At 43.0% G+C, this 57,671-nt stretch carries 38 protein-coding genes, 1 tRNA gene and 3 pseudogenes; 5 read left to right on the top strand and 37 right to left on the bottom strand.

From position 1 onward, the window contains the following. Nucleotides 1-163: 163 nt before the first annotated feature. The 10 genes from HMPREF9421_RS02680 to HMPREF9421_RS02635 form a co-directional block, all read right to left on the bottom strand. Nucleotides 164-961 carry an NUDIX domain-containing protein gene (locus tag HMPREF9421_RS02680; RefSeq protein WP_006595450.1) on the bottom strand — a complete coding sequence of 266 codons (798 nt, stop codon included), beginning with the start codon at nt 959-961 and terminating at the stop codon, nt 164-166. Further along, complete coding sequence (gene pnuC / locus HMPREF9421_RS02675; RefSeq protein WP_006595449.1) at nt 962-1,744, bottom strand: nicotinamide riboside transporter PnuC; 783 nt, start codon at nt 1,742-1,744, stop codon at nt 962-964. Nucleotides 1,745-1,756: 12 nt separating this feature from the next. After that, nucleotides 1,757-2,815, bottom strand: a complete 1,059-nt coding sequence (locus HMPREF9421_RS02670; RefSeq protein ID WP_006595448.1) for an AAA family ATPase — start codon at nt 2,813-2,815, stop codon at nt 1,757-1,759. A 201-nt stretch (nt 2,816-3,016) separates the two neighbouring features. Beyond that, nucleotides 3,017-3,760: a hypothetical protein gene (locus tag HMPREF9421_RS02665; RefSeq protein WP_006597008.1), complete on the bottom strand. Its 744-nt coding sequence runs from the start codon at nt 3,758-3,760 to the stop codon at nt 3,017-3,019. A 162-nt stretch (nt 3,761-3,922) separates the two neighbouring features. Further along, nucleotides 3,923-4,327 carry a DUF4430 domain-containing protein gene (locus tag HMPREF9421_RS02660; protein ID WP_006595446.1) on the bottom strand — a complete coding sequence of 135 codons (405 nt, stop codon included), beginning with the start codon at nt 4,325-4,327 and terminating at the stop codon, nt 3,923-3,925. Next, a complete protein-coding gene (locus HMPREF9421_RS02655) occupies nt 4,308-4,796 on the bottom strand; it encodes an ECF transporter S component (RefSeq protein WP_006595445.1) in 489 nt (162 codons plus the stop codon). The genes HMPREF9421_RS02660 and HMPREF9421_RS02655 overlap by 20 nt, the downstream gene beginning before the upstream one ends. A gap of 11 nt (nt 4,797-4,807) precedes the next feature. Beyond that, a complete protein-coding gene (locus HMPREF9421_RS02650) occupies nt 4,808-7,237 on the bottom strand; it encodes an ATP-dependent Clp protease ATP-binding subunit (protein ID WP_006595444.1) in 2,430 nt (809 codons plus the stop codon). A 7-nt stretch (nt 7,238-7,244) separates the two neighbouring features. Beyond that, nucleotides 7,245-7,703, bottom strand: coding sequence for a CtsR family transcriptional regulator (locus HMPREF9421_RS02645; protein ID WP_006597009.1), 459 nt, complete (start codon nt 7,701-7,703; stop codon nt 7,245-7,247). Between the two features lie 228 nt (nt 7,704-7,931). Then, on the bottom strand, nt 7,932-11,627 hold the full coding sequence (locus tag HMPREF9421_RS02640; RefSeq protein ID WP_040802884.1) for an alpha-L-fucosidase: 3,696 nt from the start codon (nt 11,625-11,627) through the stop codon (nt 7,932-7,934). Nucleotides 11,628-11,733: 106 nt separating this feature from the next. Further along, nucleotides 11,734-18,558: an Ig-like domain-containing protein gene (locus tag HMPREF9421_RS02635; protein ID WP_006595441.1), complete on the bottom strand. Its 6,825-nt coding sequence runs from the start codon at nt 18,556-18,558 to the stop codon at nt 11,734-11,736. 386 nt (nt 18,559-18,944) lie between these two features. On the opposite strand from HMPREF9421_RS02635, the gene HMPREF9421_RS02630 reads away from it, so the two are divergent. After that, on the top strand, nt 18,945-19,415 hold the full coding sequence (locus tag HMPREF9421_RS02630; RefSeq protein WP_006595439.1) for a COG2426 family protein: 471 nt from the start codon (nt 18,945-18,947) through the stop codon (nt 19,413-19,415). 323 nt (nt 19,416-19,738) lie between these two features. On the opposite strand, the gene tsf is transcribed toward HMPREF9421_RS02630, so the two are convergent. After that, nucleotides 19,739-20,779 carry a translation elongation factor Ts gene (gene tsf, locus HMPREF9421_RS02625; protein ID WP_006595438.1) on the bottom strand — a complete coding sequence of 347 codons (1,041 nt, stop codon included), beginning with the start codon at nt 20,777-20,779 and terminating at the stop codon, nt 19,739-19,741. 78 nt (nt 20,780-20,857) lie between these two features. Further along, nucleotides 20,858-21,640, bottom strand: coding sequence for a 30S ribosomal protein S2 (gene rpsB / locus HMPREF9421_RS02620; protein WP_006597010.1), 783 nt, complete (start codon nt 21,638-21,640; stop codon nt 20,858-20,860). A 314-nt stretch (nt 21,641-21,954) separates the two neighbouring features. Between rpsB and HMPREF9421_RS02615 the strand changes: the two genes are divergently transcribed. Next, nucleotides 21,955-22,025 (top strand) — tRNA-Cys (locus tag HMPREF9421_RS02615). 121 nt (nt 22,026-22,146) lie between these two features. Further along, nucleotides 22,147-22,857, top strand: a complete 711-nt coding sequence (locus tag HMPREF9421_RS02610) for a hypothetical protein (RefSeq protein ID WP_006597012.1) — start codon at nt 22,147-22,149, stop codon at nt 22,855-22,857. A gap of 158 nt (nt 22,858-23,015) precedes the next feature. On the opposite strand, the gene nusG is transcribed toward HMPREF9421_RS02610, so the two are convergent. The 3 genes from nusG to rpmG all read right to left on the bottom strand — a co-directional run bounded on the left by nusG (nt 23,016) and on the right by rpmG (nt 24,076). Beyond that, the gene (gene nusG / locus HMPREF9421_RS02605) at nt 23,016-23,552 is read right to left on the bottom strand and encodes a transcription termination/antitermination protein NusG (RefSeq protein ID WP_006595435.1); all 537 of its coding nucleotides are present in this window, start codon (nt 23,550-23,552) and stop codon (nt 23,016-23,018) included. Nucleotides 23,553-23,737: 185 nt separating this feature from the next. Beyond that, complete coding sequence (gene secE, locus HMPREF9421_RS02600; protein WP_006595434.1) at nt 23,738-23,914, bottom strand: preprotein translocase subunit SecE; 177 nt, start codon at nt 23,912-23,914, stop codon at nt 23,738-23,740. A 9-nt stretch (nt 23,915-23,923) separates the two neighbouring features. Beyond that, the gene (gene rpmG, locus HMPREF9421_RS10230) at nt 23,924-24,076 is read right to left on the bottom strand and encodes a 50S ribosomal protein L33 (protein WP_006595433.1); all 153 of its coding nucleotides are present in this window, start codon (nt 24,074-24,076) and stop codon (nt 23,924-23,926) included. Between the two features lie 126 nt (nt 24,077-24,202). Between rpmG and ypfJ the strand changes: the two genes are divergently transcribed. Next, on the top strand, nt 24,203-25,123 hold the full coding sequence (ypfJ, locus tag HMPREF9421_RS02595; RefSeq protein WP_006595432.1) for a KPN_02809 family neutral zinc metallopeptidase: 921 nt from the start codon (nt 24,203-24,205) through the stop codon (nt 25,121-25,123). 658 nt (nt 25,124-25,781) lie between these two features. On the opposite strand, the gene pbp2a is transcribed toward ypfJ, so the two are convergent. After that, nucleotides 25,782-28,013, bottom strand: a complete 2,232-nt coding sequence (gene pbp2a / locus HMPREF9421_RS02590; protein ID WP_006595431.1) for a penicillin-binding protein PBP2A — start codon at nt 28,011-28,013, stop codon at nt 25,782-25,784. 184 nt (nt 28,014-28,197) lie between these two features. Between pbp2a and HMPREF9421_RS02585 the strand changes: the two genes are divergently transcribed. Then, the gene (locus tag HMPREF9421_RS02585) at nt 28,198-29,073 is read left to right on the top strand and encodes an RluA family pseudouridine synthase (protein WP_040802880.1); all 876 of its coding nucleotides are present in this window, start codon (nt 28,198-28,200) and stop codon (nt 29,071-29,073) included. Nucleotides 29,074-29,372: 299 nt separating this feature from the next. Here the strand turns inward: HMPREF9421_RS02585 and HMPREF9421_RS02580 are convergent. The 21 genes and pseudogenes from HMPREF9421_RS02580 to HMPREF9421_RS02485 all read right to left on the bottom strand — a co-directional run. Continuing rightward, nucleotides 29,373-31,509, bottom strand: a pseudogene (locus HMPREF9421_RS02580) (pneumococcal-type histidine triad protein); the annotation flags it as partial. Nucleotides 31,510-31,653: 144 nt separating this feature from the next. Further along, nucleotides 31,654-32,430: pseudogene (locus HMPREF9421_RS11150) on the bottom strand (pneumococcal-type histidine triad protein); the annotation flags it as partial. 14 nt (nt 32,431-32,444) lie between these two features. Beyond that, nucleotides 32,445-33,374 (bottom strand): metal ABC transporter solute-binding protein, Zn/Mn family, encoded by a 930-nt coding sequence (locus HMPREF9421_RS02575; RefSeq protein WP_006595428.1) that lies wholly within the window; start codon nt 33,372-33,374, stop codon nt 32,445-32,447. Nucleotides 33,375-34,208: 834 nt separating this feature from the next. Next, on the bottom strand, nt 34,209-37,628 hold the full coding sequence (locus HMPREF9421_RS02570; RefSeq protein WP_006595427.1) for a Cna B-type domain-containing protein: 3,420 nt from the start codon (nt 37,626-37,628) through the stop codon (nt 34,209-34,211). Between the two features lie 390 nt (nt 37,629-38,018). Beyond that, nucleotides 38,019-40,796, bottom strand: a complete 2,778-nt coding sequence (locus tag HMPREF9421_RS02565; protein WP_006597016.1) for a GBS Bsp-like repeat-containing protein — start codon at nt 40,794-40,796, stop codon at nt 38,019-38,021. Nucleotides 40,797-41,025: 229 nt separating this feature from the next. Next, on the bottom strand, nt 41,026-42,123 hold the full coding sequence (glf, locus tag HMPREF9421_RS02560; protein ID WP_006595425.1) for a UDP-galactopyranose mutase: 1,098 nt from the start codon (nt 42,121-42,123) through the stop codon (nt 41,026-41,028). A 13-nt stretch (nt 42,124-42,136) separates the two neighbouring features. Continuing rightward, a pseudogene (locus tag HMPREF9421_RS02555) lies at nt 42,137-43,136 on the bottom strand (acyltransferase). Further along, complete coding sequence (locus HMPREF9421_RS02550; protein ID WP_006595422.1) at nt 43,133-44,554, bottom strand: flippase; 1,422 nt, start codon at nt 44,552-44,554, stop codon at nt 43,133-43,135. The pseudogene HMPREF9421_RS02555 and the gene HMPREF9421_RS02550 overlap by 4 nt, the downstream one beginning before the upstream one ends. Nucleotides 44,555-44,603: 49 nt before the next feature. Further along, on the bottom strand, nt 44,604-45,770 hold the full coding sequence (locus tag HMPREF9421_RS02545; protein ID WP_006595421.1) for a hypothetical protein: 1,167 nt from the start codon (nt 45,768-45,770) through the stop codon (nt 44,604-44,606). A gap of 123 nt (nt 45,771-45,893) precedes the next feature. Further along, entirely contained in the window at nt 45,894-46,922 is a 1,029-nt protein-coding gene (locus HMPREF9421_RS02540; RefSeq protein ID WP_006595420.1) for a glycosyltransferase family 2 protein, read from the bottom strand. Between the two features lie 13 nt (nt 46,923-46,935). Further along, nucleotides 46,936-47,913, bottom strand: coding sequence for a glycosyltransferase family 2 protein (locus HMPREF9421_RS02535; protein ID WP_006595419.1), 978 nt, complete (start codon nt 47,911-47,913; stop codon nt 46,936-46,938). Between the two features lie 15 nt (nt 47,914-47,928). Then, nucleotides 47,929-48,933 (bottom strand): Stealth CR1 domain-containing protein, encoded by a 1,005-nt coding sequence (locus tag HMPREF9421_RS02530; RefSeq protein WP_006595418.1) that lies wholly within the window; start codon nt 48,931-48,933, stop codon nt 47,929-47,931. 19 nt (nt 48,934-48,952) lie between these two features. After that, nucleotides 48,953-50,104, bottom strand: a complete 1,152-nt coding sequence (locus HMPREF9421_RS02525) for a glycosyltransferase family 4 protein (protein ID WP_006595417.1) — start codon at nt 50,102-50,104, stop codon at nt 48,953-48,955. A 2-nt stretch (nt 50,105-50,106) separates the two neighbouring features. Beyond that, on the bottom strand, nt 50,107-51,279 hold the full coding sequence (gene cps2T, locus HMPREF9421_RS02520; protein ID WP_006597005.1) for a beta 1-4 rhamnosyltransferase Cps2T: 1,173 nt from the start codon (nt 51,277-51,279) through the stop codon (nt 50,107-50,109). Between the two features lie 37 nt (nt 51,280-51,316). Next, entirely contained in the window at nt 51,317-52,690 is a 1,374-nt protein-coding gene (locus HMPREF9421_RS02515) for a sugar transferase (RefSeq protein WP_006595415.1), read from the bottom strand. Nucleotides 52,691-52,704: 14 nt separating this feature from the next. Beyond that, a complete protein-coding gene (locus tag HMPREF9421_RS02510) occupies nt 52,705-53,400 on the bottom strand; it encodes a tyrosine-protein kinase (RefSeq protein ID WP_006595414.1) in 696 nt (231 codons plus the stop codon). Nucleotides 53,401-53,412: 12 nt separating this feature from the next. Further along, the gene (locus tag HMPREF9421_RS02505; RefSeq protein ID WP_006595413.1) at nt 53,413-54,108 is read right to left on the bottom strand and encodes a Wzz/FepE/Etk N-terminal domain-containing protein; all 696 of its coding nucleotides are present in this window, start codon (nt 54,106-54,108) and stop codon (nt 53,413-53,415) included. 42 nt (nt 54,109-54,150) lie between these two features. Then, entirely contained in the window at nt 54,151-54,882 is a 732-nt protein-coding gene (gene cps4B, locus HMPREF9421_RS02500) for a capsular polysaccharide biosynthesis protein Cps4B (RefSeq protein WP_006595412.1), read from the bottom strand. Then, nucleotides 54,875-56,353: an LCP family glycopolymer transferase CpsA gene (gene cpsA, locus HMPREF9421_RS02495; RefSeq protein WP_050786740.1), complete on the bottom strand. Its 1,479-nt coding sequence runs from the start codon at nt 56,351-56,353 to the stop codon at nt 54,875-54,877. The genes cps4B and cpsA overlap by 8 nt, the downstream gene beginning before the upstream one ends. 331 nt (nt 56,354-56,684) lie before the next feature. Then, on the bottom strand, nt 56,685-57,332 hold the full coding sequence (locus HMPREF9421_RS02490) for a hypothetical protein (protein ID WP_006595410.1): 648 nt from the start codon (nt 57,330-57,332) through the stop codon (nt 56,685-56,687). Continuing rightward, the gene (locus tag HMPREF9421_RS02485) at nt 57,332-57,550 is read right to left on the bottom strand and encodes a hypothetical protein (RefSeq protein WP_006595409.1); all 219 of its coding nucleotides are present in this window, start codon (nt 57,548-57,550) and stop codon (nt 57,332-57,334) included. Before HMPREF9421_RS02485 ends, HMPREF9421_RS02490 begins: the two co-directional genes overlap by 1 nt. Nucleotides 57,551-57,671: the final 121 nt, after the last annotated feature.

The following is a 57,671-nucleotide window of genomic DNA, read 5'->3' as shown; positions in this document are numbered from 1 at the left end:
AACACAAATGTTTCAGGCACTCGGAATTATTGAGACCTTAGGCTCAATAATTAGTCATGGAACTTCGAAGAAGTTCGCTGACGTCCGTACTCACTTAAGGAAAGTTTTTAGAAGAACTTATCTTCATTTGACAGCATCAACTTTTTGATGCTGTTTTTGTATCTTATTGATCCGCTTGAGATTCGCTTTCTTTCCAGCGATAGGTCTTGCGTGGTTTTTTCTTAGGTACCCGCTTAACCCCCACTTCTTCAACGTAAGAGCCATAGGTCACAAGGAAATTATTGGTCAAAATTTCTTTATCTGGATGGATAAGATTCACCAACTCGGTTGCTTCGTATACGGTGAAAGGCTCTTCTAGGAGATGGAGGAAGGTTGGATTCCAGGCCAAGCGCCCTTGGATCCGCTTGATGGATTCTTGCACAATCTCATAGTGGTCAAAGGCAAAATCTTCAGCTGCCAAGACACGACCATCTAGGGAACATTCCCCTTGTTTGAAGTCCACATCGAGGAAGAGAACTTCTTTGGCATCATCTCCAGCTCGGACCATATCTACCGCTTCAGCTGGCAAATAAACCAAGTGAGCAATGGTAATGACCCAACCCCGAGGGTCCCGACCAGGAGTAGAAACTGTCATTAACTGCTCGACCTTTTGAGACGTTAATTCTAGTCCAACTTCTTCTTGAACCTCTCGGATACAAGCTTGAATAGCGTCTTCATGCTTTTGCAAGAACCCCCCCACCAAGGCTACACGATGCTGACAAGGATGCGTTTTCCGGCGAATCACCAAGAGCTTCAAGCGCCCCTCCACAAAGCAGTAGGCCACCATATCCGCTGTCACACTTGGATTTTCATAGGTAGGGTAATCCTGCTCCTTGTACCAGCGGAGAAATTCTTCCTCACTGACGACCCTTTCGTAGTATTCCTTTTCGTTCATTCCTTCCGGAATGCTTGTTGCTGTCATTTAAGCAACCTCCTTTTTCACTGCTTTACTCCACTGATACCAACCGACAAGACTGTTAAGGGTATAGACCCAGTACATGCCTTGAATATGGATGCTCTTTCCCCACCAGAGGTAGATACTGAAGAGGTTGGTTGCAATCCAGAAAATCCATTGTTCGCGATAGAGACCAGTCATCAGAAGCTGTCCGACACCATTGGTCGCATCTGTTATACTATCACGGAAAGGCCGAGCACTGTGGATGCTTTTATAGGCGTAGCCCATCCCGATCCAAATCAGAGCTGTTAGAACCAAATACTTGATCCATTCCATTAGCGTTAATTTCTTGGCCTCAAAGTGAGATTCTTCTGCATCCCCCTGGTCATTGATCCGATTCGACAACCAAACATAGAGACCAATTGGTTGCATCACGAAGAAGTACAGGGTCGTCAAAACTTCTCCATAGAAGTTTTTGTTCAAGGCTAGGACGAGGTAAATCGCTGAGTTTACTGCTCCAAAGAGATAGTTACTAGCCCGACCTTCTGCTACTAGTATAACACAAACGATTCCTGTCCAGGAGGCAAAGAGCCCTAACCAATCGTGACTTGCTTCCTGATTGGTAAACTCTAGGACAAAGGGCACGCTAGATAAAGCAAGCAAATAGAGCCATTGTGTCAAAGTGCGATCAGCGAATAGGTCTTTCCAAAGGAGTTTCATAATCCCTACGAAGCCAAGTTTGCCAGCTTCTCGATGGACATTTTTTAAATGCTCCCCAAAAGTTTGAATTTTTTCTTGTAGTCGTTTCATGCTGTTTCTCCTTTAATCAGCTTGATAAATCGTATCGATGACACGCTTCGCTTCTTCATAATTCCCCAAGTAATCTTGCCCGAGATAAGCTGTAGGGATATCCGAGAGGTATTGGTTGCGGAGGTGATCCAGGTGATTTGAAAAACTGTTGCGAATTTCATCATCTGCCATGGTCATATCACGGAAGCCATCATTGACATAGGATCCAATGGGTTGAACAAATAAAATTAGATCCCATTTTTCCTTAGCTAGGATACTGACGAAGAGGTTGTCAAAAGTATCCGTCATACTGGTCTCTGGGCCTTCTACTTCCATATAGTAGTCGTAATAGCCCTTCGTCACCAGAGAATTCGTATCCGCAATGACCAGGCCTCGATTGGCGCTACTATCAATCAATTTAGAAGTCTGATCGTATTGCCCCAACAAGAGGTAATAGTAATCTTTTGGTGTCAGCTCATCATCCCGTACATTGTTTCTAATCTGGTACTCGCGAGCATATTCTAAGCTCACTGGTGCATCATAGAAGCGGGCCAAATCTTTTGCCAAGGTTGTCTTCCCGTTGCTAGCACTCCCCATAATGAGGACTTTCTTCGTGAACTGACGGCGGAAGGGTTGGGCAATGTATTTCCAATACTTGCTCGGGTTCTCTCTGATGAGGGTCCCTGAAATGCCAAATTGACGTTCCTGTAGGCGAGCTTCAAAACCTCGCGCTTCAAGTTCTTCTTGGTAAGTCTTCTCTCCAACAAAGAAGACTAAATCTTCTCTCTTAGAATCATATTGAATCGTTTCTAAGGCGGTTTTCAACCAAGGTTCCCATCCCAAGGGATAGCGAGGAAGTTCTGTCTCATCGAGTTTATAAATCTGAGTGAGTTCATCATTTGAAAAACCTTCTCGAATATAGCGAAAACGTTTTTGCAAAGGAAGGCCAACTTCTTCTCCTCGGTCACCTTTGTAACCAGAGACAATCACACAAACGCGGTCACATTGGCGTTTTGCCCGTTGAATTAAATCAATATGCCCTTGATGAAGGGGGGCAAACGTTCCAAATACCACTGCCACTCTTTCTTTCATCTAACTGGCTCCTTTATCATAATGTCAAAACATGTTTTGCTTATGATTTTATTATAAACTATAATTTCAATCTGTCAATACCTTTTTATAAAAAAATATAATTTTGTAAAACAAAATTAAAAAGATTCAATTCTGTATGTTATTATACAGAATTGAATCTCTGATTTCAATCATTTTTTTAATTTTCTCAGTGGCGAGCCATTATTCCCGAACCAAGGCATGCGTATGGCCTTTTTCTGTCACTTGAACACTTGCCAGTTGGCCATCTTGACCAACGACTATATCCAAGCTAGTTGCAGATCCATCTTGGGCGGAAATCAAGCCAGCATGATAATGACCTTGATCCAAGTTGTATTCATAGCTTCCAATCGTATAGCCCACTGCATCGCCACCTGGAGTTTGTATGGTCACTTGGCCTCCTTGCCCGATCGTTACAGCTGTATCGCGACCGTCGGTCCAACTACCTATTGCTCTAGAATAATCCCCTGAGGCATAAGCTAATACACCTTTATAGCGTGGGTTCTCTGTCTTAGAGGCTTGCGCTTTTGCAGTCGTGCGACCTTCTTCCAAGCTAGGTAGTTTTGGTTTTTCAGGTGCTGGAGTCACTGCTGGATGTGTTTCTTTGGAAGGAGTTGGGGCCAGGCCTTGACTGACTTCTGGAACTCTTGGTGTCACCGGAGTTGACGGAGTCTCTTGGCTCGCTTGTGTTTCACTCGAAACGATGGCAGGAGTTTTTTCCACTTCTGCGCTTTGTTGGCTTTGTGTGGTTTTGACTGTAGCCTTTTTCTCTTCTTTTTTACTTGTAGAGCTTTGTTTCACTTGCTCAATTTTACTAGTTGAAGATGGACTGGTTTCCTTTTTCTTTTCTGATCCACAGCCGCTTAATAAAAGAGCAGCTGTTAAAGCAAGGGTTGACAGACTAAATAAGGTTCCTTTCATTTTCATGGCAATACCTCTCCTTTGTAACATTTGTTACATTTTGTAATACAATTGTAACATTTATCTATAGGGAAGTCAAGAGGATTTACGATACTTATAAAAAATAGAAACTAGTTTCAAAAAAAGAGTGAATGATTGGAGCTCTACTCCAATCATTCACTCTTTTTCTTATTGATAAACTTCTTGATAAAATTCGATGGTATCTCCATCTTGGACAGTCGTTTCTGCTGCCCCTTTTGGTGCCATCTCTCCATTGATCTTGTACATCCAATAGAGCCCCTTGCTTTCATCCTGGGCTACGCCATCAATTGAGGTGATGAGGCCACTCTTCTCCTCGATCTTGTAGTTAGCCTTCAGGACTTCCATCAGGTTGGCTTTTTCAGCAACCTTCAAGGTCTTGCTTTGAGCTTCTTGCCCTTCAGGGGCGATACTGACCGTAATGGTAATTTGTTTTTCTTTAGCTACTTGTGAGCTAGAAGCTGAGTTTTTCGTGGTCGATGGTGTGCTTTGTCCACAGCTGACCAAGACAAGAGCCGCTAGGACAGCAAAGAAGCTATAAAGTGTTTTTTTCATGATAGAATCTCCTAAATATTGTATAAAGTAGAGGGTAAAAACAGACGGTGGAAAAGGCGTGGGCCAGGTTAAAGCTAAAGCCATTCACCAGGGCATAGGTCCACCAGGGCATGTGATAGAGGACAGCATAAAGACTGTCAATCAGCACCCCGTAGAGAAAGGATAAGATACCGACCACTAGGATTTGGACTTCCAAAGACAAGTGGCGGTAAAGCCCCCGCCAGAGAGTCAAGAGGAGACCAAAGGCCAGTATCTGAGCGAGCACCACTGGGCTCATCCCCAAGAGAAAAGCCGAGGTAAACATGGTGACCGCCATCACCAAACAGGCAAATTGCCAGTCTTCAAATAGCACCAGTAAAAAGAAAATGGCACTAATGGGTTGGACATTGGGCAAGAAGGCAAAGGCTTGTCTCAGCACCACACAGAGGGCTGCTAAGAGGGTGATTCGGGTCAAGCGTTTGAGAGGCACTGCATATCCTCCTAGTCAATCGTGAAGTTAAGCTGAGCAGACTTGACACCTACCTTGAGAGTTTGCCCTTCAGCCACTTCTCCTCTCAAGAGGATCTCTGCCAAGTAGTCTTCCACTTGGGTCTGAATGGTCCGACGCAAAGGACGCGCTCCCATCTCTGGATCATATCCATGAGTTGCCAGCCATTTAAGGGCAGATGCTTGGAATTTCAGAGTAATGCCCTTCTCTGCTAGAGATTGAACCAAGGGTTTCACCATAATCTTGACAATCTCGTGCATTTGGTCACTGGTTAAGCTATGGAAGACAACCTTTTCATCAATCCGGTTGATAAACTCTGGGCGATAGGTCTTCTTCAACTCTTCGAAGATGCGTTTTTCCATATTGGCTTGGTCAAAGCGAATATCCTTGGCTCCAAAACCAACTGTCTTATCATCTCGTAAAGCGGTAGCTCCCAAGTTTGACGTCATGATAATAATCGTATTGGAGAAATCTACCTTGCGTCCCTTGCTATCAGTTAAGACCCCGTCATCCAGAACTTGCAAAAGAACGTTAAAGATATCCGGATGAGCTTTTTCTACCTCATCAAACAAGAGGACAGAATAAGGTTTGTTGCGAACTTTTTCCGTCAACTCGCCCCCTTCTTCGTAGCCCACATAGCCTGGAGGAGCTCCGTTGAGACGACTGGCCGCGAATTTTTCCATGTACTCACTCATGTCAAAACGGATCAAGGCTGACTCGTCATCAAAGAGAACTTCTGCAAGGGCCTTGGCTAGCTCGGTTTTCCCGACTCCTGTAGGACCGAGGAAGAGGAAGGAACCGATTGGTCGCTTGTGGGACCGGATTCCAGACTGATTGCGGCGTATTGCTCGGCTGATGCTTGAGACGGCCTGATCCTGACCGATCACGCGCTTATGAAGTTCCGCTTCTAATTCCAGGTATTTCTTAGCCGCTGTTTGCGTTAGTTTCTCCACAGGAATGCCAGAAAGCTGACTGAGCGTCTTCAGGATATCCTCTTCCTTGACTTCTAGCTGGTAGCCTTTTGGACTGGCGTCTTCTTTTAGTAACTGAGCAACTTTTTTCCACTGTCCCTTGAGCAAGGCCTGGTCGGCAGGTGTCAAATCAGACTGAAGACCCGCTTGAGGTCCCTTGTTTTGCACGGTCGCTGCCGCCTCATCCAAAAGATCAATGGCTGAGTCTGGCAAGAGGCGACTGGTCAAATACCGATTAGCATAGACAACAGCTGTCTCAATGGCTGCATCCGTAATATGGACGCGGTGGTGACGTTCATAGTTGCTCTTGAGCCCTTGTAAAATCGCGATGCTATCTGCAACAGAGGGTTGCTCAATCAAGACCTTAGCAAAGCGGCGTGACAAAGCGGCATCTTTTTCAATGTGTTTCTGGTATTCTTCTTGCGTAGTAGCCCCTACGGTCCGTAGTGTTCCACGAGCCAAGGCAGGCTTCAAGATATTGGCCGCATCCAAGGTGGAGTCAATCCCAGAACCAGAGCCCATAATGGTATGGAGCTCATCAATGAAGAGGATGACATGGCCATCTTCTTCAATGTCATTGATGATGTTGTTCATCCGCTCTTCAAAATCACCACGGAACCGCGTTCCTGCGACAACATTCATCAAGTCCAACTCTAAGACACGCATCTTAGCAAGCTCCGTTGGAACATCGCCGCTGGCAATCCGTTGGGCCAAGCCCAAAGCCAGAGCAGTCTTTCCGACACCCGCATCTCCAACGAGGACCGGATTGTTTTTTGTTTTGCGGCTCAAAATCTGAATCATCCGCGAGATTTCTTGCCCCCGGCCAATCACCGGTTCCAAACTGCCATTGCGAGCCATTTCTGTCAGATCTCGGGTGTAGTCTTCCAAACCACCGCTAGTAGAGGCCGGCATGCCCATCATATTTCCCATGGTTTGACGATTTGGTTGCTGGGCCCGATAGAGAGAACGGATAGCCTTGACAGCCTCCTTGTCCCAACCTGCTCGCTGTTCCAAACTCTTACGAAGTTCGACGATTTTTATGCCATCTTCCTGATCATCATAGCGGAAGCCGACATACTCCAATACTTGCGAAGCTAGGGTTCCCCGCTCTAGTAGGAGCGCCAAGAGGACATGCTCTGTTCCCAGACTTTTGGCATGGACTGCTTGGGCAATCTCTTGGGAACGGTTCATGATTTCTTCTACACGGAAAGAAAAAGGAAATACCTCATAGCGGCCATCCCGTTGGTAGACTTGACCCGTAATGTGCTCTGCTGCATCTTGAAAATCATCAATCTGCATGGGATAGTCACTTAAGACGGAACCAGCTACACTATAGGGGTTATTTGCTAGGGCCACTAGGATATGCCAGGTATCTAGTGTTTGGGAATCAAAATGACCCGCCAAGATTTGAGCGGCTTCAATCGTTTCTAATAGGGCTTTTGAATAGTTCATAAGGAGATTACATTCCCTTTCTATCGACTTGTTGGATAATTTTTCGTAGGATATTGGCTCGTAAGCGATGGGCTTCACTTCCCAGAACCTCGTCTGTTGTCGTCACTGACAAGAGCTCTGCTTCTCTATTTGTAAGGAGTTTTTCTTCAAATAGCATCTGGAGGATATCGCAAAAGACAGTCTGACTGATTTGTTCTCCGATACTTGCGCCTAGCTCTTTTAGCATCTGGTGTTGGTCTGAAAATTGAATCTTGCCAATCCGGATATACCCCCCACCTCCACGCTTGCTCTCTACGATGTAGCCTCGACTTTCGGTGAAGCGGGTCTTGATCACATAATTGATTTGACTAGGAACAACTTGGAAAACATCCGCTAATTCGCTTCTCTTGAGCTCTGCGATTCCTGCTTGGGCCAGTAGCGACTTGATATAGGCCTCAATGCTATCTGATGTATTTTTACTTGCCATGATGCTCCTTTCTGACGTCTTCATTCTAGATGAGCTCTCTGCTCTTCAGAGGGTAAAAATGGTCTCACCATCCACGATGTCATTATTGACCTTATCTGACTATTATACAATTTTTACGCCTGTAAATAAAGCAAAGACTACGTCGAGATAGAATCTGAAGCCCCCTTACTGGTAGCTAGAAGGAACAAAAAAGAGGCTAGCGATTGCTAACCTCTTATAGAAGGGGCATTAGGATTTCCGACGAGCGAATTTCACTCTTCCGCCTAAGAAACCTAAGCCGAGAAGTCCGATCCAAGCTAAGAAACTTGCCTTCTCTGATCCTGTCTGTGGCAGTTTTTCTTTCGACTGCACAGTGTCTGGATTTACGGCTTCTGATGTAGACACAGGAGAAAGAGGAGTCGCATTTAGCGCCGTCGGTGTCAATATCCGAGAAATTCCACTTTCTTTTTTGTCTTCTAGCGGAAGCAACGGTTTCGTTTCTTGTGAGTCTTCACTTGGACTTGTTGGTAGCGGCACATCCGGAATAATTGGATTTTCTTCTACCACTCCTGTTCCGACTTCTGTTATCTGGTCCTGGGCTTCTACTTCGACAAAGGCATCGACTTCTGTCCGAATTTCTTTGCCTTCTTCTTGTCGAACCTCGATCAACTTCAACCGGCGTCCAACCTTCCCTGCTTGAAGGATCCGGCTTTCCCCCTTGGCCAAATCCTTGTTTTCACGCGTTTGACTCTCAAATGGAATCTCCTCCGCTTCGATGAGCAGTTCTGGCTTTTCAAGAATCAAATCCCGAACACCTTCGTCTGGGCGTGTCTGCGTCAGCGGTTCATAATTGCGATCATCTTCTAGGATGGTTTCAAGGGCTTCCACTTGATTCGCTGCAGCAACCAAATCTGGCCGCTCTTGATTCAACAACTGAGTCAATTCAGCCAATTGATGTTGAATAGTCGGTTTGAGGTCTGCTTTCAAGCGATCGAGAGAAGTAGCCTTGATCTTTTCTACTCCTTCTTTGATAATCTGTTGTAGCTCTTCTTGACTGAACAACTGACTATCTTTTCCTGATAGGACAAACCGGTCTACCTGGATGGCTCTAGATGACTGAGGATCATTGAGGGCTGGATCTAGGTGCAAGCGTAGCTGGTGGTATCCTTTTGCTAGGCCTTGCAAATTGACCAAACTCTGGTCGAGTTTGCGTTGATCTCCGTAGCCACTGAAGTAATGATCGCCTTCGATCTCATAATCATGACCACGCCCTTCTTCAAAGGCGATTTCTTTTCCGTCTAGGGTGACGCTGTAGAGACCATGGCTTGGATCAACCACTCCTCGAACCTCCACACCGGTTCCCTTAAAGGTGATGGTCACATCAATGTGTTTCTTGCCTTCTTCATCGGTCACTTGGTTAAAACTCGACCAGGATTCTGTTCCATTTGAGAAGTTTTGATTGTCTGTCTCATGATGCCAGCCTTGGCTGTAGTGCAGTTTTGGATCTTGGTCATCCACTTCTTTACGATTTTCTGGAAGCAGGTCCTCGTTCATCACTTGGACTGTCAGCTCTGGAATAAAGCCGACCAGACTTCCTTGATCTGGATGCAACAATTTGACCTTAAAGTCATAGACATCGGTCGCCTTGCCTGCAAAATCAAGGGTTGGGACTTGGACTGTTTTTTCTGTCTCTCCATCTGCAAACTCGAGAGTGACATTGGTATCTTTATAAACCTTGCCATGAACCCCTGTTCCTGGTTCTGTGATTAATTTAAGACTGGCACTTCCTTTAGAGCCACCCTTTCTCTTGACGACGACTTGCGCTGGGTCGCCTTTCTTAACGGCTAGGGTTGGCTGAGCAAACTCAAAGAGACCCTTTTCTTGGTTATTGAGGGCATAAATCCCTTCCGTTGCGATCGCATCTCCCTTGCTATTGACCAAGGTCAAAGTATGGGCCCCTGCTTTCAAATCCGGTGTTTCATAGACCTTTTGGCTGCGTTTGCGGGTTGGACTTTGGGTATTAACCGTCGCTAGTTTTTGGCCATCGACATAGACATCCATTTCCCCATGACCAGGGTCTACGGTTGCGACGACATAGGCCTTGGTGCCTTCGAACTGATAGGCCACCGAAGCTCCCTTTTCCTTGGTCCACATAGAGGTGCCTCGAACGCCTTCTCCCTCTTCATTCCATTGGCTATTGGCACGGTCAGCAGTCCGGTCAGAATGATAGGCCAAACCAAGCGGATAGCCATCCGTTTCTTCAATGCTAGCTGGCGTCTTATAGACAGAGACGCCGTTCAAGATTGGAGTGGCTTGGGCATCGGTGATGGACACCCGGAGGTAGCGACTATCAACTGGTTGCCCTTTGATCAAACGGCGATATCCAACGGTTGACCCAGCCCCAAAAGGAACCCATTGCCCATTCACCGCTACATCGATGGTGAAACCGGAAATCCGTTGGCCTTTCTCGATGGTTTCTTTGAGCTCTACCACATCAAAATGTTGCTCTTTTCCAAGATCGAGGACAAAAGATCCGGTCTTGGCATCATCGGCAGGTGCCCAACTGGTCTTCTCATCTCCATCCGTCAAATGGCTGGCTGAGTAATGAGAATTGCGCCGTGTCGAGTCAGCTTCTACCAAAGCGCCCGCCGCATAGTCCACGCTGTAGAGTTGATCCAAGGTCTGGCGGAATTCTTTCAAACGGGCCACATCCGCATCCGCAAATTTTCCGTCTTGGTTAGGTGGGATATTGAGCAAAAGCGGGGTTCCACGACCAACCGATTTGAAGTAAATATCCATCAATTCGCGCAAGGACTTAGGCTCTTGATTGTCATGGTAGAACCAGCCGGAGCGAATAGAAACATCAGCTTCTCCCACTGAGTATTGCTTCCCTTCCGGATCCCCGTGATTGAGGTAACTGTTGGATGGATTGTTGCGAATCTTATCCGGATTGACCTTATGCCAAACTGGATCTCCGGCAATCCCCTTTTCATTTCCGATCCAACGAACATTGGTTGGCTCAGCTGAGAAGATGGCAATATCTCCTTGGGCCTTACGAATGGCATCAAACCACTTGTCAAAGGTATAGGTGACTTTTTGAGCTCCATCGCCACGCGCTCCATCCATCCAGACTTCCACGAACTTGCCCTTGTTTCCATATTTTGGATCTTCAAGGATTTCTTTGAGCTGGTTGAGATAGTATTCGTTGTATTGGTCCTCTGTATCCACATGGTAGAGCGGGCTGTGAGCATCCCAAGGGGAGAGGTAGACCCCCATATCCATGTCATACTTGCTGGCAGAAGCAGAAACTTCGGCTAGGACATCGCCTTTTCCTTCCTTCCAACCACTTTTGGCAATGGTATGGTCGGTGTATTTAGAAGGGTACAAGAGGAAGCCATCGTGGTGCTTGACGACCATGATGGTCCGTTTGAAGCCAGCATCTTTCAGGGTTTTGATCCACTGATCGGTATCCAGATGCTCTGGATAGAAATAATAAGGGTCTTCTTGCCCATCTCCCCACTCACGATCGTAGTAAGTATTCATCCCAAAGTGGATGAAAGCTGCTAGTTCTTCGCGGTGGTATTGCATCTGAGCCTTGCTTGGAAGTGGTCCATAATCCGCAATCTCAGGCTCCTCATCTAGAGAAGTGGCTGGTTGGCTTGCTTCTGTCCCTTGGCTAACTGCGCGATTTTCTTTCTCACTATTAGCTGATGAGGGCTGTTCTGATTCTTCTTGGTGCTCGTTCACAGTTTTCTCCTCCTCCCCTTGATGCTCGACATCACTTGTGTCGACTCGTTCTTCACGAGTCTCACTCCTCTCAGCTTGTTCCTCTGCGTAACTGGTAGTGACTCCTAAAAAACAAGTCGCTACGACTACCGAGCAGACGCCTACTGAGAGTTTACGAATACCAAATCGATTTCTCTTATCAAATAATCTTTTTCCCATATTCCATTCCTTTTTGTCATCAGGTAAAGAGGGTGGAGACTCCCCCCATCCTCTTTCTGTTACCTGTGAACTTTTCACCGTATGTTTACTGGTTTATCCAGTTTTTTTACTTGGCCTTATCGGCTCTTTTTTTCTTATCATCCAGCACAGCACCAGCAAGTCCTGCTGCTAGGAGACCTGCAACAAGGCTTGCGACGCTTTCTTCTGATCCTGTATTTGGTAATGTACCTTCGGAAACTGGAGCAGACGAAACTGCTGGCGCCTGAGCTATTTTCTCAACTGCCTTCCCTTCTGAAACGATTCCTTTCTGACTGACAGGTTCCACTCCAACAGATGACTTAGAAGTTTCTGCTGGCTCTGGTCTTTCTGAGACATGAGGACGTTCTGGGCTCGGAAGCGGTTGTGGCTCTGGTTGTGGCTCTGGTTGTGGTTGTGGTTCTGGCTGTGGCGTTGGCTTGTCACTTGGATTTTCCGTTGGAACTTCCTTGGTGCCCACCTCTGTGATTTCTGCTACTGGATCTTGCTCTACAAAGGCATCCAGTTCCTTCCGGCTTTCCACACCATTTTCTTGAGAGACTTCCACTAAGCGCAATTTGCGGCCTTTTTGACCTACTTGAACCACACGTTTCTCACCTTTTGGAAGATCCGCATTTGGACGTTCTAGGCGTTCAAAGTCCATCTCTTCTGGCTCAATCACCAACTCTGGCTTGGTATGGACCAGATTCTTAACTCCTTCTTCAGGAATAGCTGTTCCTGTTGGTGCTTTTGCGGAGAGAGAAAGTTGATATACTTTTTCTAGCTTGCCATCTTCTGATACAACCTTGACAAGAGCAGGTGTATCAGAACCTTTAGCATCAACAACTGTAACAGTTGCCCCATTCTTACCTTGTGCTGAAACTATTGGACGTTCTCCCTCATACTCTAGATGATAATCCGTCACATCTGGGTTAAATCCTTCTAGGTCTTTGCCATTCACTTGAATGGTGACGTCTGTTGTCGCCTGAGCCTCTTCCGTTGGTGCATAAGCACTCAATTCAACGATTCCAATTCCTTTTAGATTTTCATCACGGACCATTCTTAAACGGATGGCTTTGGTTCTGGTTTCATTGAAGCTGAGGTTAGAGATATAACCAGGCTCAAAGGCATAATCCAAGCTGTAAGGAATTTCTTCCCAGTTAGAGGCTTGGTTAAATGGATGATCTGGAAGTTTTTTTAGATTGCCATAATCATCCGGAACATCAAAGTCTGGTCCAATGTAGCGTTCAAGAACCGTCTTGGTTGGCAGACCTGTTTCCTGATCTGCAAAGAAGTCGACTGCTACTTTATTGACTAAACGCTCTGTTACTTGACCATTTTTCTTGAAGATGAGACCGGCAAACACTTCTGTTTGATCTGGTTCTCTCTTCCAGTTGGTCCAACGATAGTACTCGTTGTAGCCACCATCATTGATGTAATCGATATAGTCAATTTGATTTGGATCGAGATCGTTGGTTTCACTGGCAAATGCTCTGGTATCCTCTGCATTGTAGTCAGGGTTCACAGAGAGGATTTCTCCGGTTTTTTCTGACACCCGGACGGTCAGCTGAGCCGTCAGATCATAGCCAATGACTTTTCCTTCTAGCGTGAAGCTACCTTCATGAGAAAGCGCATCAGCTGGTACAGCTTGCCAGTTCACCGTCAGTTCCTTGCGTTCATAGCCTGTAGCCCCTTTGAAGTAGACGCCTACGGTAGATGGTAAAACTAGATTTTGACCAATCTTCACAAAACGGCTACCTGCTTCGACTGCTACTGGAGCAGATTGTTTCAGTTTTTCTGCATCGCTTGTGAGATGGAGGCGGTATTCTTGTAAGATGGTGCCATCTTCTGCTTTGTGGATGACGCGGATTGGCTCACCTTCATGGACGCTTGGCACAACTGTTGCAAGACCGTGATGGCTAGCTGTTGCTTCCACTTGTGGATAAGCCCGATCACGCGCATCGATGTAGTAATCTATCACACTTGGGTTGACACCTGGCAATACCTCACCATTGACACGAATGGTCACCTGGCTCTTTTCTTCTGCCGCAACCTTATTTGCAAATACCTGAATCTCTGAAATAGAGCTTCCACGTTTACCTTCTGGTGTCTTCATTCGGATCCGAACGGCATAGGTGTCGACTTTATCAAAACTAAAATGATTCATCTTGCCAGCTGTCACTGCTTCGTCAACGCTTAGGTTGCTGACTTCTTTCCAGTTAGCTGGGTTGTTAAATGGATGGTCTGTTTCGTCTTTGACGCGATTTGGATTGCTTGGTACTGCTGGGATTTGCTCACCCACATAGTATTCAATCACATATTCACTTGGAGCCCCAACACCGTGGTCTTCGTGGAAACCAACATGGAGGTTATCCACTGCACGCTTGGTCAAGATACCAGAGTCCCCAAACAAGATACCGACAGAATCTTCCGCATTGTCACGGCCCCAGTTGGTCCAACGGTTAGCTGGAGCATCGGTAAAGGAGACGACCTTATCATTGACCTTAGCAACTGGATCTGCATCGTTAGAGTCACTTGCAAAGGCAAGTGGCAAGACTGAGCCTGTCCATTGTTCTGCTACGTTGGCTCCCTTGACTGTGTTTGCGGAAACACGGATATGGAGACGGGTTGGAAGGTTGGTTCCTTCTACACGACCGGAGATAACAACTTCTCCTTCTTGGGCCAAGAGTTGCGGATCGACCGCGTCCCAGGCTACCTTAGCAGCATAGGTCTTACCATTAGAGTGATAGGTCCGCACGCTTTCTGGAAGAGCTGGTTTTTCTCCGACTGGCGTTGTCGTGCTAACTTCTTCTACAGCGATAATGCCTTCAACTGTGACTTGGGCCTGGGCTTCTTTCTCCACACCCTCTACATGACCTGTGACTGTAAAGCTATGGTAATCCTTGACTTGATCTGCTGTTACGGCATCCCAGGTCACACGTTTTTCTTTCGGGAATCCCTTATCATACTCGACCAAGACTGTCTCTGGAAGAACTGGCAACACGTTTCGATCGGTGCTGATCCGTACAGGACGCACCTTAACAACTGTCTTTTCTTCAGGATTTGGCGTGATGGTAAAGCTGATTTCTCCTGTCTGTCCCTGGAAGCTAGCTTGTAAATGAACCAAGCCTGCTTCTCGCAGTTCCAAACCTTTCTTGCTTACGACTGCTTTTCCTTGACTTCCCGCTGCTGTTGCCACATCGATTTGATCTGCTTGGAGACTAGCCACACTGCCATCTTGGTAATGAGCAATGACATCAAGCGTTACTGTTTGGTCTTCCTTGAGTTCTTGCCCTTCTGGCAGACGCAATTCTAGGCGCTGGATCTGTGGACTTTCTTCTTGGAATTGCACCACATAGGTCTGAACAGCTCCCGTATCCTGAGCAGTCACAAAGATTTGAGCTTTCAAACCATTTTCACGACTAGCTTGTAGGACCGTCACTTGGGCATTTTCTGCACTTGCTGTGACTTGACCAGGCTCTTGCCCATAAGCCAATGGGCGGAAAATAGTATGGTTGCCACTGCCAAATTTTGGAAGGGCTACCCCATCTAGCTGTACTGTTGGTTTCTTAGCCTTGCTGACTGTTCCACCAGCAACCACCAGAGTCGCTTGGACTGCTTCCCCATTGCCTAGGAGTCCTGTAGCTTTCAAGCGAGCACCTGGTGTAGACAATTGCTCCTCTTGACCAGCTTCCAAGGTCCATTGATCAACTTCATAGCTAACTGTTCGGCCATCTGTGAAGACCAATTGCACAGTCTTATCCACTGTCGCTAGGTCTGCTCCCTGCGGGATTTGTTTGATAACTGGAAGGACTTGCTCCACGCCGATCACATCAACCAGAGCTTCGACCGTGCGTCCTTGAACATGACCTGTCACACGAACTTGGCCAGCCCGACTATAGTCTGCTCTTTCCCATTCAACGGCTTCTTCTTGGGCCTTGCCATCGCTATAGACCACATTGACCTTACTTGGTAAAGCTGGCTCTTCTCCCAGATAAGCACTTTGTCGAACGGGTTCCACACCCAATACGGTGCGTTCCGCCTGGTCCTTCTTGCCGGTAAAGAGGCTGACTTGGTCTGACTGCAAGCGGTCTGAGTCTGCATAAAGGGTAAAGGCACCCGCCTGTTCCGTTGATTTGACAATGACCACCCCTTTGCCGTTAAAGGCCCGACGTTGCCATGAGCCATCTTCCTGTGCTTTGTAGCGTTCCCGGCTAGCTTGTTCCCCGTTGTCGACACCGACAATTTGGCCTTGGCCATGCAAATGGAAATGCACCAAGTTATTGGCAGTTGGGACGACACGACCTGCTTCATCGACGATTTCATAGGTAATATAGGTCAAATCCTTGCCGTCTGCCGCAATAGCATGTTCTTCTTTCAGCAGACGAACACCGGCTGGCTTCCCAGCTGTTTCAATCTGATCGCGGGCAATCACTTCTCCTGCTTCGTTGCGGGCAATAGCTTCCACCTTACCTGGCACATAAGGAACCAACCACTCTAGATAGAGTTCATCCGGATTTGCCCCTTCTTGGTAAGTCCGGCCATCTGCTGTGGTCTTCTTGGTAAAGGTCTTCACTCCTTGTGATTCCCCATTGACAATCAATTCCACACTGTGGGCATTGGAGAAGGCACGAACAGGAATCCGACCTTCTTCATCCATGACACGATTGGCCAATTCTGGATTGTCCCAGTTCCAATGTGGTAAGAGATGGACCATTGGATGTTTCTCAGCTGACAACCATTGACTTTGGTAAAGGTAAAAATCATTCTTCGGAAGGCCGGCAGTATCCACGATACCGAAATAAGAACTTTTCACAGGTGTATCATTTTGGTTGTGCCATGGTGTTGGCTCACCAATATAGTCTGTACCTGTCCAGATAAATTGACCTGCATAGCCGGCATGATCACGGTCAAAGGTCCAAGAGGCTGTCGCTGTCCGACCCCAACCAACCCGGTCATTGCCGTAGTCTGATTGTTCATAGTGGCGATCTTCTTGGTTGCTTCCGACCCATTCTCTTTCAGGGTGGTAGTAAGAGCCTCGTGTCCGCGTCGCAGAAGAGGTTTCAGAACCATAAATGAGCCAGTTTGGGTGTTTAGCTCGTAGGCTTTCATAGTTGGCCTCTGAATAGTTAAATCCAACTGCATCGAGCTCTGCCGCTACCTTTTCATGCCCTCCTGATCCATCACCAAAGCGGAATTTGTCAGCTCCCATGGTGACATAGCGAGTTGCATCCACTTCCTTGATGGTCTTGACAAGACGACGAACGGTTGCGACAGACTTATCAGATCCATCTGCTTCACCGACTTCGTTACCGATTGACCACATCACAATAGAAGGATTGTTCTTGCCCCGCTCTACCATGGTCCGAAGATCATAGTCAGACCACTTATCCCCTTTTCGAGCTTCTGGATGCGTTGCATCCTTTTCAAAGAATCGACCGTAATCGTATTGCTTCTTACCACCATACCAAGTATCAAAAGCTTCTTCTTGGACCATCAAGCCCAACTCAGCCGCAATTCGCAAGGTTTGTTCACTGGCTGGGTTGTGGGTCGTCCGGATGGCATTGACTCCCATGTCCTTCATCTGTTTAAGGCGGCGGTATTCAGCCTTGTAATTTTCCTCAGCTCCGAGGGCCCCATGGTCATGGTGAAGGGAAACACCGTGGAATTTGGTAGCCACTCCGTTAAGGAAGAAGCCCCCTTCTGGTGTCCAGTTCAGATAGCGGTAGCCAAAGCGTTCCTTTTGCACATCGACCAACTGCGAATCCCGATAGACCCGCGTATACAGCGTATAGAGGGCTGGGTTATTGGTCTTCACATCCCAGAGGGTCGGTTTTTCAACATGAAGGGTATGAGACAGGTTGATCTCTTGACCAGCCAAAACGGATTGAACTTCACTACGTACCTTTTCACTGACCACTTGACCATTTTGATCGACGATTTCGTATTCTGCATAAATACTGTGGGCTTGATCATCTTGGTTGACAATACGACTCTTCACAAGAGTATCGACTGCCCCATTCTGTTGTTCTTCTAATTTTGAACTCGTGATGGTGGTCCCATACTTAGCCACATGAACCTTGTCCGTCACACTCAGTTTGACATCACGATAGATCCCACTTCCAGAATACCAACGACTACTTGGTTGTTGGTTGACCACATGAACCGCGATGGTGTTTTCACTTCCATCCGCATTCAAATAAGGAGTAATATCATAAGAAAAAGCATTGTAGCCATTTGGATAATGACCAACAAATTGCCCATTTACATAGACTTTCGAATCCATGTAAACTCCACCAAATTCCAAACGCACCTTCTTATCGAGGTCCTTGTCTTCCAAACGGAAGGTCTTGCGATACCAAGCATCCCCACCGTTTAATTGTCCCCCTTCATTTTGAGCCGGAGAGTTGTGATCGAAGTCAAAGAAGATCGACCAATCGTGGGGTAAATCTAATTTTTTCCAGTTTTTAACATCCACCTGGCGACCTTCTGCACCAGGAGCTGCATTTAATTTGAAATACCAGTCCTTATTAAAGTCTCGTTCGCGATCTTGCACCATGTCCTCCGCTACCTGTTTTTGGTCTTTCGTGGCCTCTTCAGTAGCCCCAGCAGAACGTACACTTGTTTGAGGTTCCACCTGTGGCTGTTCGACTTCGCTCTCATTTCTTTCAGGAGTAATGACAGCAGGCGCCTCTAAGGTTATTGAGGCTTTATCACTTGTCACAACCTCTCCAGTAGTCCCCTCTGACGCTTCCCTTGTGGATGTCATCTCCTCTTCTGTTACAGTTCTTCCTTCTTCTTCAGCTAAGACAGATGGAGCTCCAAAAAAAGATACACCGATTAATACAGAACAAGCTCCAACCGCGAGCTTGCGAATACTAAATACACTGCGCTTTTCAAAAAAAGACTTTCCCATATTTAACCTCCTCTTGGGATTTTAATAATGTAAGCGCTTTCTAAAATGCGTTTGCAAAAAAAGAAACTCTACATTTTAACTATACCAAAAGTTGGGGCTTAAACAAGAGAGCTAGCTAAGAATATATAGTTTGTACTAAAAGAACTATACTTTGTCGAACTGATTCTTATTAGCATAAAATAGCCTTGTCTGGAGAATTAATCTATAATAACAGTTCTTTCATATACGAGAACTTGAGAAACAAATCGTGAGTTGATCCCAATTTAATATAAAGGATTCGAGCTCCCTCTATTTCCATGCCTTCAAAAGGAATTCTCCTGTTTGAAATAGTTGTCATTCCAGTGGAGATAAGGTAGAATGAAAAGGATGAATTGAAAGGATGACACATGAACTACATTATTACTTTTTTAATCTCCATGATTCCTCTGGTAGAACTTCGTGGAGCCGTTCCCTACGCCATCTCTAGCGGAATTCCTCTTTGGCAAGCTCTCCTGATTGGGGTCGTTGGCAACATGCTTCCTGTCCCTATCATTTTCTTTTTCGCTCGCCATATCCTGGAGTGGGGTAAAGAAAAGCCTATTATCGGGAATTTCTTTACCTGGTGTCTCAACAAGGGACATCGTGGAGGTCAAAAATTGGAAGAAGCTGCAGGAGATAAGGGAATCTTTTGGGCACTACTCCTCTTCGTCGGCATTCCATTGCCAGGAACTGGAGCCTGGACTGGAACCCTCGCCGCCTCTATTCTAGACTGGGACTTCAAACGGAGCGTCCTAGCGCTCATGTTGGGAGTCATTCTAGCAGGGCTTATCATGGGAACCCTCTCGCTCCTCTTTGGACTCGATACCTTTGCGCATTAATCGTAAAAGGACTGAAATAGATGATTCAGTCCTTTTAGAATGTAGACAACTAGTTTTTACATAAAATAGCTAGATGATTTTTCAGAAATATAACTTCTATTATTTTGGGTCACTGAAGCAGATTAAAAAACTTTCCGCTGTGAGAAAAGTGCCTGAAATACAATTTTTTTTGGCACTCGGGAGTTTTGAAACTTTAGGTTCAAAACTAAGTCATGGAACTTCGTAGAAGTTCGCTGACGTCCGTACTCACCTAAGGAAAGTTATTTAGATGACTTTATCTTGCAAAAAAAGAGGTTTCCATCGAAACCTCTTATTTTTTATTCTTAGTTGTTAAGAGCTGCTGCCATTGTAGCTGCAACTTCTGCTTCAAAGTCATTTGAAGCTTTTTCAATACCTTCACCAACTTCAAAGCGAACGAATTCAACAACTGAAGCATTTACTGATTCAAGGTAAGCTTCCACTGTCTTGCTGTCATCCATGATGTAAACTTGTGCAAGAAGAGTGTAGGCTTGGTCAACTTTCGTGTTGTCCAATAAGAAGCGATCCATTTTACCTGGGATGATTTTATCCCAGATTTTTTCTGGTTTACCTTCAGCTGCCAATTCAGCTTTGATATCTTCTTCAGCTTGAGCAACCACTTCGTCAGTCAATTGAGCTTTAGAACCATACTTCAAGTGTGGAAGAGCTGGTTTACCAACCATTGCACGGCTTTCGTTGTCTTGGTCGATCACGTGGTTCAATTGTGCCAACTCATCTTTTACGAATTGCTCATCCAATTCTTTGTATGAAAGAACAGTTGGTTTCATTGCAGCGATGTGCATTGAAATTTGTTTAGCAAGTGCTTCGTCTCCACCTTCGACAACAGAGATAACACCGATACGTCCACCGTTGTGTTGGTATGCACCGAAGTGTTGTGCATCTGTTTTTTCAAGCAAAGCAAAACGACGGAATGAGATTTTTTCTCCGATTGTAGCTGTTGCAGATACGTATGCTGCTTCAAGAGTTTCACCTGAAGGCATTGTCAAAGCAAGAGCTTCTTCGTTGTTAGCTGGTTTACCTTCAGCGATGACTTTCGCTGTAGCATTTACCAATTCAACGAATTGAGCGTTTTTCGCAACGAAGTCAGTTTCAGCATTTACTTCAACTACTGCTGCAACGTTACCGTTCACATAAACACCAGTCAAACCTTCAGCGGCAACACGGTCAGCTTTCTTAGCTGCCTTAGCCATACCTTTTTCGCGAAGCAATTCGATTGCTTTTTCGATGTCACCATCAACTTCAACCAAGGCTTTCTTAGCGTCCATAACACCAGCACCAGATTTTTCACGCAACTCTTTAACAAGTTTAGCTGTAATTTCTGCCATTTTGATTCTCCTATATTTTTTTAAAAATAGGAGAGCCGGGCTAAGCCCCGCCCTCCTAGGTAATTACGATTGTGATAATTAAGCGTTGTCGCCTTCTACAACTTCAACGATTTCTTCGATTGAATCTGCTTGAGTTTCAGTTGCTGCCAATTCAGCTTCAACTGATGCAACTGCATCTTCACCTTGACGTCCTTCGATAACAGCGTCAGCCATTTTCGCAGTGATCAATTTAACAGCGCGGATAGCATCATCGTTCGCTGGGATGATTACATCGATATCGTCTGGGTCAGTGTTTGTGTCGACCATCGCTACAACTGGGATACCCAATTTCTTAGCTTCTTTAACAGCGATTTGCTCTTTGTGTGGGTCAACAACGTACATTACGTCTGGGATACGAGGCATTTCTTCGATACCACCCAAGAATTTTTCAAGACGAGCGCGTTGTTTGTTAAGAAGTGCAACTTCTTTCTTAGGAAGAACGTCGAAGATTCCTTCTTCTTCCATACGTTTGATTTCTTTCAAACGAGCGATACGTTTTTGGATTGTTCCCCAGTTAGTAAGGGTACCACCCAACCAACGGTGGTTGATGAAGTATTGACCTGAACGAACAGCTTCTTCCGCAACAGCTTCAGCAGCTTGTTTCTTAGTACCAACAAACAATACAACTGCGTCGTTTGCAGCAGCATCACGCATGAAGTCATATGCTTGGTCAGCGTATTTTACAGTTTGTTGCAAGTCGATAACGTGGATTCCGTTACGCTCAGTAAAGATGTACTTAGCCATCTTAGGGTTCCAGCGACGAGTTTGGTGACCGAAGTGTACACCAGCCTCAAGAAGTTGTTTCATTGAAATTACTGCCATGAGTAAATTCTCCTTTTTGTTTTTTTCTCCTCTCCCAGACGTCAGCTTGCAACACGACCACAAGGGCAACGGTGCCACAATGGTTCCAGGATGAGTATTTATTGCTTTACGCAACTTTATCAGTATAGCAGATTTAGAAGCTTTTTGCAAGTCATTTGAGAGAAATTCCTAGACTTTCCTGCTTTTCTTCAGGTCTTTTTTCTCCTTCCTTTATGTTTTTCTGCACGATTCTCATTCTTTCCCTTTCATAAGCCTTTTGTCCGAAATTTTTTCTTGACCTTATCTGATTTTTAAGATAAAATAGAATATGTTGTGGCGGTATAGCCAAGTGGTAAGGCACGGCTCTGCAAAAGCTTGATCGTCGGTTCAAATCCGTCTACCGCCTTCACAAACAAATATCAATGAGCCCAGCAATGGGCTTTTTTTGATACCATCACTGGATTGGACTGCACCATCGCTCCTTTGCGAGCGATTCTGTTCTCCACTCATGAAAGGAAAAGATGATTATGAAAAAAGTTACCTTGTATACTCTCAGCATCCTCTCTTTTGCCATGCTTACCGCTTGCCAACCCGCTGTACCAGAGACTCACCAAAGAAAGCCCCTTGTTAGCAGTTCTAAAAAAACCTCTAAGAGCTCTAGAAGTTCATCCTCTAAAAAATCAACCAGCAAAAAAGAATTTCCATCAGACTTCGATGACGATGGTTCTTCTAGTTCTTCAAATTCTAACACGCGCGAGGATCCTAACTATACAATGAGCTGGATGGACCAAGGGGAAGCTCTTGAATCTATCGGAGATATCCCCGAAATGCCAAAATGGGTTGCATTCAAAGAAATTAAAGTGGAGGCCCTCATTGGCAATGAGAACCTTACTCCTACTTCAAAAGAAGAAGTCCTCAGAAAGTTGGGATCTGCTGATACTGATACTGCTGATGATTTCTATTGGCATGGAGATAACTTTAGTATCTTGATTGGATTTAATGAAAAAAATCAGGTGTCTAACAAAATTGCAACCCTGCCTAACGCTAAAAAGGTTACGAATCTCAAGGATATTCAACCTGGAATGACGGCTAAAGAAGTCGTCGAAAAACACGGCCGTCCAGAAACTGTTTTCGTCTTTGGCTACGCGACGATCTTCAGTTGGAAGGGAGAAGACGGAAAAGACTACTCAGTTGGTTTTGACAAAGAGACAGTCTTCCAAATCTCTGAGCCTGCATAAAGTTGCCCTTTTCGGGAATCATTTCTGATCCTATTCAAGCATTCAGTTGCTTTTCACACCAATGGGATAGAATCCCTTCTCAACAAACACAAATCCTCCAAGACCAGCGTCTTAGAGGATTTCTTTGTATCAAGGAGGGAAGGACCCCTTTTCATTCCTTACAATTCTGCAATTTGATTGAGGTTGACTTCTGCCACAGTGTCATTTCCAAACATGGTGATAATCATTTTCACCTTGTTGTTATCGATTTCTGTGATCTTACCAGTGTAGTCTGCAAAGGCACCATCGATGATACGTACAGTATCTCCCACCTTCACATCAATGTTGAAATCTTGAACTGTTTGTCCCATCGAAATCAAGATGTTACGAATCTCGTCTTCCAAAAGTGGAGTTGGTTTTGAACGGTTCCCGTGTGATCCAACAAATCCTGTTACGTTTGGTGTATTCCGAACAACAAACCAAGCTTCATCAGTCATGACCATTTCTACTAAGACATAACCAGGGAAGCGATTTTCTTCGATTTCTTTTGTTTTCCCGTTCTTCTCGATTTGCACAGTTTGAGTAGGGATTTCTACACGCAAGATGTTTTCCAACATGTTATATGTTTGTGCGCGTTGAAGAAGGTTTTCCTTCACTTTGTTTTCATATCCTGAGTAGGTCTGTAGGACAAACCAGCCTTTGTCAAAACTATCCATTTTTGTTTCCTTTCTTATCTACCAGAGGTCCATCGTTTCATCACGATACTAAAAAAAGCCTTCTGGCTCTTGTTTTCCTAGCTCCATTATAACATAAAACCGGAGAAAGCAAAGCAGTTTCTCTTGTTTTTCTTCAGCAAGATAAGAAAAAAAGCATCCACAGGGGACGCAAATTTGTTTCTTTTTTAGAACATATCGATTAGCTTCAAAATACCTTTAGCCACTACTTGGTCAAACAAATAAATCAAAGCTACAAAAAAAGCGGTGTACTCAATCACGGAGATAAAGTTTTTCCATCTTTCCTTGCGATTTGGCCAAGTCGTGTTTTTTAGCAAGACAAAAATATCTTTAAAAAATTTCACAACATTCTCCTATCTGGTTTCTTTATGAATTGTATATTTGCTACAATGTTTACAAAACTTATTAACTTCTAGACGTTTTGGTTTTGGCGTCGCACTCAACTTGATTGAGTAGTTGCGTGACCCACAAACCGTACACGCTAGACTTGCTTTTTTTAATGCCATAACGCCTCCATTCACACCATTATAGCAAGTTTTCCACTATTTGACAAGTTCTTCTGCTCTCTGGAAGCGCATTTTGTTTGGCTTTTCTCTACGATTTGATACAATATAGGAGATAAAGGAGAAATTATGAAAAGCGATCATCTGAAAGAAAGTAAAAACATTGAAGACCGTCGCGAGCAAAGTGGCGGAAGCTACTCATCTGGCCGCTCTGGTGGGAATTTAGGGGGTGGTATTTTACAAATCCTCCTCTCACCTGGAAGCTTCAAGAGTAAACTAATCTTGATCCTGGTCCTCATCTTTTTGAGTGGCGGAGCTGGATTAAGCGGGCTCTTTGACCCAGGTCAAAACACGCAGAACTATAACTCAGGACAAGTCACGCGCCAAAGCAATACCCAGGTGAGTGACGGAGATAGCAAATTCGTCAGTCAAGTCCTTGGAACTACTGAGGATTTCTGGGGGCAAACCTTCCAAAACCAAGGCCGAACCTATCACAAGCCAACCTTGGTTTTCTATACGGGTCAAACTCGAACTGGCTGTGGTGTAGGCCAAGCATCTGCCGGCCCCTTCTACTGTCCGACAGACCAAAAGATCTATTTGGACATCAGCTTCTACAAAGAGTTGACCACCAAATACAAGGCTAGCGGAGATTTTGCTATGGCTTATGTCATCGCTCACGAAGTCGGCCACCACATCCAAAACGAATTGGGGACTCTTCAGAGTTACCAGAAAGCCATCCGAGGGAAAAGCGAGACAGAAAAAAATGCCCTCAATGTCCGTTTGGAACTTCAAGCTGACTACTATGCGGGTATGTGGGCTCGCTACATTGAAGAACAAGGCCTCATGGAGACAGGAGATATCGAAGAAGCGCTCAACGCTGCCCATGCCGTGGGAGATGATACCCTTCAAGAACAAGCCTATGGCTACTCCGTCCCTGATAGCTTCACCCACGGGACTTCTGAACAACGCATGCGCTGGTTCAAACGTGGTTACCAATACGGTGATTTTGAGCACGGAGATACCTTCAGCGTCTCTGACAAAGACTTGTAATGAACATAAAGACAAAAGCCTTTCAGGTCATCATCTGAAGGCTTTTTTAGCACCCTATCGATAGCTATCTAAGCTACGAAAATTATTTAAAAAATCCTTTCCATTCAAAATCTTTTCAGAAACTTTCCTTAGGTGAGTACGGACGTCAGCGAACTTCATAGAAGTTCCATGACTTAACCAAGATACAAAGGGCGTTCACGGATTAAGTCAAAATAGGAAGTTCGACTCAGAATTTTTAGATTCTAGGAGAACTTATCTTTTTGACACAATCCGCAGCCCGTGTTCAATTAGTTTTGAATCTAAGGTTTCAAAACTCCCGAGTGAGAGTGGGACAGAAATCGGTCATTCGTTAGAATTCGATTTCGTCGTCCCACCTCCGCACAGTTGAGTAGGGCTGTAAAAGCTGATGATATCAGCGTAGTAGAGCCCACTCAACCACTGCGTCTTGCTCGACAATCCAAAGACAATTGAGAGGCTAGGACTTTTGTCCCAGCCTCACTTTTCTCACGGCGGAAAGTTTCGAGATTGAGTTGAATAATTTCATAAAATAGAAATCATCTTTTTTATTGAAGGATCTCCCAGTTATTTTATGTAAATATAGTTTCTCTACAATCTAAAAGATGGCAAGAAATCTTACCATCTTTTAAAGGTCTATTTTTTAGAATCCAAACCAACCCTTGAAAGTATCCCAGGCATTTTGTGCTTTTCCAGGAATATCTGCTTCATCGATGGCTTTTTTGGCATCGTCTACGATACCTGCAGCGCGTTCTTTGACCGTATCAAAGAAGCCCTTGTCCTCTTCTGGACTCTCTGTTTCTGTTTCTTGACCGACAGGGGCAATGCCATTTTCCTGGTAAGAATTTTTCTCATTGTCAAAGCTAGTTCCTTCTGTATAAGGAAGGACGCTATTGGCTACATTTCGGAAGATCACTGAGGCTGTTTCTGCACTGGTCCCTGTCAAATAGTGGGTTTCATCCGTCTTAGGGAAGCCTAGCCACTGACTAATGACCACATCTGGCGTGTAGCCGATGACCCACTGGTCTCCGGAAAGATCGGGGTTGAAGTCCGTTTCAGTCGTTCCTGTTTTACCAGCCATGGTATAACCATATGGTGCTGCATTGACACCCGTTCCATTGGTAAAGGTTCCTAACATCATATTGGTCATCTTCTTATTGGCTGAACTGCTGAGCACTCGTTTCGATTTCTGGCTGTGACTTTTCACCACCTGACCGCTAGCATTTTCAATCTTCGTAATGAGATGGGCATCGTTCATCACTCCATCGTTGGCAAAGGTTCCATAGGCCTGAGCCATCTGAAGCGGATTGGTCGTCACACCAGATCCGAGGGCAACTCCGAGAGATCTGTCCACCTTGTCCATATTGAGACCAAATTTTGTCCCATAATCAAAGACAGTATTGAGCCCTAACTCATTGGCTGTAGCGACAGCTGGAAGATTAAGAGATTCTGCCAAGGCTTGGTACATAGGGACAGTCGGGCTACCTTGAATGCCGCCGTAGTTATTGACTGTATAACTACCGTAGACCTTAGTCGTATTGTCCAATTCTTTATTGGTCGACCAGCCGTCGGCAACAGCTGGACTATACACGACGAGAGGTTTAATGGTAGAACCAGGACTTCTCGCAGATTGAGTCGCATAGTTGTAACTTCTGAAGCCAACATCCTGGTCACTAGCCACGCGTCCAACGATCGCCCGCACTCCTCCGGTCTTAGGATCCAGGGCTACACTACCAGATTCTGCCCGCGTGCCATCTTCGGCAACTGGGAAGAGATCTACATTGTCGTAGATGACCTGCATGCTTGCTTGGTAATTCTGGTCCATCTCTGTGTAGATCCGGTAACCATTCTTGATGATATCTTCTTCTGTTAGACCATATTCGTTGACAGCCTCATTGATAACCGCATCAAAATAGGACGGGTAGCGATAATCTTCTGACTTGCCTTCATAGGCATCAATCAGTTGGCCATGAATGTCGACTGCGGCGGATTGATCTGCTGTGGCTTGATCGATATAACCAGCTGCGACCATATTTTGTAGGACCGTATTACGACGATTGGTCGCATTCTCGACAGAATAAAGTGGATTATAAATTTCTGGCCCTTTGAGCATACCGGCAAGGACAGCTGACTGATCCAAAGTCAACTCACTAGCGGATACACCGAAATACTTCTTAGAAGCATCTTCAATCCCCCAAACCCCATTCCCAAAATAGGCATTATTGAGGTACATGGTCAGGATTTCTTTCTTACTATATTTTTTGTTAATCTCGAGGGCTAGGAAGAACTCCTTGGCCTTCCGCTCAACCGTCTGATCCTGAGAAAGATAGGCATTTTTGGCCAACTGTTGGGTAATCGTCGATCCCCCACCAGAGCGACCGGCAGTCAAAATCGCCAGGAAGAAACGACCGTAGTTAATCCCACTATTTTTGTAGAAACTCCGGTCTTCCGTCGCAACAACTGCATTTTGCAAGTTTTCGCTAATGGCATCTAACTCAACGTAGGTCCCTTTTTGCCCCGTTAGGCTCCCTGCTTGGTTCCCATCTTTATCATAGATGATTGTAGTCGCCTTGAGGGCATTTTGCAGATCTGCTACATTGGTCGTCTTGGCTATGTAAAAAAGATAACCTCCGACAATGAGACTAAAGGTCAGGCCAATCAGTAGGAAGATCTTGGTCAAGTGATACTTGCGCCAAAAGCGTCTGATCGGATGTTGGGAGTGAGATTTTCTCCGTGACTTTTCCGAGCGGCTATAGGTCGGAGCTTGCTCCTCCCCGTCCGTTGATAACTCAACCTCTTCCGCGATCTTCCTTGGTTTTTTTTCTCGTTGGAAATGACGAATCATTCCCTCCATTAATTCTTTTAATTTGTTCATAGTCCCTATTTTATCACCTTCCTAACGTCTAGACAAGAAAGACCTTCGCAAGAAAGGATACTTTTAGCTTTCTTTAAGGTTGCTATATAGTCTACTCTAGGGCGGGTTTCAGCGTCTCGTCCCCCCCTATCTTCTCTCTCCTTCTCGCCTTTTCTTTCCTCTTGCTTTCTGATACAATAACACTATGCATTATACGATAACGATACCAAGCGCCTTGCCCGCCATGACGGTCAAAGAGGCCCTTGAAGATTATTTTCTCATCCCACGAAAGATTCGTCATTTTTTGCGAACCAAAAAACATGTCCAAGTCAATGGGGAGACTGTCCATTGGCAATCGATGCTTCAGGCTGGTGACCAACTCACCCTCACCTTTGATCCGGAAGATTATGAAGAAAAGGATCTCCTAGCAGGGGATGCTAGCCTGGTCGAAACCCTCTATGAAGATGAGCATCTCATCATCGTAAACAAACCCGAAGGCATGAAAACGCACGCCAATCAACCAGATGAAATCGCCCTTCTTAATCATGTCTCTACTTATGTCGGAAAGACCTGTTATGTGGTTCATCGCTTGGACAAGGAGACCAGTGGGGCTCTTGTCTTTGCCAAGAATCCTTTTGTTTTACCCGTCCTGAATCGACTGCTAGAAGACAAGAAAATCCAACGAGACTATTGGGCTTTAATCCTAGGTAGCTTACCCAAAAAGCAGCTGGTTTATAAGGACAAATTGGGACGAGATCGCCACGATCGACGCAAACGCATTGTTGATCCTCGAAAGGGCCTCTATGCGGAAACCCATGTGACCATCTTAAAGACTTTCAAACGCACCAGCTTGGTCAACTGCCAGCTCCAGACAGGTCGCACCCACCAGATCCGCGTCCACCTCTCTCACCATGGCCATCCGATTGTGGGAGACCCTCTCTACAACCCAGAAAGAGCTCCTCGTCTCATGCTCCATGCCCACCGCTTGCGACTCAGCCACCCCTTTACCTTAGAAAAAATCCAAGTTGAGGCTCCTTCTGCAAGTTTTGAAAAAGGATTAAAAGAGCAGACATCTCCATAGAGCCAAATTCCTGATGTTTGGATGTTCTAATCTACTACATTACAGAATAATTTAAAAGAGAGTGGGACAGAAATCGAATTCTAACGAATTACCGATTTCTGTCCCACTCTCTTTTCTGTTATTTCTACATAGATCCTAGTCCGTCGTTTCTTCAGTTGCGGCTGGGCTAACTTCTGTGTTTTCTGACTCTGGAGATGGAGTCTGAACAGGATCTGAAGTTTCTTCCTTATTCAGATTAGAATCGCTCGTGGCAGGACTTTGAGGGGCTGGGGCTGCTTTGTCTGCTTCCACTGTCACTGCTGTCGATGGAGCCGCTAGCAAATCATCTCGAAGGGCTTGGATCGCCTGTAACAAGGCTTTCTTGTCGCTCTTCGGATCAGCTAGTTGATCAAAGAGGGCTTCTAAGCGTTCAAACTGAGCATCACTGGCTCCTTTTTCGACCAATTGTTGGTGGAGAGCGATCAACTGGTTATAAATCTCTTGATAGAGGGCTACGTCTCCCAGTTGAGGTTCTTCTGTTTTCTTTTGCTTTTGTTGTTCAATCGTTTCACCAACTTCACGCAAAAGAGTTTTCCCAGTTGTCAAAGCCTTATCAGCATCTGGCTCTTGACGCACCTGTTCCAAACGTTCTTCAAAAGCAGGACGTTTGCTTTCTTCTACTTGTGGCAAAAGAGAGGAGATTTGATCGATAAGGGCTGTCAGGAGATTAGAGCGTTGACGAGACTCTGTCTTTTCATCCAAGTCCCCATAGACCCCCTTGAGGAAGTCGTAAACAGCTAAGTTATAGGACGGAGCATCTGCTCCCTTTTGATCCAGAACTGTTTTTTCAATTGGATAGGTTGGAGCATTTTCCTGAGACACTAGTTGGTCAATGGCTTGCTTGGCTTGGTAGAGTTCCATGAAATGGGCTTTTGAGTCCCAAGCTTCTTCAAAGGCCTGAGCCCGGTAAAGCTTCAAAGCAAGGTCTGCTGCTGTCGCCCGCAATTCTGGTGTCAAGCGCGCATCACTTAAACTTTGGTAGAAATACTTGAGGTAGTCCACCGAAGTCACACCGGTCCGATCTTGCATCTCTTGAATGGCCTGCAACAATTTTCCTTCTTTCTCCAATCGTTGGCTATCTTTGGCCGTATAGGCTTCCTGCAACTGAGAAACCAGGCTTTCTTTCTTGAGTTGGAAGGCTTCGGTATCTAGCAAGCGAACCTGCTCCAACAATTCCTGGTAGCGACGGTCCAAGGCCGTTTCTTCTTTCGGTTTGACTTCCTGGGTCGCGTGGATATATTCCTTGTCAACTTGGTCAAGACTAGCCAAGTAGCCTGCTGTCGAATTGCTTGGGAAGTTTTTAACAGTTTCTAAGAATTGACCCAAGTTCAACTCAATCCGTCTTTGTTGCAGAGGGTCTGAAGCATACAAAGTCCGGCTTTCTGCTAGGAGTTGGTTAACCTTGTCCTCTATAGCTTTCTGGTCCAAGTCACCTTTCTGGTAAGCTGCTTGGATGGTTGGTAGACGGTGAGCTAAGTAGTCCGCCAAGCCTGCAGAGCGCACTTTGATATAGTGGTTATGGTCTCCATGCGGAATGACAAACTGACCATTCTCGATTTGCATCGTATATGGCGAAATACCGGAGCGAAGCGCTGTTGCATAGAGCTCGTTAATAAAGTCTAGCTCAGGATTCCCTGTTTCAAGCGGAATCCGAACATGCTCCTTCCGTACTGCATAAGGGTGGATATGGGTTGGATCGTATTCTTGGTCTGGATTGTTAAAGACAAAGAAACCATTGGAAATCTTGATAGCTTCTCGAGGGACACCGTAAGTCTGGCTAATGTACTGAATTTTTTCTTCATCCGAAGCATCGCGCGAATAGGTCGCCACATCATCTGTCAGTGGTTGACCCTTGTCCTCTTCCTTCTTACCAGCCAACACTGCCTCTGCAGCTGCGATCTCTTGTGGAGAGAGATCCTTCTTGTAGAAGTAATGAGCATGGTCTCCGTGAGCGACCATATATCCCTCGTCATCCTTGCTGATGACATGATCTGCATGGAATCCATGATCGTGCTCATGGGCCTGTTCACCTTCATGATGATGATCATGATCGGCTTCATGGTCCTCATGGTCATGCTTGTGATGAGGATCCTCCTTCTCATGGTCGTGGTCCTGATCGACTGGTTTTGTGTCTGGGCTTGAAGGTTGAGTTGGACTCTCTTCTTTTGCGATACTTCCACCTTGTGTACGGGATAGTTGGAACTGTCGTGCCAACTCCCGCTCTAAAGGCGAAAGGAGACTATAAGGGATGAAATGGAAGTGATCCCCATGAGGATAAATTACCCCTTGATCTGTCCATTTGGTAATCTTACTTGGATCAAAAACAGAACCATCCGACTCAACATGGCGCTCTGAAAGCGGAGTTTTTTGCAACTCTTCCAAAAGGCTCGGCAAGGTCCTCCCCTTATTAGTTGCTGTTGGATGAGGCACAGAAGCTGTGATCGTTGGAGTGACCGGGTCGGAGATTGGCTGATTCGGATTAACCGATGAAGCTAGCTGGCTAGAAGGTGGAGCAATAGGATTTACTTCATTTTTTCCTCCTCCATTTAGAACCGCTAAAGCAGCATATAATTCTCCAGCTGATAAGGCACTCTTCGGAATATAGTGGTAGTGTCCCCCATGAGGCACGATAAAGCCATCTCCTGTATCAGAAATTACATCCCCAGGATGGAAGACATAGCCGTCATCTGTCCGGTAGCCACCTTGGCTCGGCTTGACTCCTGCTGTTAGACTAGCTACTGTTTTCCCTTCTCGTAAAGCCTGACTTGGCTGACTAAAATCACGAGTTTGCCCAGCTTTTTGGACACTATCTTTCGAAGCTGAAACCAGCTCTCCTTTTTTCTGTTGGGCAATTTCCTCCACCGAACGAACATTCAGTGTATGTTGCGGATCGGTTAGATAAAGGTAGTAGGTTCCATCCTTCTTGATAATATAGCCATCTCGCACCTGTGTGACAATGTCCGATTGCCGCAGTTGGTAAGTGGGATCACGTAATATCAGTTCCTCACTAAATATCGCATCGTAAGGGACCTTGCCATTGTAGTAATGGAAATGATCTCCATGGGAAGTCACAAAGCCCTCGTCAGTAATCTTGACCACAATCTGCTCTGCCTGGGTCTTTTCCTTCGAGTTGACGGATTCAATGCTTTCTTCTTGCTTGTTTGAGCTGCTAGCTGACTTTTTCTTGTCTCCTTGTAAATACTGCACCTGATTCTGACTCTTTTTGTCTTCCTTGACTGGTGCTTGCTGACTTAAGGCATAGGCACATAAACCAAGCCCTAGGGTTGCTACTAATCCAATTGTTCCTTTTTTCTTCATTCTTCTACTTACTCCTATAATTCTTTCGCTAGGCTAGCCATATTTTCTTCTAGGTTCTCCAAGAAATCTTTGTTATTTTCTGGATCTGCTTCGAGAGGATCCAAGACCTTCACTTTTGCCCCTGTCGCCTTGGCAATGCTATCTGCCACCTTGGAAGAGGTATGCTTCTCAACAAAGATGGTCTGAACTTGGTAGTCCTTGACAAACTGCTGAATCTCCGCTAATTGACGGGCTGTTGGTTCCTGCTCAGGTGAAATCCCTGCGATTCCTAATTGTTTCAAGCCAAAGCGCTTGGCTAGATAAGAAAAGGCTGTATGCTGGGTCACGAAGGTTTTTTGTGTCACTTTTTCAAAGAGAGGCTGGTATTTGGCCACCAAATCCTCACAGCGTTTTTCAAGCTTTTGGGCATTGGCCTCATAATAACTTTTATTCTCTGGGTCAATGTTTCCCAACTCTTGGGCGATGATCTTCCCTTCTTCGGCAATTTTCAGTGGATCCATCCAAGTATGAGGATCATACAAGTTTTTTGTATCCTTCCCCTCCGTATCCTCAATATCCTCTAATCCAGGAACCTTATCCAATTCCATTCCTTTGCTGGCTTCGATGACCCGCAGTTTCGAGTCTTGCAAGCTAGGATCTAGACGTCCGGCCCAAGATTCGAGTGTTTGAGAATGGTAAATGAAGACATCCGCATCATAGATCTGGGCTGTCTCCTTGGCAGAAGGTTCGTAATCATGAATCCCCGCACCTGACTGAACCATCCAGACCTCGTTTCGATCACCTGAGATTTCCTTAACCAAGGAATAGACAGGATAAAAACTCGTCACAATTTTGAGCCCCTTTTTAGTTGAGCCAGCTCCCGAACTTCTCTGGCTTCCACAAGCCACTAACAACAAAAGGCAGATGAAGCCAATTCCTAAGACCCTTAGTTTCCTCCCATACATGTCTAACCCCTCTCTTTTTCTTAATCGGTTTATTAAATAGTTAATTAACTAGTTAATAATAACGCTAATTTTTTAGTTTGTCAAGAATTTTTTACCTCTGTAATAAGAACTAGAAATGCTAATATTACTGAGAACTAATCTGTCCTCCTGACATACTGAGTATTATTTTTCTCTCTATAAAAATAGACAAAGGGAAGAAAAATAAAAAGAAAACTATACTAACAATATACTTCTCTTCGTTTTATAGCTATTTCTTATTCATAATTATAATCCAAGTATTCATTTCTGCTACCACTTCCAATAGCCACTTCAGTATAAACAATCACACAAGAGTTGAAACATAAATGTAGTGCACTCTAATTATTCACAATTCCACCTTACTTCAATATGATTTGCTATTATAACTTTCAATTGCTTCAGGAGCTTTATGAACAATATTTATAGGTGAAAATCTGAGAGTGGGACAGAAATCGGTCATTCGTTAGAATTCGATTTCGTCGTCCCACCTCCGCACAGTTGAGTAGGGCTGTAAAAGCTGATAAAATCAGCGTAGTAGAGCCCACTCAACCACTGCGTCTTGCTCGACAATCCAAAGACAATTGAGAGGCTAGGACTTTTGTCCCAGCCTCTTAATCCTTAGTCTTTAAATGAGTAGTGAATCAATCTATTTAGTCAAAATTTAAAATAGACTAAGCCCTTTTCTAGCATTTGTCAAGCATATCAAGGCATTTGATAAATAGTAGAAAAGAGAGACTCACACCAAGTGTGAATCTCTCTCGTACTAGCTGAGAATTCGTTTTGTCTCAGACTCGTCGAAATATTAGTATATTCGTACTAGTTTTTCTTTTTCTTCAAAATATAGACTGCAAGTCCACCTAAGGCAACCGCTAAGACAATACTTACAACCGAAACAACCGTACCCGTACTTGGCAAGAACTTCTTCTGAACCGGGCGACCAGGTTTTTCTGGTGTTGACGGTGGTGTTGACGGTGGTGTTGACGGTGGTGTTGATGGTGGCGTTGATGGTGGCGTTGACGGTGGTGTTGACGGTGGCACTGTTGGTTTGTGCTTATTGATCAAGGTCACATTACTTGGATCTTCTTGCACTTTTGTCCCTTCATAACCCGCTGGAACCACCATTTCACTAGCCGTATAGACAATGATTTTCCCATTTGCTTTCTCTGGAAGTTTTGAGAAAGTATAGGTCCATTTATTGGCTTCACTGAGCTCAATTTCGTTGCCAGCTTTCTTACCATCCGCAAAAAGTTGAACCTTGATGCTCTTCGGACGGATGCCCGCTTTATTATTTTCATCATCCCAGCGTTTCGTCACTGTTAGGTGAGTTTCACCTGGCTTGTGAGTATTGGTAATGACATAGTTGGTTTGATCGATGTCAGCTGTATAGTTGTCTACTTTTGCTTCTTCAAGGGTGTAGACAATGGCTTTTCCAGCCTCGTATTTTGGAAGGTTTTCAAAGATCCCTGCCCAGCCAGTTTCAGCTGTGAGGGTCTGGCTAGCTACCTTCTTACCATTTGCCAACAGGTTCACTACGATAGACTCTGGACGAAGACCGTCTTGGTTGCCATCGTCTTGCCATACCTTGCTGAATGGAATGGCAGTCCGTTCAGGAGTACGGGTATTGGTGAGGTTGGTTCCTTCTACACTGGTTTCATAACCTGGAACAGCTTCTTCATCTACAGAGTAAACAATTTCTTGTCCATTCTCATATTTTGGAAGATCTTTAAACTCATAAGCCCACTTGTCTTTTGCTGTGACCTCTTTACGAGCGACTTCTACTGCTTCTGATCCAGCTAGGGCTTTTTTCAAGATAACAGTGATTTGACTCGGACGAAGTCCATCACGGTTGTCAGCGTCCTTCCAAGTCTTGCTTCCTTTAACTGAAACAGTAGCCGGTGTATGGCTATTGATGAGGTTGGTCCCCTCTACCTTGCTACTATATCCCGGAACTTTTTCTTCCGAAATTGTGTAGGTGATTTCCTTACCATCTTTGTATTTTGGAAGGTTTTGGAAACGGTAGGTCCAATTACCGCTTGCATCTGGGCTAACAATAGCACTATCCACTTTTTTCCCATTTGCAAGAAGGTTGACAGTGATTTGACTTGGACGAAGGCCGTCACGGTTGTTGTCATCCTTCCAAGTCTTACTTCCTTCAATAGAAACAATGGCTGGAGTGTAGGTATTAGTGAGGTTGGTTCCCTCTAGCTGACTGGTATAGCCTTCAACAGCTTCCTCAGATACCGTATAGACAATCTCTTTTCCATCCTTGTATTTTGGAAGATCCTTGAAGCTGTACGTCCAGTTCCCATCCTTGTCAGCTTTCACTTTGAGGCTGTCTACTTTTTCTCCATCTGCAAGGAGGCTGACAGTGATCTGGCTTGGGCGTTTTCCATCACGGTTGTTATCATCCTTCCAGGTCTTGTTACCAGAGACTTCTGTTGTTTCAAGACTATTAACTAGTCGGACGCTGTCTTTTGCTTCTGATTCAACAGTTGCGACATAGCCGATTACGTCGACTTCTTGGACTGAATAATTGCCTGTTTCATCTAGGTCTGTGAAGGCCCCTGTCCACTGATTGTCCGCGCTCAAGACCAGACTCTTGCCTTCAACAATGACACCGTCTTTCAAGAGGTTGACAGTCACAGATGCTGGACGAGTCTTGTATTGATTTTCCTTATCATTCCATTTCTTAGTTACCTTGAGTTGACGGTTGTTTTGTTTCTTATTGCTAATCACAACTGTCAAGATTTTACTAGTAACATCGAAATTCGGATTATCTTGGGCAAAATCAGTCTCTGAGATGGTCACCGGATCTTTGAGCAATTGATAACCATTTGGAGCTGCCACTTCTGTAACAGTGTAATCATCCTTGAGCAAGCCTGGTACATTCAAATCACCATTTTCATCTGAAGTGAAGATATCCGTTTCTTTTCCATCCACTGTATGAGTAAGGGTTTGTTTGTTGGCATTGCGGACAATCTTGAATTGAGCCCCTTGAAGTGGCTCACCTGCTTCGTTCTGCTTGTGTAGTTTGATATGATAAGCATAGCCGACCGCATTTCCTCCACCTTTTTGCCACAGAACCCGTGCTTCTGCATTCTTCACAATCGAATCTTCACCGTTTAACGTAGCATTGTTGACAAACTTTTCATTATCAAGAGGGATGTATCCTAAGATGACATTATAACGAATCCGGTACATTTCTTTGTCAGTTATATTGGCTATCTTTATCTCAAAAGACTTGTCATCTGGGAAAGAAATTTCATAAGCTGCTGTTTCGGCATTTTTAAACACCCAGTTAGCATTTTCCCATACCCACTGACCTTTTTCAACGATGAAAGAATTCTTGTCATATTTGGCATTGGTAAATTGAAGAGTATCTCTTAAAACCGCATTTTTAATATTTATAGGTTTGCGGTTGATGGCGATGGTGTAGTTAAGGGTTGGAGTGGTTGCTTCCCGGTTATAAGAACCAACCTTGTTAAGGGTATAAGTGTCAGGTTTTTCAACCCCGATGTAGTCTACTGGGGGTTGAGGAGGGTCATTTGGAACAATCTTGTTTCCCACAGTTAAACTGATTGGAATTTTCTCTGCATTTGGAACGAGCAGGTGATCCACCCGAACATAGAAGAAGAAATGACCCTCAACATCTGAATTTTTTTCAGCAAAGTCTGTATAAGTTAAGGTCAACTTTTTGTAAGTTGGATCCACATGGGCATATGCGGCAATCTGTTCATTACCATCCTTGTCTATCCCTTTCAGTTCATAGTCCGTACTGTTGATAATCAACTGAGATGGCACAGAAACTGTTGTTGTATCTCCTGCATGAATTTTATTATTCGGTAAGGCAAAAGTCGCATTGATCTTAAAAGTCGCCCATGGTGCAAGTGACCAGTTCAGCTCTCCACCTTCATTGTTGGTATATTTGATGCTTGTGATGACATCATCTACTTCCTTTGGAGCTCGAGTCGCTGCTGCTCGTACGCCTCCTGCTGGAGCTGGTGTCTCAGTCACACTAGCTTCCGAACTGACAGCTTCTGTACTCGTATCTTCCGTCGCACTGCTCGGTGCCTCTATTGCTGACTCTGGCTGAACAGCCTCGGTACTAGGCGTCCCTTCACTTGTCTCTGCTACAGTGACAAGCGGGGTCGAAAACATCGAAAACACCAGCAAGAATAGACTTACTGCATTCAGGAATTTTGACATGAATTGCTTCACTTGTCTTTCCTTTTTCATATGATTCTCCTCTCTTCTTTCGCATGGTTAGCTAAATCATCCCACACAGTACAACTGGTTCTTCATGGAGAGTATCAAATTATTTTCCATATAAAACCTTTTATACACTTTAAATTGTAATACTTTTCTAAACCAATTTCAATAAAATATAGATATTTTTTTCAAAATAATGTTTTTTGCGTTCAATTAATTTAAAAAGAACTTCAAACTAGTTCTACTTCCGAATGTTTTTCTTTGAATCGTCAAATTAATTCCGATATATGGCTAACGTTTTTAAAATAACATTAGTTAATCGTAAACAAAACCCGAACCTGGCACTGTACCCCAATAATGGGACAAGAGAAAAACCACAAAAAACAGTCCCTAGCCTGCTAGGAACTGTCCTTCTTTTTAATAATAACGCGGTGTTGCAAAGCCACGGATATTGCCATGTCCAATTCGGTAAACATTGCGTTTTACAGTACCGACATCATGACCTGAATTTCCTTCAATTGTATAGATCATCCCATCGCGAACGGATTCAACAATCCCAATGTGATCAGCCCAACCATCATTTGATTGATGATTCTGATCCCAGTTAAAGGTAATAATATCACCCGCTTTTGGTGTAGAAGCTCCATCCTCATTCCAAATACCTAAACGTTTAAAAATTTGGATATGGCGCTCTACGCCACACTCCCGACCAATCAAATGACTAAGGCCTTCGCGTTGGAAAACTGTTGTAACAAATACATCACACCAGTCATCTGAATTTTTTACAGTATAGCCAACTGGTAGGGGATGTACGCTATTATAATCCTTGACCAATTGATGATGGGCTGTGCTTCCGCTACGAACACCGACAAGACTTGCTGCAGCTCGTAAAATACGATCTCGTTGACCATTAGAAACATGAGGATTGTATGCTGTTTGATCAACTGTCTCACGAGGTGAAAGAGCTGTTTGACCCAGGTTAAAGCCTTCAACGCCACCATCCACATAGTCCACATAGACGTGAGTGGTATAGTTTCCTTTCTGGTACTGGTGATTCGCTGCAGAGACTTGCACTTCTGTATGGGTACCAGAAGGTGCTGTAGTATACCAGTAGAGATTTTCTTGATGAGCTTGAGACCAGGCTGCAACACGGATGTTCTTAATCCGACGTCCCTGAGGTGCTTGGTCCACTGTTACCGTATAGGTACCGTTATTCGAGTTCACATCCTTGATGTAGGTCTGTGTTTTGGTCTTAGCATTACGGAATTCAACGTCTGTAGTTATCCCACCAACACCGACTCGTGTGCCATCATTTTGGATGTAGTAAAGATGAACATGGTATTTACCAGTGGAGTTCTTATGATCACTCGCTTTGACGGATGCCTTGTAGTCTCCATTCGCTTGACGAGTCGCTTCGTACCAACGGATATCATCTTGACCATCCTTATCAGACCAAGTTGGAACTTGAACTGCCCGCACACCTTTAGGGCTGTAGACATCTTTAATGATGACGTCAAAAGTTCCCGTATCCTTGTTATTGTTTTGGATTACAATCGTACCAGAACGACGGGCTTGACGTACTTCTGCTGTAGTTTTTGTAATATAGTTTCGTTGGTTGTCATTGTCCACATAGTAGACATGGACATTGTATTTGCCATCCTCATGTTTATGATCTGAGGCTTTGATGGTAGCTCGGTAACTTCCATCACTCTGAAGGACAGCTTTGTGCCAAATAAGATCATCAGGTCCGTTTGGATCCGACCAGGTTGGTACCAGAACTTCTTTCAAACCTTTTGGTGCAACAACATTACGAATTACTGCGTCAAATGTTCCTGTACTTAAGTTATTGTTCTCAATCGAAAGCGTCCCTTGCGGCTTAGATTGACGAACTTCTACAACGGTCTCAGTAACATAACGACGTCTATTGTCTTGATCAAGATAATGAACGTGTACTTGGTACTGACCTAAAGTATTCTTATGATCACTGGCCTTAATCGTTGCTCGGTAGGATCCATCTGATTGACGAGTGGCCTTATGCCAAACTAAATCATCCTGACCTCCTGCTACACTCCATGATGGAATCAAGACTTCCTTCAAACCCGTCGGTGATACTACATTGCGAACAACTGCGTCAAAAGTTCCTGTAGTTGAATTATTATTCTCAATCGAAAGTGTTCCGCTTGGCTTAGTTTGACGTACTTCTACAACGGTCTCTGTAACATAACGACGTCTATCATTTTGATCAAGGTAATGAACGTGTACTTGGTACTGACCTAATGTGTTCTTATGCTCACTTGCCTTGATTGTTGCTCGGTAGGATCCATCTGACTGAAGACTTGCCTTATGCCAGATTAAATCATCCTGACCTCCTACTACGCTCCATGATGGAATCAAAACTTCCTTCAAACCCGTCGGTGATACTACATTGCGAACAACTGCGTCAAAGGTTCCTGTACTTGAATTATTATTTTCAATCGAGAGCGTTCCACTCGGCTTAGACTGACGCACATCTACAACAGTTTCTGTGACATAACGGCGTCGATTTCCCTGATCAAGATAATGAACATGGACTTGGTACTGACCAACTGAGTTCTTGTGATCACTTGCCTTGATCGTTGCGCGGTAGGAACCATCAGCTTGACGAACAGCCTTATGCCAGATTAAATCATCCTGACCATCTGCTACACTCCAAGATGGAACCAAGACTTCCTTTAAGCCAGTTGGGGATACTACATTGCGAACAACTGCATCAAAGGTTCCTGTGACTTCGTTGTTATTTTCTATACTTAAATCCCCTTGAGGACGACTTAGAGTACTAGCTGTACGCCCAGATGGGGCCTTGGAACTAGCGCTATAGAAAGTAGTGGTTCCTGTTACTGGTTTCGCAGTTGACTCAGAAGATGGCGCAGATTGTCCTGCTGAAATAGGCTTTGTTTCTACCTGTGGCTCTTCCACTTTCGGAACTTCTGAGCTAGTGACTGGAAGCTCTGTTACTGAGGCTGGTGCCGCATATTGACGAGTCCCTACTTCTTGCTTTTCCTCGACAATTGGTGCTGAGCTAGCTGGTGTCGTTACTGCTTCGCTTTCAGTGACTGCCGATTCTTTCACTCCCACTTCATCAGCATGTGCAACTTGAACAGACGCAGCTAGCAATACAGCTGTACTGGCAAAATAAATGAAATCCTTTTTTCTCATTTCCATTCCTTTAGTGATTTTTTATACTCTCCCTATTCTACCATACCAAATCCTCCAGGAAAAGTTTTATGAGGTGAATTTTTAAAATTAGTGATAATGAGTAGAAAAAAAGAAACCACTGAAAGGCTTCTATTTTATAATTTTATTCAATGCATTTGTTAAATAACTTCCATTACGAATCTTTTAAAAACTCTTCTTTTAGCAAATACTTCATGAATCACTGTTTCTTTCAATCAAACTCATTTGCTACGACTTCTAGAGCACGCTCAATAACCACGTGCATATCGTAGTATTTATAGTCTGCTAAACGTCCACAGAAGATGACCTTGTCATTTTTAGAGGCTTCTTCTTGGTACTTAGCAAACATGGCGTTGTTCTTTTCATCGTTGATTGGATAGTAGGGCTCATCTCCACGTTTCCAGTCAGCTGGGTATTCACGGGTGATGACTGTCTTCGGTTGAATACCGTACTCGAAATGCTTGTGCTCGATAATCCGAGTATAAGGAATCTCACGCTCGGTATAGTTGACCACAGCATTGCCTTGATAGTTTTCCTCATCCAAGATTTCGTGTTCAAATCGCAGGCTACGATATTCCAACTCCCCATGTTTGTAGTCAAAATACTGGTCAATCATCCCTGTGAAGACCACTTTTTCCGCTGAGCTTTCCAGCTCTTCACGATTGGCAAAGAAGTCAACTCCAAGCTCTACTTCTACATCTCCAAGCATATTTTCAATAATGACATTGTAGCCACCGATTGGAATTCCTTGGTAACGGTCATTAAAGTAGTTATTATCAAAAGTCAATCGAACTGGAAGGCGTTTGATGATAAATGGTGGAAGATCTGTAGCAGAGCGTCCCCATTGTTTTTCGGTGTAACCCTTAATCAACTTTTCATAGATATCTGGACCAATCAACTTGATGGCTTGCTCTTCCAGGTTTTTAGGTTCAACATCCTTCATATCAACTGTTTGCTCAGCAATCTTATCCTTGACTTCTTGTGGTGTCTTAGTTCCCCACATAGCGTAGAAGGTGTTCATGTTGAAAGGAAGATTGTAGAGGCTGCCCTTGTAGTTAGCCACTGGTGAGTTGATATAGTTATTGAATTTAGCGAACTGGTTCACATAGTCCCACACTTTTTTGTTAGAAGTATGGAAAATGTGGGCACCATACTTGTGGACATTGATGTCTTCAACATTTTCACAGTAGATATTTCCACCGATGTGATCACGTTTGTCAATCACTTTTACTTTTTTGCCACGCTTGGTCGCCTCATGAGCAAAAATTGCTCCCGATAAACCAGCACCAACAATCAGATAATCGTACATTTTGAGCTCCTATTTATAATTTAACAATTCGATTGAAATAAGGGATTTTCAACAATATTCCAACCACAATGAAACTAATGCTTAATGTGAAGATGGCAAAAAGGAAATGGGCTCCTGCAAAACTGAATCCCACTAGTTTCTCCCACACCTTCATAATATATGTATGTATAACAAAAACTCCCATTGTTTGATTAGAAAGATTGATAATCCATCTGTTTTTATCTGTATTTAAATCAAACGTGAGTACCGTCAAAAAAGTTCCTAAACTTACAGCTTTCACAAGAATACTATCGTAAAAATATTCAGCAAAAAGATTATGATGAATATCCTTCGCTATCACAAACAAGATTAACGGTGAAGCAAATAGTAAAACTACGGTGATTACTTTCATCCAACTCTTAAAACATTTTTTTAAGAATATCCAAGTTGAATTGAGCGAGAAAACCACCTAAAATATAATAGAAAAACCAAGTCCATAATCTAAATGTCTGTATAACATAAAATTGCACTGGCTTTTGAAGCAAATAATTTGTCAGTTCAAACATCAAACCAATAATTACTAGGAGAGTTAAAATAAGTAAATATCTATTTATTGAATTTAGAAACTTTTTCAAAATAGGTAAACACAAGTAAATAATTATTAGAGCACCAAAAAACCAAAATTGAAAAAAATAACCTTTTTGTATCAAAGAGTCCAAAATTATTCTTATAGGATTTTCGGAAAAATCTCTCTTATATATCCAAATTATTAAAGACCAAATTGATACGGTTATAAAAATCCATTTTACTTTCTGCAGGATGTATGAATAGCTAATCTTATTCCTTCCCAATAGTAAATAGCCATTTACCATAAAAAATAGAGGAATTGAATAGGTACCTAAGTAATATAAATATGTCAAATAATTCCAAGATCTAGTTTCTTTAAATCCTGATATTGTAGTATGGAGTAATACAACTCCTATACAAGCCATGATTTTAAGGAAATCTAGGTTTATATTCCGTATTTTCTTCATTTCGATTGTTTTCCTATTGTTTGTTTAAACTCTTTCACATTCACCACCTTAAAGAGCAAAATCAAGGTTCCATAGATGACCCCACCTAGGCCAGCATACAGAATGACATTCAGAGTCGGTGAAAGATAGACAATGGATTTGGCTAGTAGCAAGAGACCATACATGAGGCCTGAAGCGAGCACAATCTTCATCATTGAGCCCATAATCGGCACTTCTTTAAGATAGGTTCGTGTGAAGTAGAGTTGAATCCCCCATACCAAAGATTCTGTCAACACTGACACAATTGCAGCTCCAATAAAGCCCAGTTTTGGTAGGAAGATCAGGTTCAATCCGACACTGACAATGGCAGGAACAGTTGTCGAAATCATAAATTCTTTGTTTTTATTATGAGGGATTAGAATTTGAATCCCCATGATATTGGTCCATCCGATAAAGAACATTCTAAAAATCATGATGGCAATGGCATAACGCGCATCCTGGAAATCCTTCCCTAGGAAGAATTGAACAAAGTCATCATTGACAATCAGCATGCCGGCAATAATGGGAAAAATGACTAAATTATAAATCAAAAAGGACATTTGGTGCATCTTGTTAACAACCTTGTGATCTCCCGAGGATAAGAGGCTCGATACACGAGGCAACATGACACTCCCCAGCGAGGTCACCAAGGTTAACAAAATATTGACGAGTTTTAAGGCCTGGTCGTAAATCCCTACATCCATCTTAGATGCGAGAGCCCCCAGCATGGTTCGGTCCAAAGTGACATACAAGGAAATGGCAATCTGCGGTAAAAAGAGTAGAATGACCGGTTTTAAATGCACCCGTGCATAAGCCAAATCAAAATGGGGTTTCCCAATAAATTCACGAGCGGGTAGCCACATACTGAGCTGACCTAAGAGCTCAAAGATCGTTAGTAAGAATACATAGAGATAAAGATCATTGGCAGATTTGACAAACAAGAAGATGGAGATGACTCCAACCAGTTTGACCGTGATATTCCGAATTGTAATCTTTCGGAAATCCTCTAACCCCTGAAAGAGCCAGGAAATGTCGAGTCCCTTAGAAACCAAGCTAAGTCCTAAGATATAAGCGACAGGATTTTGCATGAAAGATAGGGTTACACACAAAAGAACATAGAGGGTAAGGGATAAAATCGTGGCCCCCAACTGGAGAGTATAAATCCCCCAGAAATTCTTTTGGATGTCTTTCCGGTGTCCTGAAATCTCTTTGGTTCCATAATTAGCCACTCCTAGGGTCGCCAAAAGGATAAAGTAGGTGACAATGGAGTTGAAATAGCCATAAGTCCCTAAGTCATTTGAACTAAAAACCCGCGTTACATAAGGTGTTGTGATAATCGGTAAGATAATTACCAGTAACTGGTAGGAGAGATTATAGGCGTAATTTTTTAACACTTTCATAATGATGTAACTCGTCTTAATCTTTCTTTTTAACTGGAGTTAACTCAGTTTATTCAATTTTTTTATCTGGATTCATAATAAATAATCGACTAATAAACAAAATTAATGGAGAGTAGCGAAGAACCAACATCTGAGGATCAAACATTCCATGGATAATCATAATCCCTAAACAGGCAAGTACGATATCTTTTCGAATGGATACAAAATATTTCATAACTTTAGTAAGAGCAAACAACATAAAGGCACTGACGATTAAACCATCAATAACTAACAGCTGAACAAACGAGCTATCAATGAAATTATAATTACTAGTAAAGTTCCCAAATATATCTAACGTAGAAAAAGAAATTCGTTGCCCAAACAAATGGACTCCAAAATTTTGAAAACCTTCTACACTAAGCCTTAGTCGATTATGGGTGTATTGATCCACTAAGTGAAAAAGATTGCCAGATGAATAAAAACAAAAATATAAGATAACAACTAAGGCAAGAATAAAACCATAATTCGTTACTCGTGAAATCCAAAAATTCTCAATAATAAAACCTTTTTTAAATATTTTGATACTAAATAATGCATATGCAAGTATCAAAATGCTTAAGTAAAACGGACTGGATGTTGAAGTTTGTTGGTACATGTAAATCGTAGCCGAAAATAAGGCCAGTAATTCTATGTAAGAAATTTTTTTACCACGAAACATCAGATAACTACACAAAGCAAAAAATAACCTTTGTGAAGCAAATGATACATAATTAAAACCCAAACTAAAACGATAACCGTTGTCTGCATTCATAAACATATTGGCAATAATACCTTGTTGACTGGCAAAAATCGTCAAACAAAGTACTGAAAATGTCGCTAGAGAAAAAGTAGCCAATAATTTTCTAAAATCAATATCTCTAGCAGAAAAAACAAGAAGCAACACATTTATATCTAACATTCCATCACGATTTTTTGAAACTATAGACATCACAATAAAAAATACTATTACTATTAATAATTGTTTCCAATGAAATCTAAAATAATGTATAGTTTTCGAAAAGTTCATAAACTCTTTTATCAACAGCATTAAAGTAGTACAATAAAGGACTGTGCGGTAAAATGATAGAAAGCCGTCTAATCGAACAAAATAAGTGGTTGTGACTAATGAAGCGACAACAACCCACACAAATAGGGTAAACAAATAGATTTTTTCTGAAATAAAACGATTGTTATTCACAAGTACTTTCCATACCTTTCGATTCTTGTATTAAAGGAATCCAAAATAATTTAAACGTAAGATAAATAGTAATAAGATCAGTCATATATATTGATTTATAAGAATTTCGAAATAATACACTAATCAATCTTTCCTAAACCTCTCATATCCCTTAATTTTATCCATTATCCGATTGTAAATTAAACATAATTTGTATTGTTTATATCTTAACAACTTTCTAAACACAACATAACGATGTCCAATGGAATAATCTAGTCTACTACTATTAAAAGCCTTTGAAAATTCATTATCTTCTATTGTGGTTTTCATCAATTTTGACGCTTTATTTAAAGAGTAGGTTCCATTTAACCAAAGTGGTCCAAAGTAACGATCAATAAAAATAGTCATTGCATTTATGATGAACTTATCCTCTAGTAATTGTTTATCAGAATTATCAGGATAGATAGATAATATTTTTCTTACCTGATTCACAAATTCTACTTGACCAGCTAGATTTTTTTCGTTATAGAACATTAAACTATGCGTACCTGTTACAGTATAAAATTTTTCTGAACTAAGTAGTACATTATCTGCATAAGTAATAAAGTTAAAATTAAATAGCACATCTTCACTTACAGATAACTCTGTATTGAATCTTATCCTATTTTTATTAACTACCTCTGTTCTAAAGAACTTTCCTGCTACTCCAGGTTCAATGCCATATTCACCAATTCGTAACGAATTTTTAAAAACATTGATTTTCTTTTCAAAAGAAATTCCTGGTATATATAGATTTTTATCCAAATATTTAACATCTGTAAATAAGATATCAAAATTTTCCTCTATACTTAAAAAAATATCTAAAAAATTCTCTTCGAAAAGATCATCACTATCAACAAAGCTGATAAATGTCCCAGATACCACATCTAATGCTGTGTTTCTAGCTTGACTTACACCACCATGGTTATTTCGTATAATAATCAAATTATCAAAAACAGATTTATATTCTTCCAATATAGCAACAGTACTATCAGTTGAACCATCATCAACACAGATTATTTCCACAGAACTACTGTGTTGACCAATTGAAGCAATTAGACTATCCATCGTTTTTGCCAAGTATTCTGAAGAGTTAAAAGTTGGCATGATAAAGCTCAACAGTAGTTCAGACATTTTTTACTCCTTATTAATAATTAGGATCTACTCGTTTACCCATACGTTGAAAAATACCATCCCAAAAACCTTTCCAAATAATCGGAACGTTCTGTTTTAAATGTCGATGGCGAATAGCAAGCACAAGATGATGAGCAATTAGTATCAGTGGGCTTAACTGACGAACTTTCCAATTTTTTCCATAACGCTTGTCAAAAATAATATTGTTTCGAATTTTATAATAGTTTCTCCAATTGTAAGGTTCTTCCTGCTTAACAGCTCTCGGATCCACCTTCACTGCAAGTTGACGATGTAATTGTGCTTTAGTAGCAAACACAATTTCTGAATACTGTTGAAGGCGTTGTGCAAAATCTGAATCATCATACTCAATGAAAAAACCACTGTCAGGAATACCAACTTTTCGAAGCAATGACATTTCAATAACAGGACCTTCAAATGGCATATCAACAACTTTTATCGCATCTTCATTGAACGGTCCATATGTTACCGTCTTTCTCAACTCCGTCCAAAATTTATGGTGATCGTCAAAATCAAAATTCGTAATAGCACGATCGTCAAAATTCTCATCTGTTCGATTCGGAATACCCACATGAACATTTTGTAAAAACATTTGTTCCATAATTTTACCCAAGCAATCAGGTTCTGGATAAACATCATCATCCATGATCCAAACATAATCGTAGTCAAGTTTAGAGATTAACTTAATGCCATTAGCAAATCCACCAGCACCTCCAAGATTTTCATGATTATGATAATAATAAAAGCGCCTTCCATCCTTTTTAGTTTCATACAGTTGATTTTCTACTATTTCATTTCCTTTTACGTCAATGTAGCCTAAATCAATAAGTGTCTCTTCCGTATTATCTGTAGCATGGTTATTAAAAATTAATATCCCAGAAACTTTTTGTTGTTGGTTTAAAATACCTTCTATTGCCTTTTGAAGATATTTTGAACGATTGTAGGTTACTACTAATGCACAAACTGATTTCATTCTTTCTCACTTTCTTTACAATAATTCAAAACCACTTTTTTCAGGCAACAACTTCTCCATTGTAGTAATAAATTCCTTCATCACTTTTTCTTCATCTTGAACATTAAATCCGTCATTGATACACATAATTTGGTATTTTCCAGAATTCAGTAAGTCCCAAAATTCTGGTCCGGCATTATCCAAAGAAAAGAGTCCCCCTAACTTGGGATTTCCAATAGCATATTGACCACTAGCAATCTGCCAATACTTAAAGACCCAAACATTAGTATCAGAAGGATTTCTGAAGCGACTAGCCGAGGTTTTTTCCAAGATAGCTTTTTCCTTTTCCCATACCAAATCCATAGTTGACTTTAATAGTGGATAGGGAAGATGACTCTCCCAGAAACCACAGATAAATTGACTGTTTCTGTATAGTAGTGACTTGACAATATTTTTCAATCCCTGCTTAGGATTAAAGAATTGTCCATTCTTCAAAATTTCATTTCTACTGAAATAACTATTTATTATTTCCATATCATTTATTTGAAAATTCCCTGTACCAAATCTCTCAGGAATTATCGGAGATAACGCTGTATTGTATTTAGGTAAACCATTTTCAGAGAAAAAATCTGATGGAGAAACTGGAGCAGTTAAATACATATCATCATTAAAAAACACAAATTGTTCCGAAAGTCCTGAAATATTGTGAAGGTTACTTTCAATAGGATTTGCAGAAAAGACCGGTAAATAATCTGGAAAAATAATTTCTTTATGATCCACAACAACCAACTTCTCATTACTTATATCCAACCAATCTGGTTTCTGATTATCAGTTACAAGATAAACTTTATTTACCCACGGAGCAAATTTTTCTACACCTCTAAACCAATACTTAAAGGTACCCCAATCTCTGTACGCTTTTTCTGAATTCATGCTTTTTTTGGACGTATCTACTGATCCATCATACCGACTTTTCTTTTCTCGCCAAATCGGATCACTTCCATCGACCCAAGTTACCACAAAATCAATTGGAAAATTCATATTACTTCCTTAATATTATTTACTTATATTTTTTATACAACTCCGAAAAATTTCGAATATAACTTTGTAATGAAAAGAGTTCCTTTTGATGTTTGACAGATGCCTTGCCAAATTGCGCTCTCTTCCCTATATTATAGACCAATTCTTGAATTGCCTTAAACAATTCTTCAGGCTGGTTTGGTGTAGCAAGAAGACCGTTTTCACCTTCCCTGACCATCTCACAGACACCACCATGTCGGTAGCCCACGACTGGTTTGCCACAAGCCATGGCTTCTAGTACGACTGTTGGCAGTGGATCTGGATTGGTACTTGGCAAGACAAAGATATCAAACATATTATAGAGCTCTGTCGTCTTGCTATAATAGTCAATTCGCTTGATTTGTCCAGCTACTGGTGAGTTAGAAATAGCTTTTTCCAACTCATCCACGCGCCACTCCTCCCCCTCAAAAGCACTACCTGCTAGAAAGGCTACTGCTTTTGGATTAGCCTGTAAGATTGGAGTCACAGCTTCTAGGAAGTCTCCTTGCCCTTTCCAAGCATTCACTCGACCAACCATACCGATAACCAAAGCATCCTGTGCGATCCCAAATTGGTCACGGACCACGCTAGCATCCATCACCTGATAGACAGCATTGTCAACACCATTATAGATAACTTGAACCTGCTCGTCTTTCACATAGCGAGACTGCTTGACATGATTAGCTACAGCATTTGAAACTGTCACAATCGTATCGGCATAGCGCCCCATCAAAAAGTTGATGAAGTCTGAAATAGCCTTGGGCTTTACGATAATCTCATGCACGTGCCAAATCAAAGGAAGTTTCAACTTCCGTTTAAGGTAAATCCCTTCTAGCACCGCAGTCGTATTGTTGTGAACGAGGGTAATGCCATTCTCCTTAGCATATTGAGCAATTTGTTTGGAGTAACGGTTATAAGAGCCAAAGTACTCAAGGATTCCTTTTGGATTAAAATATTTGCGGCGCAAGATTGGGTAATCAATGACTTTAACCTTAGCACCGACCTTTTCTAAAGCACCTACTAAGACACCGTCATTGGGTAAGATGACATGAGCTTCGAAAGCATCCTTATCCAATCCTTTAATAAGCTCCAACAACACTTTGTCAGCACCGTACATTTCAGCACCAGCGTGAAGGTATAAAATTTTCTGCATGTTTATCCCTTAAACTCTTTCTCATAATCAGCTACGATCTTCTCCCAAGTGAAGGCTTTTGCGATGCGTCGGCTTGATTTCTCATTGAGGGCTTCAATTGCTTGAGCGTCTAGTTGCTCAGCCTCATTGATGACCCTTGCCAACTGGTCTTTGGCCCAATAGAGAGCCCCGTCTTCTCCCACTTCTCGGTTGAAACCAACATCTAACAACAAGTTGAGCTTGGTTGATTCCAAAGCTTCAAGAAGAGAGGGGTTGGTCCCGCCTACCTCATGACCATGGAAATAAGCAAAAGCTTGTTCGCGAATGTACTTCAATAATTCCTGATCATAGACCGTCCCGACAAACTTCACTCGAGGATCTCGATCAAATCCTGTATCCTTGCGCAACTGTTCATAGAACTTGTTTTGCTCTACATTGGTAATGAGGACAAAATCTTTTTTAGAACTGGACTGCATAAAGCCACGAATCATAGCCTCATAGTTATTTTCAGGTACAAAACGTCCCACTACTAAGTAGTAATTTCCTTCAGAAACTTGCTTGTCTGCAAACCAAGTCCGAACTTTCTCGTCTTCTTTGCTCAAGATAGACTTGCTTGTATCCGTTCCATAGGCAATATAGGTCGTCTTAGGCTGATACTTAGCATAGTCCTTCTGAATATAAGCCTCGATATTCTTGCTATCACAGATCAATAAATCGGCATGTTTGACCATGAGCTGCTCAGAGAATTTCCAATACTTACGGACTGGAAGACTCCACTTGGCCCGCAACCACTCATGCCCATCTGGATTGACCATGAGGGTCCCACCGATTGCCTTGATCTTCTTCTTGATCCCAGCCATAAAAGGTCCGATCCGGCACGCTAGGACATAAAAGATCGGTGCTTGATCCTTATTTTCCTTGGCCATTTCAATAGCCTTATTGAGAGCTGCAATATCATAAGCAATGGCACGCGCAGGACCGATATTAGGGACGTCAATATTGTAACAGATTGCTCCATTATGCTCGAAAGTATCAGCTGAAATCCCTGATTTTGCTGAATTCTCCCGTATACAGGCTACATAGTATTGAATCTCTCGGTCTTGTTGGCACTCCGTCAGCTTTTCGACAAAGGTTTCAAAACCACCATATTTTGCTGGAATTCCTTTAGAACCCACGATATAAACTGACTGTTTCATTTTTCTCCTTACATGGAAAGGACGAAGCAGGAATTTCCTACTTCGCTCCATCTCGTTTAAACACAACTTTGATCGTCTTCAGCAAGATCTTAATATCTGACCAGATGGTCCAACCATCGATATAGGACACATCTAGGCGGACGACTTCGTCAAAGTCTGTAATCTCACTGCGGCCACTCACCTGCCAGAGTCCTGTGATACCAGGCTTAAAGCTCAAGCGGCGTTTTTGTTCTGGAGTGTACTTCTCATACTCATCCACTGTTGGCGGACGGGTTCCAACCAGACTCATATCACCTTTTAGGACATTAAAGAATTGGGGCAGCTCATCCAGACTGGTCTTTCGGATAAAGCGCCCAATTGGCGTAATCCGAGGGTCATTGTCCATTTTGAACATGCCACCGGTCATGGTGTTTTGATCCATCAATTCTTTTTTCCGTTCCTCTGCATCGACATACATAGAACGGAACTTATAAAATTTGAAATAGCGGCCATTTTTCCCGACCCGCTTCTGGGCAAAAATAGCAGGACCACCGTCCTTACGAATCAAAGGAACCAATACAATCGCCACCAAGCCACAGAGGAGCAAGCCCACCAAGGAACCACAAATATCGATCACACGTTTCGCGGTCACATGACTCGGCTTATAGAAGTTGGTCGAGAAGGTGACGACATTGAGCCCAGCTACTTCTCGAATCCGTTTGTTGCCGGCAAAGTTCAAATCAAAAGCATTGAGGTTGACGGTAACGTCGATCCCCATGGTCTCAAATTGTGAGACATACTCCCCAATATCATACTCTTCACTTGGAAGATTGAGAAAGACTTCGTCTACCACTTCATAAGTCGCAAAGGTCAACAGGTCTTCCTTTGGAACAATCCGAACAGAGCGGTGTTGAAAGTTTGGGCGGTCTAGTACGGTGACAGCTACCACTTCCCCACCGCTATCATTTGACGAAAGAAGCCGATCCAGAACTTTATCCAGGCGAGAATTCGCCGTAATCAAGAGAATCTTGTGACTGCCTTTGAGGCTATAATAGAAGCGCCGCCAGTAGCGTTTGATCAGGTAGTTCATCAAATAAAGAACAAGTGTTAGCAGGAACAGAAAATAAATCATTCCGCGACGGGAGAGGGAGAACTTCTCCTCCAAAAAGAAGCTCGAAAAACTGATGGCAAGCGCAAAGCACAAGCTGTATTTCAAGGTTTGTAAGAAATCGACTAGATGCCCTCGCTTGAAATAATCTTGGTTGTAATCGCTGACGTAAAAGGCTACGTAATGTAACAAATACAGATAGAAAATTGTATTAGAATGGATTTCTGTCTCTGTCACAAAACTAAACAAATAAGCCACAACTAAAACTGGTAAGCTTTGGACAAAGGCCAAAGCAAATTTGTGAAATCCCCTTCCTTCTATCATAATATCCCTATCCCTTATCTTTTTTTCCCATAATTACCATAGTTCCCGTAATTACCATAGGAACCATATTTTTCTAATTGAATATCAAATTTATTGAGGACCACTCCTAGGAAGGGTGTCCCCGTCTGCTCTAGTTGCTCTTTGGCCTTTTGAACAGCCTTGCGACTAACAGCTCCTGCTGCCGTCACAATCAAGCTACCATCACAGCGTTGAGCAATAATCGCCGCATCAATCACCATCCCAATCGGAGGTGTATCGACAATAATATAGTCATAATGATTACGAAGCGCCTCAATGATGACCTCGAAGTTTTTGCTTTGCAAGAGGCCTGTAGGGTTAGGCGAAACCTGACCCGACAAGAGAACGTCCAGTTTTGGATAGTCTGTCGTCGCAATTGCTTGGGAAATCTCACTCTTCCCAGAAAGGACTTCTGTCAAACCAGCAACACGGCCTTGGCTCTTGAAGACACCTGTCATCACCGAGTTACGGATATCCGCATCGATCAACAAGGTTCGATAGCCCGCACGCGCAAAGGCTGTCGCCAAATTCGTAGAAATGGTTGATTTTCCTTCGTTTGGTTGCACAGATGAGATAGCAACGACCTTAATATTGGTCCCACTCAACTGAATATTGGTACTCAAGGCATTAAAATACTCTTCAGCCTGAGTCATCGCTGCTAATTTGCTTTTTACAATTTCTAAGGTTGCCATGAATTCTCCCTCTTACAGTTTCTTCACATGAGGGATCACACCTAATAGTGTGATGCCCATCACTTCTTCGATATCTTCTGGTTTCTTCACACGGTCATCCAATACCTCTGACAAGATCACCAGAATGGAAATCGAGACACCGCCAAGAACAAAGCCAATGACAACATTTCGTTTGATATTTGGTGAAGAAGGATTTTGCGGGACAACTGCCTCATCCAATGTTGTCACGTCAGACACCTTGGTTACAGCAATAATTCTTTCTGCCGCTACATCTTTCAAACCATTCGCAATGCGAGCTGCTTCTTGTGGATCTGGGTCTGACGCTGTGATGGACAAAATCCGAGTATCTGTCGGAACGGCCACTGAGACTTTCTTAGCGAGCTCTGCTGGAGTCATTTCCAACTTCAACTCTTCAATGGCTTGGTTCAAGACATTTTGAGAAAGGATAATCTCACGGTAGTCTTTAACCAAGTAAGATCCCGCTTGAAGATCTTGGTTAGTCAAGGCATTGTTTTCTTGGTTCTGACGGCTGACCACGTAGATACGGCTGGTACTTTGGTAGATCTTTTTCGCTACAAAAGCGCTGTACCCTAGGGCTCCAATCGCAAACAACAAGGCCGTAATGATAATTGAGAATTTACGACGCCATAAGGTTTTAAAGAGGGAGACCACATCCAATTCGATCTCTTGGCTCTCTTGGTTTTTCATATTCACTTTCTCCTTTTCAATCCCCGTGATGGAACTTGATTGTTAAAATAATTCGTTATCCAGTAATGCTTGTTGATTTTCAACAAAGAGGGCACGCGCCCGGTCACTTCCGTAGCGTTTTTCAATAATCTGATAAGCCTTTTCCATGTATGGCGGTCGTTGATCGACATTGTGCATGTCGCTGGCAACAAAATGGACCAAGTTCTTGTCCAAGAAATATTGGGCACGATGCTTCATGAACTTGTAGCGATCACCAAACAGTTTAGGCTTGAGGACGCTCGAACTATTGATCTGGGTATAGCATCCCATTCGGATCAATTCCCGCACCCGTTTTTCATTCTTTTCCAAACAGTGGTAGCGTTCAATATGGGCAACCACCGGAGTTACTCCTAAGCGCAAGACCGCACTTAAGGCTTGGTGAATCTCCTTGTAGGGTGTCGCCATACTAAATTCAATCAAGGCAAAGCTGGTCTCAGCAAGCGTTGGAATAGTCCCGGCTTCCAGTTTTTCAAGAATATCTCGCGTATAGTAGATTTCTGCCCCGAAATGCAGTTTCATTTCAGGCAGATAGGTCTCCACCATCTCTTTTACTGCCAAGTAGTTTTGATAGATCTTTTCTTCCGGGGTTTCAAACATCCTTTTTCGACGATGGGACGTCGAAACAATAGTGCGAATCCCTTGACGGTAGCTTTCCTCGATGAGGAGCTTACTATCCTCAATCGTCTTTGGTCCATCATCCACATCAAAGACAATGTGTGAATGAATATCAATCATTGTTTTTTCCTTCCATGGTTTGGTTTATCTTTTCTTTGGCTTGTGCCACGCTATCAGCATTCAACTCCATCATGTAAAGAGCAGATCCTGGCATAGCATATGAAGGCAAATCATTTCGACCTTGTCCAGTGACAGCTTGTGAAGTCACCTTGTAGCTTCCGCCAGTCTCCAACTGTGTATTGACCAAATTCATGATCGTTGGCAGTGGCATATTGGTTTGCAAGGAATCTTGTAAACCAGAAACGATTTCATTGTAATTACTCAATGCTTTTGTCGATGTTAATTTATGGATAATGGCTGCGATCACTTTTTCTTGGTTCTTCCCACGATCGTTGTCTCCACCTTCGAGAGAGTAGCGTTCACGGACAAAGCCAAGAGCCTGTTCCGAATTCAAGTGAACTTTTCCTACAGGGAAGTGGTAGTTCCCGTGTAGACTTGTAAACTCTTGATCATTTTCTACATCAATCCCTCCGACGAGGTCGACAAGCTTCAAGAAGGATGTGAAGTTCAAGCGGACATAGTAGTCGATCTTGATGCCGTACAGATTTTCCAAGGTATGAATAGACGCATCTACTCCGTAAATCCCAGCGTGGGTCAACTTATCCCCTTGGTTGTTTCCGCCATCGGCAATCGGTACATAGGCATCGCGCGGAGTCGTCGTCAGCAAGACTTGCTTGGTCTTTCGGTTGACCGTCATGATAATATTGACATCAGACCGAGAAACCGACGTCACTGGACCGTAAGTGTCAATCCCACTGACATAGATGTTAAAGGTATCCGCATTAGCATCCGCCTTTGCCTTGGTTTCCACTTGGCGGCGAATCTTGTAAGAGTAAATTTTCTTTAATTTTTTCGCATAGTCAGCATCCACACTTGCAATGGTATCTTCAAAGGTACTATTCAAGGCAATGGCTTGTGTCTTGTCTTCTTGTAGGGCCTGGTAGGCTGCCGCATAAGATTCCACATCTTCAATGGTCAAGTCATGCTGGCGCGTTTTCTTCACTTCCTCTACCAAGGCTAGAAGATCATCTGCATTGTTATTTCCCGTAGGGGCCACTACACTACTAATTTCTTTGATATCTTGGATCGGACTATCTGCTTTGACATAGACAGCCATTTCAAATTCCGTATAGTTGGCATTTCGGTTCACATTTCCAGAGACATCGACCAATTTCTGGGTAACATAGGTCCCCATGGAAGTCCCTAGCAAGCCTAGGACCAATAAAAATAGCGTCGTCTTTTTAGCCTTGCCTGCAAGGATCAAACCCAAGGTTAAAAAAAGTCCGCCAACTAGCGAGACCGTCACAAAGATATTCAAATAACGGAAAGCTAGGATATTGTAGCTAAAGATATTATAAAGAAAGAGTCCAGCCACAAGTAGCGTTAAGACCCAGAGACCACTATTGACAATACGTAGCTGATCCCAACTGCTAGTTCTGGTTGAACGTTTGTTTTCTCTGCTTCGATTCATTTTATCCCCCATACTATTTTCTTAAATATTATAACATAAAATCATCCCAAAAATCGGAATCTATGCCCAATTCTCCACTATTAATTTTATACTATTCTGAGCTCTCTGTACAGTAATATGGGAAAAAGAAATGAGTAAATAAAAAGAGGCTGGGACAAAAGTCCTAGCCTCTCAATTGTCTTTGGATTATCGAGCAAGACGCAGTGGTTGAGTGGGCTCTACTACGCTGATTTTATCAGCTTTTACGGCCCTACTCAACTGTGCGGAGGTGGGACGACGAAATCGAATTCTAACGAATTACCGATTTCTGTCCCACTCTCTTTTTATGGGTTTATACTTTATCTTTTGAGGTTGAGCTTGTGTCTAAATCTTTGCTAGTTGAAGAATCACTCTTCGAGGAATTACTTCCTTTACGAGTTTCAGCCCCATCAGCAGAGTATTCGTTTACAAAGATTTCCTTACGCAATTCAAGGAAGCTTTCATCACTAAGGATGTAACGTCCTTCTTTGGTTTTCGTCAATTCCAACGTGTACTCGCGTGGTTCGATGTAACCAAAGTCTTCATTCAAACGGTCAAAGGCATAGTAGAACAAGAAGTTGTTCAATAGAGACAAGCGTTTTTCTAGATCTGGATCTGTGTTGTCTTCTAATTTTTTAACATCTTCAATTCCGTTTTCAAAAAGACTAGATTTTGCACGGTTGATTAAGTTAGCCAAGTCACGTGTTGCAATTGCACGAGATTTGAAGGTAACTGTCGCAGTATCTCCTTCGTCTTCTACCTTAGTGATTTCATAGTCATCACCAATCGTTGCTAGCACTTTGAAACGAGCTTGGTCAAACAATTCCAAGATTTTTTCTGGAGTAAATGTTTCAGTTGTGAGTTCAAGTGTGAAGTTTTCTGCAGGCAGATATTTTGATGCATTTTCATCAACAAATTTTTCGGTAATTTGTTTTTTCCACTTGTCAACTGACGTTCCCATCAAGGTTGTGAAACCAGAAGAATGGTCCGTGAAGATGGCACGAAGAATAATATCTCCATCTTTCTCAATTTGTTTTTTGTTTTTTCTTCTTGTGATTCGCTAGATTGTTCTACTTTATCCTCTTTGGCTTGTTTTTTCTCAGTAGCTGGTTTTGATGAACAAGCAGCTAACAACAATAAACAGGCTGGTAAGACGCCATATTTTACGAGCTTTTTCATAAGTTCTCCTTATTTTTTATAGATTATGTTCATTATACCAAAAATAGCCCCCTTGAACATTCTTAGACAAGCCTATGTAAAGAAATTATAATATTTTGTCTCTCCTTCGTAATAAAAAAGA

The sequence above is a fragment of the Streptococcus australis ATCC 700641 genome (assembly GCF_000186465.1).
Taxonomy (GTDB): domain Bacteria; phylum Bacillota; class Bacilli; order Lactobacillales; family Streptococcaceae; genus Streptococcus; species Streptococcus australis.
Note: the sequence above shows the minus strand (reverse complement) of the source record. Positions and strands in the feature narration are given on the sequence as shown.

Bases quoted from the DNA above. Each gene is read 5' to 3' on its own strand.
- HMPREF9421_RS02680 (WP_006595450.1), bottom strand. From the start codon at position 961: ATGACAGCAACAAGCATTCCGGAAGGAATGAACGAAAAGGAATACTAC.
- pnuC (WP_006595449.1), bottom strand. From the start codon at position 1,744: ATGAAACGACTACAAGAAAAAATTCAAACTTTTGGGGAGCATTTAAAA.
- HMPREF9421_RS02670 (WP_006595448.1), bottom strand. From the start codon at position 2,815: ATGAAAGAAAGAGTGGCAGTGGTATTTGGAACGTTTGCCCCCCTTCAT.
- HMPREF9421_RS02665 (WP_006597008.1), bottom strand. From the start codon at position 3,760: ATGAAAATGAAAGGAACCTTATTTAGTCTGTCAACCCTTGCTTTAACA.
- HMPREF9421_RS02660 (WP_006595446.1), bottom strand. From the start codon at position 4,327: ATGAAAAAAACACTTTATAGCTTCTTTGCTGTCCTAGCGGCTCTTGTC.
- HMPREF9421_RS02650 (WP_006595444.1), bottom strand. From the start codon at position 7,237: ATGAACTATTCAAAAGCCCTATTAGAAACGATTGAAGCCGCTCAAATC.
- HMPREF9421_RS02645 (WP_006597009.1), bottom strand. From the start codon at position 7,703: ATGGCAAGTAAAAATACATCAGATAGCATTGAGGCCTATATCAAGTCG.
- HMPREF9421_RS02640 (WP_040802884.1), bottom strand. From the start codon at position 11,627: ATGGGAAAAAGATTATTTGATAAGAGAAATCGATTTGGTATTCGTAAA.
- HMPREF9421_RS02635 (WP_006595441.1), bottom strand. From the start codon at position 18,558: ATGGGAAAGTCTTTTTTTGAAAAGCGCAGTGTATTTAGTATTCGCAAG.
- HMPREF9421_RS02630 (WP_006595439.1), top strand. From the start codon at position 18,945: ATGAACTACATTATTACTTTTTTAATCTCCATGATTCCTCTGGTAGAA.
- tsf (WP_006595438.1), bottom strand. From the start codon at position 20,779: ATGGCAGAAATTACAGCTAAACTTGTTAAAGAGTTGCGTGAAAAATCT.
- rpsB (WP_006597010.1), bottom strand. From the start codon at position 21,640: ATGGCAGTAATTTCAATGAAACAACTTCTTGAGGCTGGTGTACACTTC.
- HMPREF9421_RS02610 (WP_006597012.1), top strand. From the start codon at position 22,147: ATGAAAAAAGTTACCTTGTATACTCTCAGCATCCTCTCTTTTGCCATG.
- nusG (WP_006595435.1), bottom strand. From the start codon at position 23,552: ATGGATAGTTTTGACAAAGGCTGGTTTGTCCTACAGACCTACTCAGGA.
- rpmG (WP_006595433.1), bottom strand. From the start codon at position 24,076: ATGGCATTAAAAAAAGCAAGTCTAGCGTGTACGGTTTGTGGGTCACGC.
- ypfJ (WP_006595432.1), top strand. From the start codon at position 24,203: ATGAAAAGCGATCATCTGAAAGAAAGTAAAAACATTGAAGACCGTCGC.
- pbp2a (WP_006595431.1), bottom strand. From the start codon at position 28,013: ATGAACAAATTAAAAGAATTAATGGAGGGAATGATTCGTCATTTCCAA.
- HMPREF9421_RS02585 (WP_040802880.1), top strand. From the start codon at position 28,198: ATGCATTATACGATAACGATACCAAGCGCCTTGCCCGCCATGACGGTC.
- HMPREF9421_RS02575 (WP_006595428.1), bottom strand. From the start codon at position 33,374: ATGTATGGGAGGAAACTAAGGGTCTTAGGAATTGGCTTCATCTGCCTT.
- HMPREF9421_RS02570 (WP_006595427.1), bottom strand. From the start codon at position 37,628: ATGAAAAAGGAAAGACAAGTGAAGCAATTCATGTCAAAATTCCTGAAT.
- HMPREF9421_RS02565 (WP_006597016.1), bottom strand. From the start codon at position 40,796: ATGAGAAAAAAGGATTTCATTTATTTTGCCAGTACAGCTGTATTGCTA.
- glf (WP_006595425.1), bottom strand. From the start codon at position 42,123: ATGTACGATTATCTGATTGTTGGTGCTGGTTTATCGGGAGCAATTTTT.
- HMPREF9421_RS02550 (WP_006595422.1), bottom strand. From the start codon at position 44,554: ATGAAAGTGTTAAAAAATTACGCCTATAATCTCTCCTACCAGTTACTG.
- HMPREF9421_RS02540 (WP_006595420.1), bottom strand. From the start codon at position 46,922: ATGTCTGAACTACTGTTGAGCTTTATCATGCCAACTTTTAACTCTTCA.
- HMPREF9421_RS02535 (WP_006595419.1), bottom strand. From the start codon at position 47,913: ATGAAATCAGTTTGTGCATTAGTAGTAACCTACAATCGTTCAAAATAT.
- HMPREF9421_RS02530 (WP_006595418.1), bottom strand. From the start codon at position 48,933: ATGAATTTTCCAATTGATTTTGTGGTAACTTGGGTCGATGGAAGTGAT.
- HMPREF9421_RS02525 (WP_006595417.1), bottom strand. From the start codon at position 50,104: ATGCAGAAAATTTTATACCTTCACGCTGGTGCTGAAATGTACGGTGCT.
- cps2T (WP_006597005.1), bottom strand. From the start codon at position 51,279: ATGAAACAGTCAGTTTATATCGTGGGTTCTAAAGGAATTCCAGCAAAA.
- HMPREF9421_RS02515 (WP_006595415.1), bottom strand. From the start codon at position 52,690: ATGATAGAAGGAAGGGGATTTCACAAATTTGCTTTGGCCTTTGTCCAA.
- HMPREF9421_RS02510 (WP_006595414.1), bottom strand. From the start codon at position 53,400: ATGGCAACCTTAGAAATTGTAAAAAGCAAATTAGCAGCGATGACTCAG.
- HMPREF9421_RS02505 (WP_006595413.1), bottom strand. From the start codon at position 54,108: ATGAAAAACCAAGAGAGCCAAGAGATCGAATTGGATGTGGTCTCCCTC.
- cps4B (WP_006595412.1), bottom strand. From the start codon at position 54,882: ATGATTGATATTCATTCACACATTGTCTTTGATGTGGATGATGGACCA.
- cpsA (WP_050786740.1), bottom strand. From the start codon at position 56,353: ATGAATCGAAGCAGAGAAAACAAACGTTCAACCAGAACTAGCAGTTGG.
- HMPREF9421_RS02490 (WP_006595410.1), bottom strand. From the start codon at position 57,332: ATGGGAACGTCAGTTGACAAGTGGAAAAAACAAATTACCGAAAAATTT.
- HMPREF9421_RS02485 (WP_006595409.1), bottom strand. From the start codon at position 57,550: ATGAAAAAGCTCGTAAAATATGGCGTCTTACCAGCCTGTTTATTGTTG.